The sequence below is a fragment of the Bacillus sp. Marseille-Q3570 genome (assembly GCF_946151055.1).
In the GTDB taxonomy this organism is placed as follows: domain Bacteria; phylum Bacillota; class Bacilli; order Bacillales; family Fictibacillaceae; genus Pseudalkalibacillus.
The window spans coordinates 115,343-173,013 of record NZ_CAMGYZ010000003.1; the positions used below are offsets into that span (position 1 = coordinate 115,343).

Below are 57,671 nucleotides of genomic sequence, written 5' to 3' on the forward strand. Positions count from 1 at the left end.
GATATTGAAGGTTTTTATGAAATAAGAGCGCTGGTGTCCTTTAGTTTTATAATAGTGAGCTGTTTTTGGAAAATAAGGTCTCCTGTGTCCGTTAGCACTTTGCCACAAGTTTCAGCTAGTAGCTTTCGGGTCTTCATGGAAATTTCACGAATTAGAATTTCGAACTAGCCGCACATTCAAATACTTGCACTTTTCATAAGGACAAATCAAAATAGAAAGTATGAACAATCGTTATAGGAAAGGAATTCATTCAAATGATTGAGATTGGGCTGACCGGGTGGGGTGACCATGACTCCCTCTATCCAGCAGATATCAGATCAAATGAAAAGTTGCAGACTTACAGCAGTTTCTTCCCGACAGTCGAAATCGATTCGGCTTTTTACGCTGTCCAACCATCGAGGAACTACGAAAAATGGGTCAAGGAAACCCCAGAACGTTTTTCATTCGTCGTCAAAGCGTATCAGGGGATGACTGGACACTCGAGAGGCGACATCCCTTTTTCCAGTGAAGAGGAAATGTACTACTTATATAAAGAGTCGATCAAACCTTTGCAAGCGGCAGACAAACTGAAAATGGTCCTTTTCCAATATCCGCCCTGGTTTGATTGCAACCGGGAGAACGTCGATTTACTAAGACAGGCAAAAGAACGGATGGAAGACATCCCGGTTGCGCTTGAATTCCGTCACCAGTCCTGGTTTCATCCTTCTTTCAAGGATCGGACGTTGGCGTTCATGAGAGAAGAGGGCTGGATTCACAGCATTTGTGATGAACCGCAATCCGGAGCAGGGTCCATACCGACTGTACTTGAACCAACACATCCAGAGCATACGTTGGTCCGTTTCCATGGACGCAATGTTCATGGATGGCAGAAGAAAGGGAATCCGAACTGGCGGGATGTAAGATATCTTTATCGTTACAATGAGGAAGAGCTTATAGAATGGAAAGAGAAGCTCCTGCAGCTTGAAAAGCCGGGGCATGAGGTGACGGCGTTGTTCAATAACAATTCCGGTGGAGATGCAGCAGACAATGCAAGGCGAATGGTCCAACTGCTAGGTATCGATTACGAGGGCCTCGCACCTCGACAACTTGACCTTTTTTAACGAGGCAAATATAGAGATTAGAAATAGACAGGAGATGATACAATGAGCATTCAAAAGCTCCATCTGTATCATGTGAATGATTTACATAGCCATCTTGAACAATGGCCGAGAATCATGGGCTTCTTGAAAGATCAGCAACTTGCCCACGAAGAGAAAGATGAACTGTTTTTACGTTTCGATATTGGAGACCATGCAGATCGTTTTCATCCGATTACAGAAGGAACAGCAGGTCAGGGAAATGTAAGATTGATGAATGAAGCAGATATTTTAAATGCAACGATCGGTAATAATGAAGGAATCACCTTTTCAAAAGAACAACTGGATCATCTATATGATGATGCAAACTTTCAAGTACTTGTTGCAAATCTGAAAGAAAAAAACGGACAGCGGCCGAAATGGGCAAAACCTTACCAAATCCATACCCTGCAAAATGGCCTGAAAATTGGAGTAGTCGGTGTGACCGCTCCGTATAAAGCCTATTACAACCAGCTTGGGTGGGAGATTCAGAATCCATATGAAGCACTCATTGGATCCGTAAAAGAAATCCGGAACCAGGTCGATATCCTTATTCTGCTTTCACACCTTGGGTTAGAAGCGGATAAACATATTTCAACTGAAATGGATGATATTGATATCATATTAGGCGCTCATACGCATCATGTCCTTCCAAAAGGTTTGCATGCTAACGATACGACTATCGGACAAGCTGGGAAATTCGGTCTATACATCGGCCACATGGAGCTTGAATGGAATGAAGACTTAGGGAAAATTGAATCTATCGAAGCGAGATGTGTCGACCTGCAAGAGTATGAGGCAGATCCGAAAAGTGTACAGCTTCTTGCCCAATTGAGCGAACAAGCCGATGAGCGATTAGCTGAGGTCGTGACCGAGCTAGATCGGCCACTCGAATTGGAGTGGTTCGGACCTTCTGCTTTTACAAGTTTATTAGCTGAAGCAATCAGGGAATGGTGTGATTCGGAAATCAGTATGATCAATGCAGGATTGTTGCTCGAACCATTGAAAGCAGGCCCTGTTACGAAGAGAGATCTCCATCGTGTGTGCCCTCATCCGATCAATCCGTGTAAAATCATGCTGAAAGGCGAATATTTGAAAGAAATGATTCATCATGCTATGACGAAGGAATTGGAACAGCGCGAAGTCAAAGGCCTGGGATTCCGCGGGAAAGTGATGGGACGGATGATATTCGATGGTGTAGAAATCATGGGTAAAGACATGGCTGATGGTGAGTACCACGTAAAAAGCATCTCAATAAAAGGGCAACCTTTGGATCCAGAAAAAATATACGCCATTGGTGCCATTGATATGTTTACCTTCGGCCGTTTGCTTCCATCTGTCCATTATGCAGAGGAAAAAATCTTCTACTTGCCGGAGTTGCTGAGGGATGTCCTTGCTTGGAAGTTAAAAACCTTTGAAAGATAGGCACTACGCCAACACGCTTTGTACTACTATGACATATTGATAGTAGTGAAAAGGAGCGTGAGAAAAGATGATTACGGTCACTCCTATCGAAATCGATGGGCATATGTTTACAGGCGTGACAGTGGCATTACCGAAAACTAACTTCATGTCGATCAGCAATGACAAAGGGTATATCATGTGTGGTGCACTTGATGTTGCGTTGCTGAATGAAAAATTGGCTGAGCGGAAAATAATCGCAGGGCGGGCTGTAGGTGTACGAACCCTCGATCAGTTATTGGAAGCTCCGTTAGAGTCCGTTACGTTAGAAGCTGAAGCAATTGGTATCACTAAAGGTACAAGTGGACGTGATGCGCTGCTTAAAATGGCTAAGTCATGAATATGTCCAAATTAATAGCTATACAACCCCCAATCATTGCATACATATAGCAATAGATAGGGGGTATTTTTATGTGGAGAATACGGAGGCGTCCCCGAAAACGACCTCTTCCATTCCAACATGTCTTTATCATATCGTTTATCATATTCTCTTTATTAACTGCGCAGGCATTATGGCTTGTAAATAAAGGGATCGAACCTGCTCTTATGGAGATTGCAGAAACTGAAACGGCAGATATGGCTCAGCTTGCCATCCAGAGTGCAGTTAAAAACAGGATCGTCGATACGGGTAACACAGATGGTCTCATTAATGTCACATTAGATAATGAGGGGAAGGTTGCCCGGGTAAGTACGGATCCAAAAGTCGTCAATGAGGTTCAATCTCTTGCGACAGCTAATGTTCAATCTTTGCTCGAACAGATTGAGCGGGGGAAAAGGCCGGATTTTGCAAACTTTGCAGGTATTGAAGTCAACCGAGAAGATGAATATTCCAATGGCATATTCACTGAAATTCCTTTAGGAAGAGCAACAAATAATGCTTTACTTGCCAACCTTGGACCTAATATTCCGGTCCGTTTCCGAATCATCGGGAGTGTAGAATCGTACTTTTACGAATCAACGAAGACTGCAGGCATCAATACGGTTCATTTACAGGGATGGATTGAAGTCATTGTGAAAACTCAAATTGTTGTTCCGTTTGAAACAAAAGAAAAAGTAATTACAACGAATGTCATGTTAGTTTCAGAATTAATACCGCAAGATGTACCGTATTATTATCATAAGGGAGATAGTAGTACAGGTGCACAGCCAGTCATACCAATCAATCCACAGATCGATATCGAAAACAAGAACAATGATGATAATAACCAAGAAAACAGTAATGAAGCAGAAAAGAAAAAAGAAGAGAACACCAATTGATTTTATACGACTCCTCACAACCCTTGTATTTTTATAGCTAATCCTTTATAATATTTAATGGCGCAAAAATATCATAGACCTTATCATCAGATGAGGTAGTGGAGCAAAGAACATCAGTACAATGATGCGAGAAAGACATCGATGCCCATCACTGGAAAGGGTTATTTGCCGAAGCAGTACACTTTTGTCGAAAGGTTTACTGTTGGGACTGCATCTAATAGGTGTAGCACTGTCATTATCCGGGCAGATTGGATAGTGGAGAACTACGTGATCGATGGGGGATAACTGTTACTTATAAGGTAACGATAGGTTATTTTCTATCTATCGTTGCCTTTTTTTATTTCATCCATCGATTAATTAATAGGAGGAGAACATCATCCAATGGAAAATACAATTTATTCTTTGATTCCACCTTTACTTGCATTACTTATGGTGGCCTTGACAAGAAAGGTGTTGCTGTCACTTGGGACAGGCATCCTCGTCGGAGCATTCATGCTCAACAACTTTAATATATTGGGGAGTTTCACCCAAATCTTCGAAATCATACGTGATCTTTTCATCACGCAGAATGATGCAGGCGCATGGGAAGTGAACACATGGAATGTATTCATCCTTTTATTCTTATTAATTCTTGGCATCATGACTTCATTGATTGCGATTGCTGGGGGAAGCCGTGCCTTTGGTGAATGGGCGATTAAAAAGGTGAAGACCCGTGTGGGCGCTCAAATCTTGACGATCGTTCTGGGTATCATCATTTTCATTGACGATTACTTCAATTCTCTAGCAGTTGGTAATGTAAGTCGTCCATTGACGGACCGCCATCGTATTTCTAGAGCAAAGCTTGCGTATTATATCGATTCGACCGCTGCACCTGTCTGTGTCATTTCACCTGTTTCAAGCTGGGGCGCGTATATCATCGGTTTGATTGGTGGTATTCTTGCCACTCATGAAGTAGCTGGAATTGGCGCGCTGGAAGCCTTTGTGAAAATGATTCCGATGAATATTTATGCACTTTCAGCACTGTTGCTTGTGTTTGCAACAGCGTTATGGAATATCAACTTGTTCTCAATGAAGGCACATGAAGAAAGGGCTGTCAATGAAGGGCAAGTATTAAACCCGGATAACAAAGCGGTGCCTGGTCAACAGATCGGGTTGCCTGAGAGCGATAAAGGAAAAGTAGGGGATCTGATTTGGCCGATCGTTGCGTTGATTGTTGGGACAGTCGCTGCAATGCTTTATACCGGTGCCCAAGCAACTGAAGGAAATGTCACCGTGCTTTCCATGTTTGAAAATACCGATGTTGCGAAATCACTTGTTTACGGCGGGTTGTTCGGATTAGCTGTCACGATTGTTCTTTTCTTGATGAAAAAATTGCCTGGAAAGCATTTTGGAACAGGTATTTGGAAGGGGATCCAATCCATGCTTCCAGCTATCTACATTCTGATTTTTGCGTGGGTAATCATTGCCATCATCGATGAAATCGGAACAGGAAAATATTTAGCTAGTATTGTAGATGACAACATTAATATTGCGTTCCTGCCTGTATTGCTGTTCTTGATCTCTGGAATCATGGCTTTTGCTACAGGTACTTCGTGGGGGACGTTTGGTGTCATGCTTCCGATAGCTGGGGAAATTGCAGCAGCGACTGACATTAGTTATATCCTTCCTGTACTGGCGGCAGTTCTTGCAGGATCCGTTTTCGGTGACCATTGTTCACCAATATCCGATACGACGATCCTTTCATCAACAGGAGCGGGAAGCAACCATATCGATCATGTGATGACCCAATTGCCATATGCGCTATTGGCTGCTGTCATCAGTTCGGTCGGATTCCTTATCATTGGTTTTACACAAAGCGTCATGTTGTCACTGCTGGTATCACTTGTGCTCTTGATCATTGTGGCTTTCATATTGAAGAAGATGAACTTCACAAGAATCGAATCACCGCGAGAACAAAACTAATTGATTTATTTAAAAAGCTGACTCGAATGGGTCAGCTTTTTTGTTGTGAAGAAAAAAGTGTGGGTGAAGGTGGCTAATGGGAACGAGCAGATGAAAAGAACACCGTCCTATCAGAGATTCGGCGTTATACGGGACAGGAAGCGGAGGAAAAGGCGAAGAGCTGTCCCGTAACGGAGTTATATGAGACAGGAATCAGTGAGAAATGTGAAGAGCTGTCCCGTAACGCTGTTATTCGAGACAGGAACCAGGGAAAAAACCAAAGAGTTGTCCCGTAACGCTGTTATTCGAGACAGGAACCAGAAGAAAAAGCGAAGAGCTGTCCCATAACGCTGTTATACGGGACAGGAACCAGAAGAAAAAGCGAAGAGCTGTCCCATAACGCTGTTATACGGGACAGGAACAGGATGAAAAAGCGTGCGCCTGTCCAACAGGATCGATGTGCGATCTGAAATAAGCGATAGCACCAATCCAACGGCAGAAAAACAATCAGTCCTAACTCCAACACTGAAACAGAAAAACCTACAAACGGATAAGAATTCTTTATGAAAAAAATGTAATAATATGTAGTATATTTATACCAAAACTGCAAATCTTCTATATAGACATTTATCACTAAATTTTTTGAAAATTCTTTGACAGGCCTCTATTAAAACAGCTATACTATAATCGAAATAGTCAGAAAAAAACTAAAGTTTTCAACTGTCGACTTTAGTAACAAAAACATTAGAGAATGGGGGAGTAATAATGGAGGACAGAGCACAGTGGGGCACTAGAGCAGGATTTATTTTGGCAGCTGTCGGATCCGCAATCGGCCTCGGAAACATATGGCGATTCCCTGCGGTGGCTTATGACAACGGCGGAGGAGCTTTCTTTATTCCGTATTTGATCGCATTACTAACTGCCGGAATTCCATTATTAGTATTGGAATTCACCATGGGTCACAAGTACCGGGGATCCGCACCGCTTACCTACCACCGTATGAATAAAAAGTCTGAGTGGATTGGTTGGTGGCAGGTTTTCATTTCATTTGTCATTTCTACTTATTATGCAGTCATCATTGCATGGGCTATTTCATATTCGATTTTTGCCTTGAACCTAAAATGGGGCGAGGACACAGAAGGTTTCTTGTTTTCGGAGTACTTGAATCTAAGTGCACCGGGAGAAGTAGGGAGTTTGGTACCAGGGGTATTCATTCCATTATTAATCGTTTGGGTCATTACACTGAGCGTACTTTTTAAAGGTGTTAAAAAAGGTATTGAAGTAGCAAACAAAATTTTCATACCAGCACTTGTCGTCTTATTCTTGATCATCGTTATCCGCGCAGTCACATTACCAGGTGCTGCGACTGGTTTAGAAGCTTTCTTTCAACCGAACTTTGATGCGATCTGGGATGGGAAGGTCTGGGTAGCGGCTTATGGTCAGATTTTCTTCAGTTTATCAATTGCATTTGCAATCATGATTACTTACTCGAGTTACTTGCCGAAAAAATCGGATATCACTAACAATGCATTCATCACAGGATTCAGTAACTCAGGATTTGAGCTTTTAGCAGGTATCGGAGTCTTCAGTGCTCTTGGATTCATGGCAGTTGCAGCTGACGTGCCAGTAGCTGAAGTTGTCACTGGAGGAGTGGGACTTGCATTCGTTGTCTTCCCGCAAATCATTAACCAATTCCCTGCTATGAATGAATTATTCGGATTCTTATTCTTTGCATCACTAGTCCTTGCTGGTCTATCATCATTGATTTCAATTGTGGAAACGTATGTAGCTGGATTCTCAGAGAAATTCGGAACTTCACGTACAAAGGCTGTATTTGTAGGTGGAGGACTTGCAGCACTAGTCTCAATCCTATTTGCTACACAAGGTGGATTATTCTTCCTGGATGCTGCAGACTACTTCATCAACCAATTCGGTATTGCTCTTGTAGGATTAGTGGAAGTAATCGCAGTTGCATGGTTCTTGAAGAAACTTACCGATTTCCAGGGACATTCGAATGAAATTTCGGATATCAGCCTTGGTGGATGGTGGAAGATCTGTCTGGGCATCATAACGCCGGTAATCCTCGGTTACATGATGTTCCAACTCTTCAAACAAAACTTGATGAGGGAATTTCCAACGGAGACCGGGAACTACGAAGGGTATTCGAACTTCTTCATTTTCTATTCCGGATGGGCTGTTGCAATCGGAGCTGTAGTAGTTGGAATCCTCTTCTCCTTGAAGAAGTGGAACAAAAATACTTCCCTTGATTCAGAAAAGGAGGTTAACTAAATGTCTGGTGGAGCAATTACAATGATGGTCATCGGAATGGTTGTCCTTTGGGGAGGTTTAGCTGCAAGTATTGCAAATGCGGTGAAAACGTCCAAGCAAAAATAAAATGTAAAAGGATGAGCTGGAAGTTCAGCTCATCCTTTTTTGTCTTGCCACGTTTTCTTTATTGGCTTATTTTTTATTACGATCTTGACGTTCCCATGCTTTGAGGTAGGGATAAGGGTCGAATGACCATTCGTTATAACCATTGTCACGATACATACCATAATGAAGATGCGGAGGGAATTTACCAGCTGTCCCTGGTGGTCCGTATCCAGAGCTCCCGACGTAACCAATCGTTTGGCCGGGCTTGACCACGGAGCCTTTCCCAATTCCTTTTTCGAAACCATTCAGATGCGCGTAATAATGATAGACATTGTTCAAGTCACGGATCCCGACGCGCCATCCTCCAAAACGATTCCACCCTGCGATTTCCACTATGCCATAAGTCGTTGCTCTTACAGGTACACCGTAATCTGCAAAAATATCGGTTCCTTCATGAATACGAAGTCCACCAAATCCCCGGCGGTCTCCCCATGTGTTCCGGAAGCTATAATTAGCCCTGATGGGAACTGGAAATGCACGCTCATAAAGACTAAGCGTTTGATACTCACGGTAAACCTTCGCGATCCCCATGATGATGTCGATGGTCTTATCACGATGGTAATGATCCCATAAACCGATTCTGATGTTTTCTTCATCAAAACCGTATGCCTGAAGGTAATGAGCAAATGTATATAATACATCCTCATCATTATTTCGATCTGCTTTTCCATCGTTATTTCCATCGAGCCCTAAGCCCCCGAATAATGAAATAGTCGATGCATTCGTATCATCCAAATTTGGGTTTAATGGTCCTACCCATTGTATTGGTGAATAGTAAATGCCGATCAATCCTTCTTCTTCTGGAAGGTCTTTTTGGGCACGCCTGATTGATCGTTCATATTGATCGATCGCCCCTAAGTAATACCACGGAATGGAGGTGAGTGCCTCCATTTTATGATAAAGCGCGTAACGCCCCACATCTTCTTTCTGATATGTCTTTTTTGCTTCAGTTATTTCAGTTGTACCAATGCTCACACCTATTATGAAAATGATTAACCATACAATTTTTTTCATACAGGGAATTCAGTCCTTTCCTGTATCATTTCATAATGTTAGTTTGTATTGAATTTGGCAAATAATGATTATCAAATGTTGGAAAACAGGACGTATGCTCGGATAATGGAACTTGAAGCAACAATATGATACAGTAGAAAGGTATTAGATCAACGCATCAGAGTAAGTGTCACTCAATGCCGGAATCTTAAACTAATCCAATATTGGAGTGAGTTAGATGGCGAAAAAAGAAGAACATATTCGAAAGCCCGAATGGCTTAAGATCAAATTAAATACAAATGAAAACTACACCGGTCTTAAAAAGATGATGCGCGAGAAGAACTTACATACGGTTTGTGAAGAAGCGCGTTGCCCGAACATCCACGAATGCTGGGCGGTTCGTAAAACAGCTACATTCATGATCCTAGGTGATGTATGTACGCGTGCTTGCCGTTTTTGTGCCGTCAAGACTGGTTTGCCTAATCAACTGGATTTGAAAGAACCAGAACGTGTCGCTGAATCTGTCAAATTGATGGAACTCAAACATGCTGTCATCACAGCGGTTGCTCGTGACGATTTGAAGGATGGCGGTTCAGGAGTCTATGCTGAAACGGTTCGTGCTGTGCGCCGTGCAAATCCTTTCTGCACTGTTGAGGTGCTTCCATCTGACATGATGGGGAAATATGAAAACTTGAAGACACTGATGGATGCTCGACCTGACATCCTGAATCATAATATTGAAACAGTTGAAAGATTGACGCCAAGGGTCCGCGCACGTGCGACATATGAACGTTCTCTTGAATTTTTGCGTCGGGCGAAAGAAATGCAGCCTGATATACCGACAAAATCAAGTATCATGGTGGGACTTGGTGAAACGAAGGAAGAAATCATTCAAACGATGGACGATCTTCGTGCCAACAATGTTGATATCATGACAATTGGACAATATCTCCAACCGACGAAAAAACACATGAAAGTTCAGAAGTATTATCACCCGGATGAGTTTGCAGAGCTTAAAGAAATCGCGATGTCAAAAGGCTTCAGCCATTGCGAATCCGGTCCGTTAGTACGATCATCTTACCATGCTGATGAGCAAGTCAATGCAGCATCGAAACAGCGTCAACAAGAAGCTAAATAACAAAGTTAAAGAGATCGATTCGTGATGGTAGTAACACCACATGGGTCGGTCTTATTTTCGTTTTATGATCTTTTTATATAAAAAAGAGGAAAGGCAGAAATAAAATCATAATGGGAAAATAGTTAAGACTCCATGCTAAACCACCTGGACAATACAAAAAGCGACCCGCTTAATTTCGGGTCACTTCTCTTATTTCATTCCTTCTGACATCCCTTTGCCTTCCATTTCGCCGTCTTTGTTAGGATCTGTGTAGCCTTGCGGTGATTTTTTCATTTCTTTGATCAGACCATCGATGCTACGTTTAACGTTTGTTGAAGTCTCATCCATATTTTTATAACGTTCAATGTATTCAAAAAGGGTTGTATCATCTGAAACATAAACATGGAACCATCGAGGAACAACGGACATCGCAGATCTTTTCACCATATCAGCTGTTTTTTCCCGGTCCTCCGTTTTTGCGTCATAAACGATAAGTACTTTGTCACTAGTTACGAGTGTAGCTGAATCTCTCACAACTTGATTCTGCATGATCATTCTCGAAATGGTATTAGAAAGCTGTTTTTTATTTATCTGTGGTCCTCCGCCAAAATTACGACGGTCATCGGAAGGGCTCTGAATTCGAGTATAACCGAAGTCATCCGTTGCCTCTTGCTGGGTTTTTCCCGGTGTTCCAGCACGATCTTTAACGTCCAACGTCGGATTCAATCCGTTTCCGTTTGCACCGTCATAATCTCCCTTATCCATTCCACAAGCAGGTAAGAAAAGCATTGTAAATGTGAGACCAGCAATAATGAATTTTTTCATTCACTGTTCACCTCCTACCTATAGATTTTGCTGTAACTTTTATGGTTATACTGTCAGAACTTGTACATCTACCCATAAATCGTGATAAAATAGAAATGTGAATGGAGTGATGAGATTGGTTTGCGTAAACGGAATCAATTATGAAGTTATAGAAGATTTTCGAGATGGATGGAACGAGGAAGAATTTACATCCAGATATAGCGAAATTTTACATAAATATGATTATATCGTAGGGGACTGGGGTTACAACCAGTTACGCTTACGTGGATTTTTCGACGATCAAAATGACAAGGCGAATTACGAAACGAAATTCAGTACAGTACCGGAGTATCTCTTGGAGTTCTGTAACTTCGGCTGTCCTTACTTTATCGTGAAAAAAATCAAAACGAACGAACCAAAAAAAGAATCGAAAAAACCGTCAAACAAAAGAGAGATGAGCAAAGCAGAAAAAGGGAACTGACGCAATGTCAGTCCCTTTTTTCATAGTCCATATAAGGAGGTTCGTCTTCACGATTCGGATCACTGTGCACTGGGTGGGCACCGGGATATTGTCGTGGAATGTCCTGGTGCATCGTCTTGTTCTCATAGTTGAAGGCACTGTAATAACGCTGGTCTTCATCAAATGGCGTCGATTTGCCCAGTTTTGTATTGATTGGAGAGCCGTAAGCACCCTCCGGTAAGTCCTCGGGTAAGACGAAATTATGCATCGTCTCGACGTTAGAGAAATCCGTGTACATTTCATTCTCTTTTCGATAACCTTTTCTTCTTGCCAAAGGACACCACTCCTTCTAGGCTTTGGATAGGTGATACTATCCATTATTATATTGCCCTGGAAGCGTGGTTATTACTGAAGTTAAAAGCTTACATTACATAGCAATCTTTCTTGCTCTTGCACTTAAAGAAAATATAAAATACTTTCTTCAGTATAAGGGCAACTAAGACTCGACCTACAAAAGGCTTGGTCTCGCCAAGTTTTCTTTAAAAGTCGTTGATTTCCGCTCCAGGATACTCGCTTTCCGCGGGGCGTGCTGTGAACCCACTCGTCGCCTTGCGCCCTCAGGAGTCTCCTTTTCAAGGAAGCATTTGTGCTCCTGCGTCTACAAGAAAGTCCTGTCGAAGCGAGCTTCCTCGTCGCATGCCTTTCAAGGAGATTATTCAGGTAGTAGGCACGCTGATCCCGCAGACAAGGAAAGCTTCAGCAGCGTTACATCACACGAAGAAAATGCGATTTTCATTTTCGAGGAGTCTCGTACCTTGCTCTCCAATCACCTTGCACAAGGTGGTTTTTTAAAATGACTCAAAAGCAACAACCTTTTAGAAAGAGCAGCAAAAAAACCACCGGCGGACCAGTGGTTTCCAATGCATTTTATGAAAGGACCTCTTCTTCTAAAAATTCCCGAAGTTCTTGTGCGTCTTCTTCGTTTAAGCTGAACGCATGCTCCAAATAACCCGGTTCTTCTAAATCATCTCGTCCGATGATCGCGAAACGGCCACCCTGGATGTCCAAAATAAGTGGTTTTCCATAATGACGATCCGTTTTCGTAATCGCAAGATCAAACCGTTGATTTTCCCCCATGAAGCTTACAAATCGTGTTTTTGTTTCTTCAACATCATCGTATAAAAAGAATCGTTCAGTCATCTGTATACAACTCCTATTCCATTACTAGGTTCGGCTTGTGATCCAAGTGGTGCTGTGCTTTTATCGAGCGGATCGTCTTTGTCTTGGCTCTCATGACGAGTGAATCCGTTTCGACATAATCGCCGGAGAGGAAGCGGACGCCTTCTAAAAGCTCTCCACTGCTTACTCCCGTTGCTGCAAAGATTGCATCGTCTCCTCGGACAAGGTCATCCAGGTGTAAAAGCTGTGTTGGATCTTCCAGTCCCATGCGGATGCATCGATCTCGTTCTTCATCATTGTGTGGAACGAGTCGTGCTTGCATATCTCCGCCAAGGCATTTGATTGCGGCTGCAGATATGACGCCTTCAGGTGCGCCTCCTGTTCCAATAAAAAGATCGATCCCGGTATTAGGTAAAGCTGCAGCGATGGCGGCACCGACATCTCCGTCTCCGAATAGTTTAACCCGGGCACCTTTTTGACGGATGCGCTCAACGAGTTCTTCATGTCTAGGCCGTTCCTGGATGATGACGGTGAAATCATGCAGTCGCTTGTTATTCGCTTCTGCAACGACATCGATTATTTTTTCAATCGGGTCGGAAAGACTTACTTTACCTGCCGCTGCTTTACCGACAACAAGCTTTTCCATATACATATCAGGCGCATGCAACAAGCTGCCCCGGTCCGCTATGGCGATGACCGCCATCGCATTCGGATGTCCTTTTGCGACAATATTCGTCCCTTCCAATGGATCCACAGCGATGTCGACTTCCGGACCATGGCCGGTACCGACTTCTTCTCCAATATAAAGCATCGGTGCTTCATCAAGTTCACCCTCGCCGATGACGACAGTTCCTTTGAGGTTCACTGAATCAAACATTGCCCTCATGGCTGTAGTAGCAGCATGGTCTGCTTCATTTTTCAAGCCTCGTCCCATCCATTGTGCCGAAGCGATTGCTGCTGACTCTGTTACACGTACAATTTCTAAAGCTAATTCGCGATCCATCATCGTCCCCCTGGTTTTTTATATTTATGTCCTAATAATAAGTCTCCTAGGACAATCATTCGTATGACATATTGCTCTTATTATGATAACAAGGAATTGTCGAATAGAAAAATATTTCATCGAAAGTTAGAATTTTCTAATATTTATGGTACACTAAAAGGACTATGGTGCAACCTCTGAGGTGATAAATTTTGCATAATCAACATAATGACTGGCTTCTATTTTGGAAGCACCTGTTTGCTACGAACCAAAGTCTGCGTTTTTTTCCACCACACTTCTGGTTGCGTAATCCAGTAACACCAATCCTGAAAAAATCATATCGCAGCCACCGTACGCATGTCGTCGTGGTTTTCGATGTGCAGACCTATAAGCATCAGATTGAGCAGTTTGGATTGACTTATGTACAACAATTTGAGAAAGATGTAAGACGGTTGTTCAAAAAAGTTGTTTGTGAAACGGTGAAGGATGATGAAATCTTATTTTTGCAGCAATATTGGGGAGACGATATCGTACTGCTTCTCTCCATACAGCAAGATAAAAATGTCATTCATGAAATCGAGAAATACATAGAAAATATCAAAGCGAATATCAATGAACATTTTTTTGCATACAAAAAAGAGGACGAAGAAAGCTTTCAAACCGGTTATATGGTGATGGACGCACATACCGATCAGCCGTTCCAATCGTTTTTGAATGCGTATCAAAAAGCGCTGGTCATGGCAAAAAAAGGTGTCGGGGCAAAATATAATCATATGGTCCATGCGATTAAAGAAATCATTCAAAAAGAAAATATAACCTTATATTCGCAGCCGATCGTCAATGTCCATGAATTAGACGTGATCGCATGGGAGGTATTGACCAGAGGGCCGGAAAACACGGTCTATGAACATCCTTTACAGCTATTCAGTATGGCTAGGCAGACAAATATGCTCTACCCATTAGAAATGCTCGTCATCAAAAAAGCCCTTGAAAAAATGAGGGGAGAGGATGCGATTTTCATCAATGTCACACCTCAAACGATCGCGCATGAACATTTTATCGAAGATGTGGATGTCATTTTACAAGACCATGAACATATCGATCCCTCGCAAATTGTTTTTGAGATTACAGAGAGTGAATCCGTTCAACGCTATACGCATCTTACGCAGACGATCGATCATCTTCACCAACGTAAAATCAGGATTGCCTTGGATGACACTGGTGCTGGTTATGCAAGTTTAAACTCGATTTCTTTCCTGCGCCCTGATATTATAAAAGTAGATCGTTCATTGATTGAAAACATCAATGGAAATAAGCTGAAGGAGTCTATGCTGCAGGGGCTGATCCACATTGCAAGGGAAGCGAATGCACAAGTTGTAGCAGAGGGCATTGAGACAGCAGAAGAAGCATCCGTCATGAAACGCAATGGTGTTCATATGGTGCAAGGCTTCTTTTACGCCCGTCCAAGATTGATCCCAACTCCCACAGCGGGTTAATGCTTTTAGAAGTCAGGTGATAGGATGTATTTTGTCGATCGGAAAAAGATTGAAGAACTGTTGCGCTTCATGAGTCTGCGTCTCGAAGTGCTCGAAACGGATGAGTTTGATGAAACGATGAAAGACCAGATGGGGTTAGAGCGTCTGGGGCACATGGTGATTGAAACCATCATAGATGTTGGAAATAAGATGATTGATGGCTTTATCATGCGTGATCCAGGAAGTTACGAGGACATCATTGACATTTTAGAGGATGAAAATGTGGTCCCTGGTGAAAATGCAATAGAGTTGAAAAAAGTGATCGCTCTACGTAAAATGCTTGTACAGACTTATACAGAAGTCGATCATAAGCATGTAGAGGATGTACTGAAGGCTAATTTACAAGCTTTGCACGTCTTTCCCGAACAAGTCCGGACTTATTTGACAGAAGAACTGGGTCCTGTATCCGCATTTTTACCAGAAGAGGAATAACATCAAAATTTGAGCTGTCTAAGAGGGACAGCTTTTTTTGTGTGAGTCGAAAAAAAAGTCTAAAAACTACTCTCCATAAGTCTGAAAAATAAGGCTGTAATCGCAAACTATGTTGCTCTTGCACTTAAAGAAAATATAAAATACTTTCTTCAGTATAAGGGCAACTAAGGCTCGACCTACAAAAGGCTTGGTCTCGCCAAGTTTTCTTTAAAAGTCGTTGATTATCGCTCCAGGATGCTTGCTTTCCGCGCGGCGTGCGGTGAGCCCGCAGGAATCTTGTACCTTGCTCTCCAATCAACTTGCACAAGGTGGTTTTTCAAAAATGACTTAAGAACGACACTCTTTTAGAAGAGAGCCAAAAATAAAAATGGGATACTCCATTCGTCAAACAACATTTCTTCATCTATTCCGTGGTATCCTACACTTAACAAAAAAATTCAATTGCATTTGAGGAAGTGGAATGACATGAAATATGAAGGTTATCTGATTGATTTGGACGGTACGATGTATAAAGGGAAAGAAGAGATTGCAGATGCTGTAGAATTTGTGAAGAAGCTTGAAAGAGAGGGCATTCCTTACTTGTTCATTACCAATAATTCGGCAAGTACACGCCAACAAGTGACGGACAAACTTTTAAAATTCGGTGTTCCTGCAACGCCAGAGCATGTCTTTACATCATCGATGGCTACTGCTGAATATATGAAACAGGATCAGCAAGGAAATCGTGTATATATGATTGGTGAAGAGGGACTTCGAGCGCCGATTGAAGCTAATGGTTTTGAAATTGTAGATAACGATGCTGATTATGTGGTTATGGGGATTGATCGTAGTCTTACTTATCAAAAATTGGAGCGGGCATGTCTGGAAATGCGGAATGGTGCACGTTTTCTATCGACCAATAAAGACGTTGCTTTTCCGACTGATCGTGGCCTTGTCCCTGGGAATGGGGCTTTGACCTCTGTTGTAGCTGTTTCAACTGGTATCGATCCGACCTTTATTGGAAAACCTGAACCGATCATCATGGATCTGGCGATGACAAAGATGGGCTTGCCGAAGGAAAAAGTACTTATGGTCGGGGATAATTATTTGACTGATATTTTAGCAGGAATGCGTGCAGGAATCGATACACTTTTGGTCTATACTGGGGTCACGACCAGTGTCGAGGACATCCCACCTAAAGACAGACCAACGCATACGATCGATTCTTTGCATTTATGGGATATCCAATTATGAGGAAATCTTGCGAAGAGGAGTCCACTTTAGTCTGCCTACTCCGTATTTGCAGCTCTATGTGCCAATCGGCTCGAGGCAGCAGCTGCTATTGCACCGACGATATCATCTAAAAACGTATTGCATTTTCCAGTCGTTTTATCATTCAGCACACGTAAAATACCTGGTTTCTGTTTATCGATATAACCATAATTTGTGAATCCGATGGATCCATATATGTTTACAATGGAAAGGGCGATGACTTCATCAACGCCATATAGTCCTTCATCTTTTTTGAGAATATCGAGTAAGGGTTCTTCCAGTTTATTATTTTCAGCCAATACATCGAGTTGGATTCCGGTTAAAATTGCATTTTGTACTTCACGTTTGGCAAGTACCCGATCGACATTATATTTACAGGTTTCAATATCGAGATCTGTATGATATTGGCTTTGCAGAAGATATACGAGTTCTGCAATATCGTTTTCGGTGACTCCTCGGTCCCGCAGCCATCTACGGGCCATGATCTCGACTTCGCTTTGTTTTTCTGGTTTGTTTTCGTCCATAGTCCAGTCCCCAATCTAAGATTTGTTCATTATCATTTACGTCAAGGCTCTACCAAGTTTTCTTCAGTATAAGTACACAAGCTGGTGGCTTCTGAAGTAATACACCGACGAAGGAAATACAATTGGCTTCTTCGATGAGCTAATGGCACAGCCTACCCCTAAGGCTTGGCTGTGCCAAGTTTTCTTAGTATATGGTGTTTAGGTTATGTTATGAACAAAATCAAAAATTGCGAGTAAAAAGATAAACACTCCACCCATCTGTTTCATAAACTATATATACATGGGAGGGGAGTGAAAGCATTTGTTAGAGCGCGAAATATATCACCACTATAATTTATATGTCGATCAACGAACTCGTATTGGGGGATATGAGGGATTTCGTGCACATGATCGCTATTATGTGTTGGTACCGATGATGGATGGGAATTACCTGATGCTGCAGGATATGCAGACCATCATGAATTATTTAAATCAAAAGGGAGAAAAGGATTTGCCTGCCTGGGTGACGAACCAAAGGGGAAGAGTGGTTTCTAGAGTCGAAGGCCAGGATACGATTCTCTTTGAACTCCCGAGGTTCGAACGGTCGGAACGTGGATCGATCGGCCAACAGTTAGGAAAATTCCATAAGGCCGGCGAAAACTTTCCGGTGATGAATGAAGAACTGATCCGTTACAACCAGTGGATCGATCTCTGGACATCCCGGCTTGATCAATTGAAAGAGCGTTATCACTCAATCAGTCAAAATGGACCATCGAGTGAGTTCGACCTTCTATTTTACGAATCGTTTCCTTACTATGAAGGATTGACGGAAAATGCGATTCAATATATTGTCGATTATGAGTATGATCGGAACGGTAAAGAAGAAGGGACGTATACGATCACCCATGAACGATTCCATTCAGGGTCCTGGATTCCGATCAAACAAAACGATAATCTATTCATGAAGTTGCCTCTTAACCTGGTTGTGGATCATCCTGTTCGTGATGTTGCAGAATATGTACGTCATCTGGTCACCCAACAAGCAAAAGGGGATGTGATTTCCGGATTCCTTAGTGATTATACAGAGGAAAAGCCATTAACTAGAGGAGGATGGCGCCTTTTATATGGTCGTTTACTATATCCAGCGACGTATTTTGATGTTGTAGAAACCTATTATAATGCGACCAGATCTCATGAGAGAGAGGGCCTGGCGAATCATCTCAAGTATGTCTTATCACTTGAGGAAAATCACGAATCCTTCATGAAGAATTTCTTTAATATCAGTGGACTTCCACGTGATGTCGTCCAATTCGAGCCAGTTGGATGGTTGACGAAGTCGTAAGAGCAGGAGGGGGCTTTTACGTAAGTGTATTGACAAGTGAGAAGCTTGTAAAGCACTTATTAGCGCCTTCCGATACATATAGACCAATAGATCAAGGAGAGTGAAACGAAAATGGACAACCCTTCTGTTTTCATTACTAGAAAAGTACCTGAAGATACGATTGCACCGCTGCGTGAAGTAGCAGATGTAAAAATGTGGGATTATGAAGACACACCTGTACCAAGAGAGATTTTATTAGAGGAAGCAGAAACGGCAACAGCCCTTTATACAATCCTTTCTGATAAAATCGATCGTGAATTGTTTGAGCGGGCAAAACATTTGAAAGTCGTCGGAAACCTTGCTGTCGGTTATGATAACGTGGATGTCGGGGCAGCTACTGAACACGAAGTTATTGTCTGTAACACACCGGATGTATTGACCGATACGACGGCAGATCTCGCTTTCGCCCTCCTGATGGCCACTGCTCGCCGGATACCAGAAGCAGAACACTATATCAAAGAGGGAAAGTGGGGAAATTGGAGTCCGTTGTTACTAGCGGGTCAGGATGTTCATCATAAAACCATCGGGATCGTTGGGATGGGGCGGATTGGAGAAACAGTAGCAAAAAGGGCTACCGGTTTTGAAATGGAGATTTTATATCATAATCGATCACATAATGAAAAAGCAGAAAAGGAACTGGGAGCAACATACGCTTCTTTTGATGAAATTCTGGAACGTTCAGATTTTGTTCTGAATTTGACACCGTTGACTTCCGAAACAGAAGGGATGTTCAATCGGGACGTTTTCAGCAAAATGAAAAAGAATGCGATTTTTCTCAACGTAGGTAGAGGTGGTGCTGTCGTTGAAGAAGATCTTGTGGCGGCAATCGAACAGGGAGACATAGCTGGTGCTGGCTTAGATGTGTTTAAGAAAGAACCGATTCCTGAAGATCATCCGTTGGTGCAGCTGCCAAATGTCGTCTGTCTGCCGCATATCGGGAGCGCAAGTGTAGAAACAAGAAAAGCGATGTGCAGCATGACAGCGCGGAATATCAGGAATGTCTTGAAGGGAGAAAAGCCCGAAGCTACAGTAAATTGGGATGAAATCAAATAGTAAGGTGTTTTAGTAAGGCTCTTTTCTAAAAGATTGTTGCTTTTGGGTCATTTTTGTAAAGAACCATCTTGTGCTAGTTGATTGGAGAGCAAGGTGCGAGACTCCTGCGGGATCAGCGGGACAGGTGAGACCATTCCATGTCGCAAGGCGACGAGTGGGCTCACCGCACGCCCCGCGGAAAGCGAGCATCCTGGAGCGGAAATCAACGACTTTCAAGAGCAACAAAGTTGCGAAAACAGCCTTTATTAAAGATTACTACTTTATTAAAAAAGCAAATAGAAAAAAGAGCGGATCTCTATGGTCCGCTCTTCCAATTTATAACACGATCGCTCAGCCAGGCGAAAAAAGTCCAGCTTCGTCAATTTTAAAATACTTGTTCTAATTCCGTTACCCCAGGTACTTCTTCAAGCAATGCACGCTCGATACCTGCTTTCAATGTAATCGTTGAACTTGGGCAGCTTCCGCATGCTCCCATCAATCGAACCTTTACAATTCCGTCTTCGATATCTACTAGCTCAACGTCTCCACCATCACGAAGCAGGAAAGGTCGTAATTTATCAAGTACCTCTTCGACTTGTTCACGCATAAATATCTACCCCTTTCTTATTTTTTATTATAATCATTTTTATGAAAAAATGCTATTGTAAAAAGCTGTTTACCTACATTATTTATCTTATCACATAACAAAAGCGTATGAAATAAGACGTAAGAAAGTTTTTAGCTTAATCTGAAGATTGCTCTTACTTTTCTCAATTACATGAACCTAAATAATAATCAAGCTGAAAAATATACGTGTAAAAAAATGCAAATAAAAGAGAAGCTGTCCCTTAAGAAAGTGTCAGGCACTTATGGGACAGCCCCTATTGAAGATTTAGTTCGTGTGGTATTTGTACATCCATAGAATTCCGGATTTCAGAAGTCGTGGAACTCGGCCGGTAAGGGCTGTTCCTTTCATCATGCCGAAGCCATGCTTTTTCCCAAGTGAACCGAGAACACCTTTCAACTTGATTTTGGGGAGTTTCTCCAAAGGTTCGTCCTTCCAAAGCTTCAACAGCACCTCCACGATTTGATCTCCTTGTCCTTCAGCAAGCTGAGCACTTGGTGCATGAGGGAGGCTTGCGCAATCACCGACGACAAACACATGCTGGTCGTCTGGGAGATGGTGATGAGGCGATAAGACGATGCGTCCAGATTCGTCTTTTTCAACATCCATTTCTCGAACAACCCGGTTCGGCTGGATCCCAGCCGTCCAAACAATTGCGTCACAAGGAATCGCTTCCTCGTTGTTATACAGCATGTTGGGCTCAACACGTGTAATGTTGGATTTGTTGACGACCTCGACACCATGATCGATGAACCACTTTTGTACATAATTACTTAGTCGTTTCGGAAAAGCGGAAAGGATCGTTTCACCGCGGTCGAATAACTTGATTGATAAATCCGGGCGGCTCTCACGCAGTTCACTTGCCAGTTCCACACCGCTTAAACCAGCACCTACTACACCAACAACAGCCTTCGGCGGCAGGTTATTCAACTTCTGATAAGTTTCACGTGATTTATCGATGGTCTGTATGCTTAACGTATGTTCAGGTGCACCAGGGACCCCATGATACTTGTCTTCACAGCCCAGACCGATGATCAAATCATCATATTCTAGAGGTTCGTCGTTTTCGAAATTGATTTTTTTGTTGTCAAGATCGATGTCGGCAACCTCTCCATATTTAACGATGACCCGTGAATCCTCAGGGAAACTCACTCGTATGTGATGATCTGAAACTGTACCGGCAGCAAGCGCGTAATATTCCGTTTTTAAACAATGATATGGCAGACGATCCACCAAGGTAATTTGTATGTCTTCTGGAAGTTCGGAATCAAGTAATCCATGGATTATCTTCATACCGCCATATCCAGCGCCTAAGATGACAAGCTTTTTCATTCTGTCATTTCCCCTTTTTTCGTAAAATCCTTGTATACTGACTTCCAATAATGTCATGACCCGATGAATCAAAGCGTCCTTCGTGTCGTCGGTGTGTGATGTCGACAAAACATAATGGAAATGGCTGTTGCAAACATGGGCACAAGTAGTCAAATCGATTTGTGAACTCAACTCACCTCTTATGCTTCCTCTATTTAAAATCGTCATCCAATACTTGATCAAAGGACTATTATCGGTAATGACGGTCGCCCAAAGATCCCTCGTAAAATCCGAATCAAGATCATAGTACGTTAATAGATGACGGACCAATACTTCCATTTGCTTTTGGAAGGGTTGTGAAAGAATATACCCTTTTCCTAAGAAAATACTCAATGTATGTAAGCGTTCTTCGGCAAAATGCTGCATTAAATCCTCTTTAGAAGGGAAATAATTGAAAAACGTACCTTTTGCAATATTTGCTCTTTCGGTGATTTCCTTGACGCTTGTATGAGCATATCCTTTTTCATAGAAAAGTTCCAACGCAGCTTTGACGATATTTTCTTCAGTGAAAGTTCGTTTTTTGTTGCGGTTCACTTCAAGCTGCATCTCCTTATACACATTTTAAAAAACTGAAGTGTCTTTTCTCAGTTCCACCAATAAATGACCGTGGTCATCTGTAGTATAACGAAATTGTGGTAAATCTACAATAATGATATGTAAAATAATGTTGTTGAGTCAGGTATGTTGACGGAAAACAGTGTAAGGATGTAGGATAAGGATGGAAAGAAAGGTGGTTGAAAATGAGACCAATCATCGAATTCTGCGTAAGCAATCTGGCTAACGGATCCCAACAAGCAAGAGAAATTCTCGAACGGGATCCGAACCTCGATGTAATTGAATATGGTTGTCTCGGAAACTGTGGACAATGCTTTCGATCACCGTACGCTTTAGTGAACGGTGAATACGTTCCGGGTGAAACACCTGAGGAACTTGTCGACAACGTTTATCAATATTTAGAAGAAAACCCGATGTTCTAAGGGTCATATAGATAAACTGGGAAAGATCTCTTTCATGGAAGAGGTCTTTTCTTTATGGTTAGATTTGTAAACTTATATCTTAGTTGACTTTAGTTTGTTTTGAGATCATTCAAGTGAAATTTACGACATTAAGTGGTCCGAGACTTCACCTTTATAAAATATCTTCGACTATAATAATGACCTTCGACTAAATACCACCACGTCCTGTGGTGAACGTCGATGTCAGCAGAAGTATAGCTTCTTAGAATTCTCATCGCAGACACGAAAATCGATTTCATTTTTGTGTTGGCAGCTTGTGCAAATGAGGAGGCTTCCGGTTCGCCCACGTAAAGGGAGTGTATTTCTCGTAGAATTTTACAATTACAGGCACTAAAAGTAGAGTAGTTTTACGAAATAGTATGGATAGATATGGACAAGTGGGGGAATCTACATAATTAAGAAGGCACATGAAAATTTTGGAGTACGTGGAACAATTCTGAAAATAAAATTAACCCTTGTAATTTTGTCGAATTCTGTTACATTATTAATGGTGAAACGTTAGATGTCAGACAACATACCTTGACGCAAAAAGAAAGCGTTTTCGGATTTTTACAATACATTAGGGGAGTGAACATTATGCAATTTGCATGGGGGATCGGTGGTATTTTAACGATCTTGCTGATTGCGTTTCTTGTGTCGAATAACAAGAGGAAAATTCGACTAAGAACCGTATTAGGTGGTTTAGCAATCCAAATCGGATTCGCACTTATTGTTATGAAATGGAGTGCTGGTAAAGCAGCATTGCAAAAAGTCTCAATGGTTGTTCAAAACATTGTTAACAACGCAAATGAAGGAATTAAGTTCCTTTTTGGAGGACTCGTGGCCGAAGACAGCGGTCTTGGATTTATTTTCGCATTCCAAGTATTGACGATCATCATTTTCTTCTCATCTTTAATCGCAGTTTTGTACTATCTAGGAATCATGCAATGGGTTATCCGTTTGATAGGTGGAGCTATTTCTTTCTTATTAGGTACTAGTAAAGCTGAGTCACTTTCTGCAACAGCGAACATTTTCGTTGGACAAACAGAAGCACCATTGGTTGTTCGCCCATACTTGCCACGAATGACTCAATCTGAGTTATTTGCGGTAATGGTCGGGGGACTGGCGTCAGTCGCTGGTTCTGTATTGATCGGGTACAGCTTGCTTGGTGTACCACTTGAATATCTATTAGCTGCAAGTTTCATGGCAGCACCAGCTGGGCTAGTGATGGCGAAAATCGTTTTGCCTGAAACAGAGGTTTCTGAAACAACAGATGAAATCAAAATGGAAAAAGACCTTGAAGCAGTCAACGTTATCGATGCAGCGGCTCGCGGAGCTTCCGATGGATTGAAACTTGCATTGAACGTCGGGGCAATGTTGCTTGCATTCATCGCATTGATCGCAATGGTTAATGGATTGCTTGGTTGGATTGGTGGATGGTTCAACTATGACCAATTATCACTTGAACTGATCCTTGGTTATGTATTCGCTCCATTCGCATTCATCGTTGGGGTACCATGGGATGAAGCGGTACGTGCAGGTAACTTCATTGGACAAAAGCTTGTTCTGAATGAATTTGTTGCATATTCTGCATTTGCACCTGAAATTGGTGAACTTAGTGATAAAACGGTAGCTGTTGTCAGTTTCGCACTTTGTGGATTTGCGAATTTATCGTCTCTTGCAATTCTACTGGGTGGTCTTGGTGGTATTGCGCCAAACCGTCGTCCAGACATCGCGAAACTTGGTGTCAAGGCGATCATTGCTGGATCATTAGCAAATATGCTGAGTGCAGCAATCGCTGGTATGTTGATCTAACTTAGAAGTTTGATGGATAGTCCCTCGCTTTGTGCGGGGGACTATTTTTTAACACTTTAAGAAAATATGAAATACATTAATCAGTATAAGTGCACAAGCTGGTGGCTTCGGAAACAATACATCGCACGAAGGAAAAGCAATTGCTTTTTCGAGAAACTGATGGCTCACCCTGCGCCTGAGGTTTGGCTTTACTATGTTTTCTTTAATTTTACGACGGGCGGAAGTTCTTTAGAGTTATCCTGAAATTTTTAGTCTAGTACACAAATAGACATAACTTTTAATGAGTAAAATGTACCTATTTTCCTGCATTCCATTATCTCAGTAAATGTTATCTATAAAGGTTTTAGATAGTAAAAAGTGATGTTTTCTTTAACAGTAGGAACTATTCATTGTCATTCATCAAAAAGCTGATTATACTAATAAAACAAAGAGAAAAGCAGGGGGAAAAGTATGTCTTCTTTCAGATACACATGGCCGTATGAACGGATGATGAAAGATATTTATATCCAGCAATGCCCGTATTGCGACAAGGAAAATATTTTGACGAATTTAAAAGAAGAAGACCTTCAGAATGCAAAGGAAGGCTTTCGAACATATTTGATCATGCCATGTTGTCATTCGAAAATGACGATTTTAAAGGCGGATGAAGATTATTTTTGGACGACAGAACAACTGCGATGATGGAGGAAGTGGAAAATGGATCAGTTTAACTTCACTAAAATGCACGGACTAGGAAATAATTATATCTATGTAAATCTATTTGAGGAATCACTTCCAGAGGACCGGCTTTCTTCTATCGCAATTTCTGTTTCGAACCAGCATACAGGAATCGGCTCCGATGGTCTGATCCTGATTGGTCCATCTGAGCGAGCAGATGTGCTGATGCGAATTTTCAATAATGATGGTTCTGAAGCGAAAAACTGTGGAAACGGATTACGCTGTGTTGCGAAATATGCCTATGAACATGAACTTGTCGAAGGGGAGGATTTTTCAATCGAAACCCTTGGCGGGATTGTACAAGCACGGGTTCATCCTGAAGGACATGAAGTACATCAGGTTACCATCAATATGGGGGAACCGCGATTGAAGCGTGCTGATCTTCCAATGGTTGATGTAGGAAGTCCTGATGATATCATTTTAAAGGAAAAGATCGAGGTCGAGGGCCATCAGCTTGAAATGACCGGGGTTTCAATGGGTAATCCTCACGCTGTCTTTTTTATTGATGAGATAGGAGGCGCACCAGTTCTAAGTGTGGGCCCGGTCCTAGAAAAAGCGAAAAATTTTCCAGAAGGTGTCAATGTTGAGTTTGTCGAAATAGTTGATGAAAAAGAAATGCATTTTCGTGTTTGGGAAAGGGGCTCTGGTGTCACACAGGCCTGTGGAACAGGAGCTTGTGCAGCGGTTGTGGCTGCTGTCATGAATGATAAGGCAAATCGAAATGACGAAGTTGTGGTCCATTTATCAGGCGGAGATTTATATGTAACATGGACTAAAAGCGGTGAGGTCTTGATGACAGGGCCGGCCGTCACCATTTGTGAAGGAACGTACTATTATGATGGTGAGAACTTGAAATAGCACCAAGACAGTACGATACAATTTTTAAGGTACACCTTTCATCTAGCGTGTATTATGGGAGTGGTGGCGAATGGTTAAGACATCGAAATTGACTCTGTTCAAAAAATATAATGAGCAAATTGAATGCTTGCGCAGTGAAATGATCCGTACCGCTCGTGTATTAGGTTTGAATCATCCCAAAGTATTGTATTATAGCCAGGAAATAGACCGCAGGCATAATGACTTGATCCGGTTGAAGGAAGACTGAAAATCGAGTCTGGATGGTTGAGGTTCTAAAGGTTGAACTGTATACTAGAATATAGAGATATGAAAGGAGTGATCCTGATGATTATTATCACGGAAGCTGCTGCAAATCAAATTAAGCAAATGATGGCTGCTGAAGAAGGAGATAACCTTTATCTGCGTGTTGGCATACAAGGCGGAGGGTGCAGTGGCCTTTCATATGGCATGGGATTTGATAGTGAAGTTCAAGAATCGGATACGACATTTGAACAGCATGAAATAGGTGTAGTTGTTGATGCAGATAGTAAAAAAGCTTTGGAAGGCACAACAATTGATTACAAGCAGAACATGATGGGTGGCGGTTTCACGATCGACAACCCGAATGCAATCGCTTCATGCGGATGCGGTTCATCATTCAAAACCGCAACGAACGAAGGAACACCGGAAGAATGCTGATATATTGTTAACGAGCTGGCACTAATAGGGTGTCAGCTTTTTTTGTTTTTGGGTGGAAAAATTTCCGTTTTCGGACAGCTGTCCCGAATCGCTTGTTAAGGGACAGCTTCGCGCGTTTTACCGTGGCTCTTGTCCCATATCGTCTTGTTAAGAGACAGCTTCGCGCGTTTTTCACCTGCTCGTGTCTCATATCGCCTTGTTTAGGGACAGTACCGCGCGTTTTACCGTGGCTCCTGTCCCATATCGCCTTGTTAAGGGACAGCTCCGCGTGTTTTTCACCTGCTTGTGTCCCATATATCACCTTGTTAAGGGACAGCTTCATGCTTTTTTCTCCTGCACCTGTCCCGAATAACGTTAAAATGATCAATATTAATTTAGCGGAGAGCTTCATTAGTGTATTTCCAATTCTGTAATAAAAATCAGACGGTTTCGGTCATACTAACAGTAAAAAGGAGATGACTGGAACAGTGGTTGAAAAGGCAGATGACAAATCGACACGAGATAAGAAGATCATGAACGCGAACTATATGGTATATGGCTTCATATTAGGTATCCCATTCCTGGGATTACTCATATATCTGATGTATTACCTTCTGTAGAAAGACGGTGCCAGGTACACTTTGAAAACCCAGGCGCAGCAAGGGTTCTGAAATGGTGCCTGGCACCGTGAAAAAACAGCGCTATATCAACGTTTATACTTGGTGCCAGGTACACACCAATCTCAATATAAAAAGACTTCGGCTGGATTGGCCGAAGTCTTTTGGCTTAGAATAGGCTTGTGCTGTGCATGGGTTGTACTTTTGCGTTTGGATCGATGTAGGCTTTTGCGTTGTTGATCGCGGTTGGCGCTTCACCGAATCCTGTTGCAATCAATTTCACTTTCCCGTCGTAAGTACAAATATCTCCAGCTGCGTATATGCCAGGTACATTCGTTTCCATACGGGAGTTCACCATAATGGAATTCTTATGGATTTCAAGTCCCCATTCTTTAATTGGTCCGAGTGAAGAGATGAAACCATAGTTTACAATGAGTGAATCACATTCGATCACTTCTTCGTTGTCGCCTTTGTTTTCTTTTAAAACCACTTTGTTGACACGATTATCGTCACCAATAATATCTTTGATTTGATATGGTGTCTTGATCTGGACTTTGGAATTCATAAGCTGTTCAACACTGTGCTCATGTGCTCGGAACTTATCCCTTCGGTGAGTCAGTGTTACCTCTTGTGCGATCGGTTCAAGCATATTCGCCCAGTCTACTGCGGAATCTCCTCCGCCGCAAACGACAACCTTTTGTCCAGCGAATGCATTGAGATCGTTGACGAAGTAGTGGAGGTTTTTCCCCTCGTAGCTTTTTGCATTGTCATGCTCCAAGCGTCGTGGTTGGAAAGCTCCTACTCCTGCGGTGATAATCACAGCTTTCGAATAATGGACTTCTTTGTCAGTTGTAAGCTTGAAGTTGTTATCATCCATTCTTTCAACTTTTTGCACAGATTGCTCTAATGCTACGGACGGGTTGAACTGAAAAGCTTGTTCTTTCAAATTATCCACAAGATCTTGTGCGAGAACCTTCGGGAATCCTGCAACATCATATATGTATTTTTCAGGATAAAGCGCCGATAATTGGCCCCCCAACTGAGGCATACTTTCGATGATTTTTACCTTTAGCTGTCTCATGCCTCCGTAAAATGCGGTGAATAACCCTGTCGGCCCTCCACCTATGATCGTCACGTCATAGACATCGTGTTGCTCGGTCATATCATTCTACACCCCCAGTTTTCTATTTGTACCCATTATAACCCTTAATAAACGATTTAGAAAAGGGAAAAACTGTGTAATAGGTATGTTCGTAAAAAAGTTCACAGTTATGGGTTGAAAAAAATTTTGAAAAGGTCTAAGATTGACCATGGGACAAATACGGATAAATTGTGACATTTTGCGTAATAGTACGTGAAAAACGTAACAAACTTTTCGAACTAATCTATAAATATTATGATTGTCCAGGATTTTTTTAAAAAATAAAAAGAGGTGGATGAGGAAATGAGTAGACCAAAGATCGTCATTCTAGGCGCTGGATATGGCGGAATAATGACTGCAACTCGTCTCACAAAAGAACTTGGGATGAACGAAGCGGAAATCACGTTAGTAAATAAACATAATTATCATTATCAAACCACTTGGCTGCACGAACCTGCGGCAGGCACCCTACACCACGATCGTACTCGTATGCCGATCAAGGACGTCATCGACACGAACCGTATCAACTTTGTTCAAGATACAGTCGTTTCCATCGACGATAACGCAAAAACTGTCAAGTTGGAAAATGGAGAGCTTACTTACGACTATCTCGTAATCGGCCTTGGTTTCGAGTCTGAAACATTCGGTATTCCAGGAGTAAAAGATCACGCATTCAACATCCGTAGCGTCAATACGGTCCGTAAAATCCGTGAGCACATCGAATATCTTTTCGCTAGCTATAATAATGAGCCGGATCCATCAGACAGCATGCTGACAATCGTTGTAGCGGGTGCTGGATTCACTGGAATCGAGTTCATTGGTGAAATGGCAGATCGTCTTCCTGAACTTTGCGCAGAGTTCGATGTACCTCGTGAAAAAGTTCGTTTAATCTGTGCTGAAGCAGCGCCAACAGTACTTCCAGGCTTTGATGAAGAGCTTGTCGAGTATGCTGTGAACCTTCTAGAAAGCAAAGGTGTCGAGTTCATGCTTGGAACACCGATTAAAGAAGTGACAGAAGACGGTGTTGTTTTAGAAGAGGAAGAAATCAAAGCTGATACAATCGTCTGGACGACTGGTATCCGAGGTAACTCCATTGTTGAGAACTCTGGTTTTGAAACGATGCGAGGCCGTATTAAAGTGGAAGGTGACCTTCGCGCGCCTGGTAAAGACCACGTCTTCATCGTTGGTGATTGCGCATTGATCATCAATGAGGAAATCAACCGTCCGTACCCTCCAACTGCACAAATTGCAATCCAACAAGCATTTACGGTTGCTCGTAACTTGAAAGCACTTATCAATGGTGGTAAGACAGAAACCTTTACACCAGAAATTAAAGGTACAGTCGCTTCACTAGGTAAAGGAGAAGCAATCGGTAAAGTCGGTAACAAAAAGCTTTACGGAGCAACTGCAGCTGCGATGAAGAAAATCATCGATAACCGCTACTTGTTCTTGTTAGGCGGAGTTCCACTCGTTGTGAAAAAAGGTAAACTTAAATTATTCTAAGATTTGATACAATGAGGAGTGAAGCTGAATGAATCAGCTTCACTCTTTTTTATATTTAGGATTTATTATTAATTTTTGCGAAATTCACTCCCTTTCCATGGGCAAATGAAAAGCGAAGCGAACTTTTTAGGCACGTAGGTCATTGGAAAACGGACGGGGATGCTCGAACCAAACAAAGACTTAGTTCAGCGTGGATTCACTCATAAAGATTTTAAATAGATGTGACGAACGCGTATGGAGGCACCATACGACCATTAAAGGAGCAGAATCAGGTTTGATTGTCCGTATGAAGGTTCCATACGACCATTCAAGGAGCAGAATCGGAAGGCGCCATACGACCATTAAAGGAGCAGAATCAGGTTTGATTGTCCGTATGGAGGCACCATACGACCATTAAAGGAGCAGAATCAGGTTTGTTTGTCCGTATGAAGGTTCCATACGACCATTAAAGGAGCAGAATCAGGTTTGATTGTCCGTATGACAGCTCCATACGGACAAACGAAAAGCAAAATTAGGTGTGGTTGTCAATATAGCTCGCTGCCCCCGGGGGAGTGTCGTAAATTCCGCTTCAATTAAACTTAGTCAGAAATCTTCAGTATTATTTAAAAAGCCTATATTTAAAGAAAGTATTTTGTTTATTTGAATTTGTGAATGAGTTTCAAATACATATAAAAAAGAAGGGGGAGGAATCTTTTGAAACGAAAAAGAGAGAACGTCTGGCTGGCAGTTGCAGGTATCGTTAAAAGAAATGATCACTGGTTGGTCGTGAAAAAGAAATATGGTGGGCTGAAAGGGAAATGGTCTTTTCCAGCTGGTTTCGTCGATGAAGGGGAGACGATGGATGAAGCGGTTAAACGAGAAATTTTAGAAGAGACCGGGATTGAAGCGGAAATTACAGGGGTTCTCGGTATGCGATCAGGCGTCATCAAGGAACGAATCAGTGATAATATGATCATTTTTGAACTGACTGCTGTTGGAGGGATATTAAAGGCTCAAGACAATGAAATTGCAGAAGCAGCATTCCGTTCTACACATGAGTTGTTGAAAGATCCTGATTCGTCGCTCATGATTCACTTTTTTCTTGATAACAACAACGCTTCAAACGGTTTTTCGACACATGATTTGGATCCTGGAACCGAATTTGGTTATACAAACTATAAAATCTTCAATTTGCATTAAAAAAGTCCGAAAAACATAAATACAGAGAGGAAAAAACCGTTGTATACGTTTACATGGCGGCATATAGACAAATATCAGATTTTTCAAAAAACTTATAGGATGTTATATTATCTGAAAATTTAAAAAAGAGGTGACATCCATGAAAAAAGATCAAAAGAACCGAAATCCTCAATCTGCTACATGTCAATATTGCAAAGGAATCGGCTACTTCCAACTACTGCTTGGCGGATCAGAAACTTGTGATCATTGCGGCGGTAGTGGACGAAAGCACAATTAAGAGTTATGACAGGTTTTTGAACATGAGTCATTTTATTTAATGGACCCCTTTCGCTAGCATTGACTCGATAGGTTTATATACAGTAAACTAGTCAATGGATATAAAGGGGTGACCATTATGCCGTTAACTATTCCAACACTGATCATTTCCATGCTTTTGTTCATGGTTTTGTTTTTTGGAATCGGCTTTCTGCTCAATATGCTTCTGAGAATGACTTGGGTCATGGCTGTCATTTACCCGATTGTCGTCATCATGATTGTTGACGACGTTAGGTTGACAGAGTATTTTACTGCACCAGGCTCGTCATTTCCTGAATTGATGAATAGCATTGTACACTTGCACTTTTCTGATTTATTAGTTTTATTATTCGGTTTATTAGGTGCTATTCTCTCTGGTGTATCAATCAAAATGCTCAGAGTCAGAGGCTATCAAATGTTCTAGAATGTCATAATTTCATATGAAATACAAGGGACTGACCCATTCATCGAATAAAAACGATGTCTGGGTGAGTCCCTTTTTTCGTTTGCGTTCTTGTACCAGGCACTCCCGAAGAAGCCTTGGGAGAGAAGGACTTTGAAAGCGTGCCAGGCACCGAAAATAAAGCCCGCTATATTAATGTTTCTGCAAGGTGCCTGGCACCGACTGGGAAACGTTGGTGCGATTGACTTCTGTTTCGGTGCCAGGCACACGAGCTGAGGCACACGAGCTGGCACTGGATCTAATTGAATTTTCTGACCATTCATCACTCTCATGAATACTTTCTGGTTATTTTGGAAAGGATTAGGCGTGAGAGGAGTGAAGAGATGCAGTTTGTAAAAACAATCCTGAAACGCACTCTTATGACCTGCTTATTCATCCTGGCTTTATTCACGACACTCAGTAAATTCTCTGGTGTAGAGGCTTCTGGGTTAATGGCATTGACAAATCAAAGAGAAATCTCTATCAATCTTGACGCGGTGGATCATATGAAAAAGAAGACAGCGATGATGTTCAAATCACTGTTCAATACAAAAACACCTTTGTTGTTGGCGAATGAAGCCATCGCAAAAGAAAATCCATTAGCTGAAATGGTAGATACAGGGCGCTATCCTAAAGTAGAAGTTGTTGCGACCGGTTACACAGCTGGTGTCGAATCGACTGGCAAGACAGAAGCACATCCAGCCTATGGCATAACAAAGTCCGGTGTGAAAGTACGTCGTGACCTTTACTCTACGATTGCTGCAGATACATCTGTTTTTCCAATCGGCAGTATTCTGTTTATTCCGGGTTATGGATACGGAGTAGTTGCCGATACGGGCTCTGCCATAAAAAATAAGAAGATTGATCTTTATTACAAGGAAGTCAAGGATGTTTATAAGGAGTGGGGAAAAAAGAAGGTAGAAGTCTACCTTATCAAAAAAGGGAATGGCTCGCTGACAGAGCAGGAGCTTACAAAATTGAATGAACAGGAATCGATGCAAGTTTTCCGTCAGCAGATGTTTCCGCCAAAAGATACTTAACATGACAAAAGCACATACTAAAAAGAGGACCACCCAGGACATCCAATAAATAGAGTTGTTCCGAAGGTGGTCCTCTTTCTGTTTTTACGATCTAGTAGTTTACCCACGAGTTCACCAGACTTAACGGGCAAAACTTCTTCATTACATAAAATGCGCCCAAACCCGGACTCATCCGCAAAACCCTAACCTGTAATCAAATCGGCTTCAACAGAGGATCGCCTTGTTCCTCGCTATAAGCCGGGTAGTGTTCTGGATGGATGATCGAAGCTATTTTTTGTAATCCGATCAAGAGCCTTGGAGATGGTCTGCAAAAATAAGGCTCCTCCAGGACATGGACGTTCTTCGCTTTCATCGCGTTCATGTCATTCCAGCCTGGCCGTTTTTCCAAAACTGCTGGATTAACTTTCTTAGTCTGTACACCTACCCACACAAGGCAGATATGATCGGGTTCTTTTTTCTGTACGGTTTTCCAATCCGTCTGATAACTTGCTGTGTCTTGATCGGCGAAGCAGTTGACAGCTCCAGCCAGTTCACTGATTTCTGTAAGCCAATTTGTTTTCCCCGGTGTGAAAACAGGTTTCGGCCACCATTCCCAATACAATTCCGGTTTCTCATCAATTTTTCCAGCGATCCTGCGATAGTTCTCTATCAGCTCACGATAATGTTCAACGATCTTTTGAGCATGTTCTTCGATTCCTGCTAATTTCCCTAAGGTAATCAGGTCTGAAGCGATCTCTTCCAACGAATTCGGATTGAACACATGAAAAGGGAGGTCCCGTTCCTTCAATCGTTCAATGTTTTTTTCCATGCCAGGTACACTTAATGAGGCAAGGACGAGGTCTGGTTTCAGTGCTTCCACTTGATCGATATCGATATCAAGGTCCGGACCTAATCGTGGGAGCTTGTCGATCTCTGCGGGCCAATCGGAATAATCATCCACTCCGACTAGAGAAGAGGTCAATCCGAGATAAACAGCTAATTCTGTATTACTTGGACAAATGGATACAATGCGGATCTTGCACACCCCCTATTGGACAAAACCGTAATAAATTCCAAAACCTAACCCGATTCCAAGGATTGCTCCGAAAAAAACTTCACTTGGGCGATGGCCGAGCAATTCTTTCAACTCTCTCCGTTTTTCTTCTTCATTCTTTTTAGGCCAATTCTTGATTTCAGTTGTTAAATGTTGAAAATCACGTACCAGTTGGTTCAGGACAATCGCTTGCTCTCCCGCTTGCCAGCGGACACCTTTCGCATCATACATGACGATTACGCTGAATACTACTGTAATCGCAAACAAAGTGGAATCGACCCCTTCTACCAATCCTACCGAAGTCGATAGACATGTGACTCCGCTCGAATGGGAGCTCGGCATCCCACCAGTACTGAAGAATAGACTCCATTCAAGTTTTCTAGATGAAATATACATGATTGGAATTTTGATTGCTTGTGCGAACAAAATTGCAAAAATTGCGCTCCATAATGGATAATTCGTCAATAGTCCCTCCAAGAATGCAACGTCCTTTCTTTATTACAAGTAGTTTAAGTTTATCATACCCTCTATGGAATGATTACCCGGATTTTACGACAGATATGCACGTGGTATGATGGAGGAAGGAGGAGAGGACATGGATTATCCGTTTGAATACTATCAATTCTTCATCAAGTTCAATGAAGGTGATTATTACACATGTCATGATCTTCTTGAGGAAATTTGGATGACAGACAAGCAGAATTTGTTTTTAAAAGGCTTGCTGCAAATGTCAGTCGCGATTTACCACTACGAGTATGGTAATGTAAAAGGAGCTAGGTTGATGTTCCAGCGTGCATTGGAATGTTTCGAGCTTTATCCGAATATGTATTGGGGACTGGATACAGCGGAACTATCCAACTTTGTAAAAGAATGCTTGGAACGGTTACCTCCATTTGATTCCGTACCTTACGATGAGGTTGGGAAACTGCCTGCATTACCGGAAATTTATTTGTATTTAAAAGAAGATGTTTAGGTAAACGAAATATTTCGATATAATGTAAAATAAAAAGAGAACAATAGGGGGAATTAGATGTTTACTGTTAAAAATGGGGTTGACCTCAGGGAAGGATTACATACGTTAGTCGTAGGATTATTTTCAGATGATAAGAAACCAACAGGCATTACTAAAGAAATTGATGATTCACTCAGTGGTCACATCACTGAACTTTTCAAGAGCGAAGAGCTTTCCGCGAAACCAAAAAAAGTGACACGAGTCCATACGTTAGGCGCACTTGGGGTCAAATGTATCTATTTTGTCGGCCTAGGGAAGAAAAAAGATCTTACATACCGTACTGTTCGTGATGCGTTTGGCAGAGCCGCAAAGGAACTTAAGAACAGTAAACAGGAGGATATTACGGTTGCACTTGATTCATTCCACTCAGATCTTGACTTCAAGCAAACCGCACACGCGCTGGCAGAAGCATTCATCCTTGCAACGTACCAATTTGAAGATTATAAAGAAAAGAAAGAAGACAAACGTTATGAATTGAAGGCAATCACTGTCTTTTCTAAAGAAAATGCAACCGCTGTCAATCATGCGTTGAAAACGGGTGAAGCATATGCTGCAGGAACAAATGTCGCACGTGACCTTGTCAATACACCAGGAAACTTGCTGACACCTACAGATCTTGCAGAACAAGCTGTCAATATCGCGAAAAAATATGATTTCGAATTTGACGTCTTGGAACGTGAAGATATGAAGGAGCTTGGGATGGGTGCTCTGCTTGCAGTAAGCCAGGGTTCTGAGCAAGATCCGAAAATGATTGTCGTCAAATATAAGGCGAAAGAAGCATGGGAAGACGTCCTTACTTTTGTCGGAAAAGGTCTTACCTTCGATGCCGGGGGGTATTCCATCAAACCTGCTCTTAACATGCACGAAATGAAATCGGATATGGGCGGCAGTGCAGCTGTACTCGGTGCGATGGAAGCAGTCGGCCGTTTGAAGCCTGACGTGAACATCATGTTCGTCATTCCATCCAGTGAAAACTTGATCAACGGAGCTGCAATGAAACCAGGGGACGTCATCACGTCCATGAGCGGTAAAACCATCGAAGTGACGAACACCGATGCTGAAGGCCGTTTGATTTTAGCTGATGCCTTGACCTACGCAAAAGAACTTGGCGCATCCTATCTCGTCGATTTAGCGACACTGACTGGCGGCGTTGTTGTCGCGTTCGGTGATATTGCATCGGGTGTCATGACAAATGATGAAGAATTTTTCGCGAAGTTTGAGCAATCTGCAGAAGAAGCAGGCGAGTATGCGTGGCGTTTGCCGATGTTCGGCCCTTATAAAAATATCCTGAGAAAAAGCGATGTCGCTGATTTCGTCAACTCAGCAGGAAAACTTGCACATCCGATCCAGGGTGGTGTCTTCCTTTCTGAGTTTGTCGGGGACACACCCTGGCTGCATCTCGATATTGCGGGAACAGCTTACAGTAATAAGACGACTGAACTCGGTCCAAAAGGAGCAACTGGTGTCATGACCCGCTCCATCGTAAAACTGATTGAAAAATTCGATTCGAAATAAGAAACCGAAGATGCTCTCCAGTGCCATGCTGGGGAGTTTTTAATGTATAAGGGCGACTAAGATCCGACCTTCACAAGGCTTGGCCCCGCCAAGTTTCTTTACGCAGATATCTCTGAGTGTAGGACGGACATGTTGACACTCCTGAAAATCCATGTTAGATTGTGTAGGGTTTTAATGCATTAGTGATTTATCGAGATAAAGGATATTTTGGAGGTCAACAACATGAATGCTGTCGTTATTGCTGTACTCGTCATGCTTATTTTGAGCTTGATGCGCGTACAGGTTGTATTAGCCCTTGCCATTGGTGCATTTACAGGAGGAATCGTCGGGGGATTAGGCATCAACGAGACGATCGCTGTTTTTACAGATGGATTGGGCAACAATGCCACAATCGCACTTAGTTATGCACTCTTAGGGGCATTTGCATTAGGACTATCAAAAACAGGGCTGCCGGAAGTGCTTGTTTCCGGAGCACTTAAAGTGACACAAAAACAAGGCGATACAAGAAAACAAGTGTTATCGAAAGCCCTATTGCTTATTATCATCGTAACCATCTCTATCTTTTCACAAAACCTGATACCGATCCATATTGCATTTATTCCGATTCTGATCCCGCCATTGTTGATGATTTTCAACGAGCTTAGAATGGATAGACGAGCACTTGCTTCATCTATCACGTTCGGATTGACTGCGCCATACATTTTGCTGCCAGTCGGATTCGGACTGATCTTCCACCAGATCATCCAGGAAGAAATGGAGAAAAGCGGATTAGTTGTAGAGATGACGATGATCCCGAAAGCGATGAGTCTTCCTGTCATAGGGATGGTGATCGGTTTACTGATTGCCTTATTCGTCTCTTACAGAAAACCACGGACCTATGAACACAAAGATATTGCAAATGAAAGCGAAGATATTTCCGCTGAGTTTTCAAAAAGATCGATTACATTTGCAGTCATCGCAATCATTGCGACTGTTGTTGTGCAAATACTTACGGAATCGATGATCATGGGCGCACTAACTGGTATCATCCTTTTATTCTTTGCAGGCTCCTTTTCCATACGTGAATCGGACGTCATTTTTACAGATGGAATGAAAATGATGGCGTTCATCGGATTTGTCATGATCACGGCTGCGGGCTTTGCTGAGGTCATGCGGAAGACAGGGGACATCGAAAAACTCGTTGAGGGCGCGTCTGCGGTGTTTGCCGGGAATCAGGTACTTGCAGCGCTCGTGATGCTATTAGTCGGGTTGCTCGTGACGATGGGGATCGGTTCATCCTTTGCGACCATTCCGATCATTGCAACGATTTTTGTCCCGTTTGCACAAGAACTGGGCTTCAGCCCGCTGGCGATCGTCGCACTTGTAGGGACAGCCGGCGCACTGGGGGATGCTGGCTCCCCAGCTTCGGATAGTACACTCGGACCAACTGCAGGGCTTAACGCAGACGGTCAGCACAATCACATTTGGGATACATGTGTACCGACATTCCTGCACTATAACATCCCTCTTGTCTTGTTCGGGTGGATCGCTGCAATCATCTTTTAGGTTAGAGAGGCCTCTCTTTTGTAGGAGGTCTTTTTTTACTTATAAAGAAAGTAAAATATAAGAAAAACTAAGGCTCAGCCTGCGCTAAGGCTTGACTTTACCAAATTTTCTTTACTGGTGAAGAATTGTGAGAGTATTAGGGAACAATGTGAGTAGGATAATCACGACAAAGTGCTGTGAACGCCCCAGAAGTTTAAAAAAATCGGAACAGCATCGATAAATATCACGACATTCTCAATTGGAAAGGTGATTGCATATGTATTTCGGAAAAGAAAAGGAGCAGGAAAAAGGTGAGCGAGTGCCGCCGAATCAAATCGTTACGAAAAAATGGCCGGTGCTTCATTACGGGGATGTTCCATATTACGAGGATTTGAATGAATGGGATCTCAGGTTATTTGGGCTGGTAGAGGAAGAAGTTCGTCTGTCCTATGATGATGTGATGGAATTGCCTTCTGCTAAGCTGAACAATGATATCCATTGTGTGACTGGGTGGTCAAAGCTGGATAACCAATGGGAAGGAATTTCGACAAAAGCTTTAATGGAGAAGGTCAATATCCTACCTGAAGCGAATTATGTAATGATTCATGCAGAAGAAGATTGGACAACGAATCTCCCTTTAGAGGACTTTTTAAAAGAAACAAGCCTTCTAGCCCACACGCATGATGGAAAACCGCTGACGCCGGAGCATGGATTCCCTCTCCGAGCGGTCATTCCGCATCTTTATTTTTGGAAGAGCGCAAAATGGATCCGCGGGATTGAATTCATAGCTGAAAACAAGCCGGGGTTCTGGGAACGGAATGGTTACCATATGCAAGGGCGTCTTTGGAAGGAAGAGAGGTTCAGTTGGGATTAATTCAAGGAGGGTATTATGGAAAAGAGCGAATTACATAAGTTCCATCGGAAATGTGCCGTCGACCTGTTCAACAAAGTCTGGGATCTAATTGAAAAGGAAGATCGTAATGCTGATGAGGAGCTGGAAATGATTCACGCAGCCCATACTTCTCGCCACCATTGGGGTATTATAGGGGAACCGGTCAATTTCGCCAGGGGAGAATGGCAGATTTCGAGAGTGTATGCGATATTGAATGTCACAGACCGCGCTCATTACCATGCTCAACAAAGTCTGGACTACTGCCTGGAAAACAATATCGGGGATTTCGATCTCGCCTATGCATATGAAGCGCTGGCACGTGCAGCCTTTGTTGGTGGGCATCTGGATAAGTACAAGGAATACATTGAGCTCGCAATGGATGCCAATGAAGCAATCAAAGGGGAGAAAGACAAGGAGATCTTCGAGATGGACCTGAAATCACTGACCGCGGCCACTTCCTGAAAGTAGAAAGTCAGGTGAAAGACTACATAAAAAAATAGAAACCACGATAATATAGGATAAAAGAGCAACCGAAGGGCAAAGAGAGCCCTCCGGTTGCTCTTTTTCGTTTAACCACATCTGTACCAGGCACCGATCCAAACTCCTAGGGAGAGTAAGCTCAAAAATGGTGCCAGGCACCGATTCAAACTCCTAGGGAGAGTAAGGCTCAAAAATGGTGCCAGGCACCGATTCAAACTCCTAGGGAGAGTAAGGCTCAAAAATGGTACCTGGCACCGATTCAGACTCCTAGGGAGAGTAAGGATCAAAAATGGTGCCAGGCACCGCTTCAGACTAAATCGATGCCTGGTACACTAATCAGTCGAGGTATCTTCTTGCGCCTGCGTATTCTTCTCCGTAGCCGGGTGCATCGTAGTCGTCAATTTTGACAGTGGTGCTGGAGTTTGGCGAGTGGATCATCTTCCCGTCACCAATGTACATACCGACATGATGAACACGGCCTTGTCCGTTATCATAAGCGAAGAAAATCAAATCGCCTTTTCGCAGGTCTTCCTCGTCAACTGGTGTACCATGCGTCGCTTGGACAGAGGAATCACGTGGAATTGTAATGCCGTTCGTTTTATAAACGGTATGGGTGAAACCTGAGCAGTCAAAACCGAAGCCTGACATTCCTGCCCATAGATAAGGAAGTCCAAGAAACTTTTCTGCGGTTGCAAGAACATCATCAGCAGTCGGGTTCGGGATGTCACTTTTAGATTCGTAAACCTCGACCTTTTCTGATGATAACCATTTCGCGCCATCACTTGGCGTCAATACCAGGGTCATCTCGCCAGCATCTTTCAAGACAGGCAGCCTTGTGTTCATGCTGATTTCCATGAATTCAGATGACTTTTGCTTGTCTTCATATAACCAAGCAGTAGGTTCTTTAACAATAGCCATCGGTTTCCGATCGACCATCTTTCCGAAACCGCTACCCTCAGTTAACTGATCTTTCGGCATCCAGCCAGGATAACCCTCATCGTTTCTTGGTGTAGGCTGTTCATGTGCTGCAACTTTCACCCAATCTCCTTGTTCTTCTAAAATTGTTACTTTAGATCCGAGTAAGGCTTGAGTTTCGAGGTTTCCTACAAGCCAGAGTTTTTCCTCATACGTCATTGAACTTGTCCATTCCCGAAGATCGACTGGATTTGTCGCAGATGGTTCATCCACCGGACGTAAGAGATCAGGTGCTACCCAAAGTGTAGCCGCAGCGACATCCACATAAGCGTTTTTTTCAGTCTGAAAATCTGCCAAATCTTTTGCACTGACCGCTTCTAATGAAAATGAAGCAACAAGAACAAGAGAGAGAAAACCAACCAACCATTTTTTAAAAAGTTCCATAGAAATCCCCTTTCATTTTTGGCTCTTTTCTAAAAGAGTGTTGCTTTTTAGTCATTTTTCAAAAAACACCTTTTGCAATTTTCGAGGAGTCTCGCACCTTGTGACTTTTAAAGAAAACTTGGCAAGACCAAGTCTTTTGAGGTCGAGCCTTAGTTGCCGCCCTTATACTGAAGAAAGTATTTTATATTTTCTTTAAGTGCAAGAGTAACAACGTTTGCGAAAACAGCCTCATTTTTTAATGGAAAACTTCAAACACTGAACATCAGAGGGCAGACAAAATGTTTGCTGTCAAAATCCCGAAGTAGGTTCCTAACAAGCTTCCAAGAACAGCCATCAAAATCCCGATCGGAATCAGGGATCGATGGAATGCTCCAGCTAATATCGGAGCGGATGCAACTCCACCAATGTTGGCAAGAGAGGCAACTCCCATCGTGAAAAGGTCAAGCTTGAACAGTTTCGCGAGAAGGAACATGACAATTCCATGGAAAAACAAAATCATGAACCCTGAGATGATATAGACCGGCGCCTGGAAAAGCTGTGAAAAATCAGCGTGTGAGGCGATCAACGCGATGACGATATACAACATCACTTTCGATAGCTCGAATGAGCCAGGGACTCTCGCCACCTTCGTCATCGCAAGTACAATTCCGACAACAGAAGCAAAAATGATCGTCCACGTCGTACTATTCACTGCTGTACCTAGCTCTGGCAGACTGTTACCTATTTTCGTCCCTAACGCAGAAACAAAAATTGCAAGCGCAAGGAGGCTGAGCATCTCAACAAACCCGATCCTTGCACCTTCATTTTCTTCTTCTGCAGCTGAAATTTCAGCAGATACCTGATCAAGGTATATCGTATTCGTTTTGGTCCACCGGTTGAATTTATCGGAAAAAGGCACCAGCCAAAACATGAACATTACCCAGAATGAATAGTTCACTGTATCCATGATCAGCGCGTAGCCGAAAATGTTTTCAGGCACAGCAAGGATATCCTGAAGAATCACCATGTTTGCGGAGCCGCCAGTCCAGCTCGCGCTTAACGCAGCAAAGGCTTTCCAAGTATCTGTTGCATAGAATCCTTTCATCAAAAGGTATGTAAGTGCGAATCCAATGACGATACTTATCGATGCTGCAAAAAAAGCCCCTAACATTTTAGGTCCAAGCCGGATGATTTTACGTAGGTCACAATGTAAAAGCATCAGCATCAACATCGCTGGCAACAGGACACCTCTGACAGTTCCATACGCTGTATCATTAGACTCGGAAGCGGCAAAGACCCCGAATGTTTGAAGCAACGCACATACAAGATAAATCAATACAATGCCAGGGACGTACTTGAAAAATTTAGAGCGGCTTCTTTTTTCCGAAATAGCGATGACTGCCGTAATGACCAGCAAAACACTGACGTACATGATCCCATCCTGAATCATTCCTCTTTCAACTCCTTTCAGTTTGTAAACAAAAAACAGCTAATCGACGATATGACACAGTCGATTAGCTGGATTTCCCCTAAGTGACCAGAGGAAGCAACTATCCTTCAACAATTTGTTGATATTTGATACTAGCATTTTTGAACGCAACGACCAACGCTTTTTGTGAAGAACCAAAATAACGGGTTTCGATCTCAGTAGTAACATTCTCCGTATCTCTGATCGATTGACCGATAAATAAGGATTTAACAAACTTCTCTGTTAGTGAGATGGTCGCTGAGCAATCAGCATCCACAATCAAACCACTCTCTCGATCGATGACAAGGCCGATAAAGAAGGCATTGAATTTCTGGGTGATGGGGTTGTTGGAACTTGTTTTCGCATCCCCGATTATGTAAATAGTATTTTTGTTGTACATGCTATTCCTCCTGGGATCAAACCGCTGATATCATGAGAGGTGTCCGCTGGTGAAACGAACAGTCTTCAAAATAGGCGCTTTGAACCTACAGCAATATTGTAATATAGCGGATGAATATTCTCAATATTTAATCTATTTTATGGTGGAAAAATAGTCCATTGTCATCAATTAAACAACCCGGGCCATAGTGCTATTTTAACCTTCCGTTTGTTTGTGAAAACAGCCTTTCTATAAAACTTTGACATATAAAAAAGAACATGTTACGATTTAGTCACATTAAACATGTTACTTATAGGTCACATAATGAAAGAAGGTGTTGGAGATCAATGAAAAAATTGATGAGCTTTCGGTAACATTCAAAGCATTAAGTCACCCGATCAGGAGGCAGATTTTGGACTTGCTCCATAATGGTCCATTGTCAACTGGAGATTTAGATGAAAAGTTTCCGGATGTAACCCGATATGCGGTGATGAAACACCTTGATATGCTTGAAAGCGCTAAGCTGATCACAATCCGAAGAGTCGGAAGAGTACGAATGAATTATTTGAACGCTGTTCCGTTGCGACAAATTTATGATCGTTGGGTGAATAAATACGATGATCAAGATGCCGCTTCACTTATAAGGCTAAAAGAAAAAATTGAACAAAAAACAGGGAGGAATGAAGAAATGGAAAACGGACTCAAGCAAGATTCATTTCAGATCGAACAGGAAATATCAATTAAAGCACCAAGAGGACAAGTATATAAGGCTCTTACAGAAGAAATCGACCAATGGTGGGCATACCGGCTAAGCGGTTCAGCGAAATCAACTTTGACATTTGAACCAACTGTGGGAGGTCGCTTTTTAGAGACATGGAGCAATGATGAAGGTGCTCTTTGGGGTGTCGTTACCTATGTAAATGCCCCGGAAGAAATTCGGTTGAATGGGCTCCTGGGGATGAAAGGCGCTGTTAATAGTGCATATTCATATACACTAGAGGAAAATGGAGATGAAACGATCGTAAAGCTTTCCCACCATGCAAGTGGTCTGTTAGATCCAGAATGGAAACAGATGCATGACAGTGGTTGGCAAGAACTTCTCGGAAAGTTCCTGAAAGAATATGTTGAATCTGGGAAACGGCCAGAACAAGCAGAATAACGAAAGAAAGGTGGTCATCACTCCGTGAGTGTGACCACCTTTTTCTACCTTTCAATGAATTTCATGTCAGGAATCCATTGGGACATATGTTGTTTGATTTCTTTGTAAGTTTGCTGGTGATCCAACAGTTGGAACATCGGCTGGATCGTGTATTGACGATCGACCCACGTTGGAAGGAAAGCTGGTTCTTCAAGAGATATTTCTACCTCGTCACCCTTCATAACTTTTTTCACATTGATTTGAACGATGCCGCCGATATCTTTATAATCTCTCCGCTGACCGGAAAGGAAGTTCCCTAATGAATAGGTGACAAAGGTACGGCTGCCGTCCGGGTTATCAATCCATGCAGCAGGTTGGAGAACATGTGGATGGTGTCCGATGATAATGTCAGCCCCTGCTGCAGCGGCTTCATTAGCAAGAAGCTTCTGTTGCTCATTCGGTAACCGCTCATATTCATTTCCGAAATGGAGGCTAAGCACAACGACATCCGATATCCGCTTTGCTTCTTCAATCTCACTTTTGATCAAATCGATATCAATCAAGTTAACCAGGTGAGGCTTCGATTCCGGTACAGGTATTCCATTCGTTCCATACGTGTAGCTTAGGAACGAAAAAGTGATGTCGTTACGCTCAATCAGCCGCAGATTCGTACGGTCCTCTTCAGAACGATACGACCCTGTGTATTCCATACCGATCTCATCCCAGTGATCCAAAGCGTTCAGAATTGCATCTTCTCCACGATCAAGGGTATGATTGTTAGCGATTGTAACGAGATCGACACCAGATTCCTTCAATGTCGTACCGATTTCGAAAGGACTATTGAATCTTGGATACGTTGAAACACCGATTTCACTCCCACCAATCATCGTTTCCTGATTGGCTATCGTAATATCCGCACTTTCCAGATAAGGTTTAACAAGTTTGAACATTGCAGTGAAGTCGTAACGCCCCTCACTAGTCTTAGCTTGATTATAAACATAATCATGTATTAAAATATCACCGACTGCCATTAATGACGCGGTGGTGGTGATCTCTTCTGGTTCAGGTTCAGGCACATTCTGTTCAGCTGTTTCTGTTTGTTGTTCAGCCCTGGAAGGTGCCTCAGTTTCTGCTTTCAAGAAAAATTCGGAATTTAAAAAGAACATAAAGAGTAAAGCAAAGGAAACGACAAATAACGAGATTACCGTGACTTTTTTCATAATCCAACCCCCTTACTACCATTTTAGTCGTTTTTTTAAAACAAGCCATGACTGATTATAGCGAAAAAAGTCGAACTTTAGACTTAAATAATAAATTATGAGGAGTACTACATATGATTCAATATGGTTTAGGAGAATATTCACACTGGGTATTTTCAGATGTACATGTAGATTTGATGGAAGAGGACAAATGGAAAAACCTCCATCTTTCGTTTGAGTTAGAAAAAGGGGAGATTCCGGAAGGATTGACAGACCCTTCTCTATTAGTCGTCATTGACGCGGGGACGGTAATGGAAATCGTCCTGCAGAATGAGGGCTGTGATTCAGAATACAAGCTGACGGATATGGAAAAAGAACAATTGATCACTTTGTTGAAGGATAAAAAATTATTCTGAAAAAAAGAGGCTATCCATTTTGATATAATCTGCTTTTTTAGTTATAAAAAGAGATTACCGGACACCAGAACCGTTATTTGTGACCAAAAGGCGAGATGGAAAAGTTTAGCGGACATGAGAGCTCTTATTTGAGCCAAAACTCTCGGATATTAGAGGTTTTGATCAAATTAAGGTCTCTGGTGTCCGCTATTTTTTAAAAACATGGCAATTTCGCATGAATAAGGTCTCTGGTGTCCTCTTAATTCTGCAGACCCCAAAAGACGGATATCCCAACGCATTTTACGTTTGCTTCAGTTTTGCAATGTCCATGAACCCGCAAATCTCCTCGCTGATTTCCTCTGGTATTTCTTCCGGCAGTAAATGGCCGGCATTTTCATACACTTTCAATTTTGCATTCGGCAAATCGTTGACCATCCGTTCCCCGACAGGAAGTGGAATTACCTGATCATATTTTCCCCACAATAATAAGACAGGATGATTGACTTGCTGAAGTTCCTCTGGCTGCATATCACCCTCACGATGTCTCAATACCCGTATCAGTGCATGGAATGTTTCTTTATCGTTGAAAGGCTGTGCATACCCATTTATCAAATCATCATCGATCAACGACGGGTTATGGACGACAGTAAGCAGGTTTTCACGCACCCCTTTTTTACTGATCCAATGCTTGATGACATATACGAAAAACGGCAGGTAGGAGCACCGTACGATAAATCGGCTTGGACGCTTCAAATAACCAGAACAGCCGAGGAGGATCAACTTTTTGATTTTTTCAGGAACGATCCGTGAAGCATGCATCGCTACCTGTCCTCCCATGGAGTGCCCAATGACATACACATTCTCGATGCTCATATTTTCAATAAAGTCAGCAATAAGCTGCCCATAATTTTTTAAGGAATACATGAATTTTCTGGACTTTTCACTTTGTCCAAAACCAGGTAGATCAATCGCGAAGATATGAAAATGTTCTTTTAACAATGGGATGAGCCTGCGGAAACTGAAACAAGAACTCAAGAATCCGTGAATCAGAATTACGACAGGAGCATCCAGTTTCCCATGTGGATAATGTTCATAGTATATATTGATATCTTGAAGCCGCATCTGCTTTGATGGATTTATTTCTTCAGTTGTAGATGCCGTCATCTCCATTTTTTGTTTCACCCCAAACATCTGTTTTTTATATTAGTTTTTCCTTTGAACGCAACCTCATGTAGATCAAAAAATGACAATAAATGATGCCAAGCATGGACAAACGTCTGAAAAAAGGGCTCTTTTTCGAGCATATAGTCCTTCCGTTTTTTGGTTCAAGTACATATTTTATTATGAAGAAATATAAGGAGGTTTAGGGGAATGCCTCAGTATTACGATAACGATGAATATGATTTCGAATCAAATGTATCGGATGACCGTCCTGGTTGTTATCCGAAACCATATTGTCCACCACCTTGTCCACCGCAGCAACCGCAGCAAGTAGCTGGAGCACAGACACAGCCGCAACAAAGCCCGCTGTTATGTGTCCCTGTCGGTGCAGCAAATAATATGGTTGCTGGAATCTCAACCCAACAGCAGCCAGGTATGGTAGCAGGTGCACAATCGCCTTATGGCGGAGCCCCTTTTTATCCACCATATCCATTTTACGGGGGATTCGGCTATGGTATTGGTTGGATCTGGGCTGTAGTCGTCATAGTGGTGATCCTGCTCATCATCTGCGGATGCTGGTGGTGGTTCGGAGGTTGGCGTTAGACGATCTGACAATAAAGAAAGGGCTTGGCGTTATTCAAGCTCTTTTCTTTAGGTCAGATTCAATTCGTACAAGCGGGCGATAGCCTTTGATCGTTGAATTTCACAATATTTGGGTAAACTGTTACATAATTCACTAATATATGGAGGTATAGCATGCACTCACGACAAACAGTCATTTACATTTGTGAAGAATATCCAAGCGGCAATCGATATTATTATAAAAGGGAATTGATTACACATGATTCCTGGATGAATCCAAAATCATTGGAATGGTCAGCACCGCGTCCGATTTCCGAGAGGACGTTTTATGAAAGAGCAAGGGCAGGGTACCGGACAGAATATCGTAAAATCAACAAACCGGTCGCAAAAGTCTATCAATTCCCTCCACAAGACAACAGATGCTATCCATTTTATCCAAGAATGAGATGGCGATGACCGACAAATCAACTGGAAATTAAATGGGTTTAAAAAGTATGGACAGTGGAACATAACATAGTAGCACACTAACAGGGATGGGAGCTGAAAACTTGGAAAATCATCGTATTGCAAGAGATACATTAGGCGAAATCAAAGTTCCGAAAGATGCTTATTACGGCGCACAAACACAAAGAGCTGTGGAAAACTTCCCGATCAGCGGGCTGCGATTGCCAAGAGCTTTTATCCGTGCACAGGCAATCATCAAACGATCAGCAGCAATCGCAAATCGTGATACAGGACAAATTGAAGAGAAAAAAGCGAATGCCATCATACAAGCAGCTGAAGAAGTGATGGAAGGGAAGCTTGATGAACAATTTGTCGTCGATGCTTATCAAGCTGGAGCAGGAACGTCCCAGAACATGAACGCGAATGAAGTCATTGCTTCACGAGCCAGCGAAATATTGGGAGGGGAACGCGGCGATTGGACAAAGGTACATCCGAATGATGACGTCAATATGGCTCAATCGACGAATGATACGATCCATGTTGCCATCAATATTGCAGTTGCAGAAGAACTGCATCGCCAATTATACCCAGCTCTTGAAAAAACGATTCAAGCATTGGAAGAGAAGGCAGAAGAATTCCGACCCTTTATCAAATCCGGACGAACACACTTACAGGATGCAGTGCCGATGCGTTTGGGACAATCGTTCGATGGATATGCGCAAAGCATAAAGAACGCTTATGACGCTGTTAAATTAGCTGAACCGTTTCTTTACGAAATCGGTCTTGGTGGAAATGCTGTCGGTACTGGAATCAATTCACATCCTGAATATAGTGACAGGGCCATAAAGGCTGTCTCAGAAAGTACAGGCTTGGGCTTCCAACAGCCGAAAAACCGCTTCAGCTTCATGCAGAATACGGGCGCAGCGATTCGCGTCAGTCACGCCTTGAAGGAGATCGCCATCCACTTGATCAAAGTTTCAAGTGACTTCCGATTGTTAAGTTCAGGGCCAAGGACAGGGATCGCCGAGTTGAATTTACCACCTGTACAACCCGGTTCATCAATCATGCCAGGAAAAGTGAATCCGGTCATTCCTGAAAACCTTTATATGATCTGTTCGCAAGTGATCGGTAATGATACGTGTGTTTCAACTGCCGGAATAGGGAGCCAGCTGGAAATCAATCCAATGATGCCGATCATCGGTTACAATGTCCTGCAATCGATCACCATTTTATCCACTGGAATGGATACATTTACTGAACGATGCATCAAAGGAATCGAACCGAATGAAAGCAGAATGAGCGAATTGATGGAAAATAGTTTAGCCCTGGCTACGGCACTTAATCCGAAGATCGGGTATGAAAAGGCTGCTGAAATCGCGAAAGAAAGCTTCCGAACTGGAAAGACGGTTCGAGAAATCATTCTTGAGAGAGGGATCATGTCTGAGAAAGAAGCAGCGGACCTTCTAGATCCAGAAAATCTAGTGTAATGATCATAAAAGAGGGATAGAAAATTATATTGATATACATCCAGGGGCAGACATAAGTCTGTCTCTTTTTTTCTTGATTTACGTAAATTCGTTTTTTTCGTGATAAATAAACCCATGCCCGTCCTTTATGAAAAGGTCTTCTTTTTTCATGAAGCTAAATAGGAATAATCCTGATGTCAGACTGTTTTTTAAAAAATTTAGATAAACTTGTATTTTCGACAAACTTTTTACAAATCATATGGGTAATATAAGTACAATTGGTAAAAAATAAAATTTTTGTCTGAAACAGAGTCGATTGTCACTCGTCTAATCTAAAGTATAGGATTATAATGTTAAAGTATGGGTATTTCAGTTAAATTTTTGAAGAATTATGAAGGAGGCAAGTCAGATGTGTGGATTTGTCGGTTATGTCTCTGACCAACCAAGAGATGTGGATGCATGCGAAATAAGACAACTAAAAGGAATGACCAACCTCATCACTCATCGAGGTCCGGACGATGAAGGGTTTTTTTATGATGATCATGTTCGATTCGGTTTCCGAAGACTGAGTATTATAGATATAGAAAGCGGCCATCAGCCTTTAACATATGAGGATGAGCGGTATTGGATCATCTTCAACGGAGAGATTTACAATTATGTTGAACTACGTGATTCATTGATTGAAGAAGGATATGAATTCCAAACCCAATCAGATACAGAAGTCATTTTAGCCAATTTTGTATTTAAAGGTACCGAATCCATAAAAGATTTACGCGGTATGTTCAGTTTTCTGATTTGGGACAAAGAGAAGAAAGAACTGTTCGGTGGGCGAGATCCATTCGGCATTAAACCGTTCTTTTACACAGAAATGGGCGGGCATCTTTATTGTGCATCTGAAAAGAAAAGTTTATCAGCTTTACATGAAGAAGAAGTCAATTTAGAATCACTTCACCACTATTTGACGTATCAATTCGTTCCCGAACCAGATACGATGTCGGTCGATATACAAAAATTGATGCCAGGGCATTTCTTTACAAAGAAACCTGGTGAAAAAATGGAGATTCGTTCCTACTGGAAGCCTACATTCAATGTAAAGCAAGCTCCGATTGATCGTACCATAGAAGACATTCGTAATGTGATGAGAGATTCCGTCAAGGTACATATGCGTAGTGATGTGCCCGTAGGCAGTTTCTTATCAGGTGGTATTGATTCAAGTGCAATTGTTGCATTAGCTCGGGAAATCAACCCAGAGATCAAGACCTTCACAGTCGGTTTCGAACGTTCTGGATACAGCGAAATAGATGTTGCTGTATCGACTGCAGCCGCTTTGAATGTTGAGAACATCCATTACATTGTCCAACCTGAAGAATTTGTAAGTGAGTTACCAAAGATAATCTGGCATATGGATGACCCAGTCGCAGACCCAGCAGCAGTACCCCTGTATTTCGTTTCACGTGAAGCGAGCAAGCATGTGAAAGTTGTCTTGTCAGGTGAAGGTGCAGATGAATTATTTGGCGGTTATACGATTTATAATGAACCGAACTCTTTAAGAGGCTATCAAACCTTGCCGTTGGGGTTACGGAAATGGTTGAAGAAACTTTCAGATATCCTGCCTGAAGGGACGAAAGGAAAAAGCTTCATCGAACGTGGCAGCATGTCGATGGAAGAACGTTATATCGGTAATGCGAAAATGTTCACTGAGCTTGAAAAAGAGTACTTGCTTAAATCGTACAACAAAGAATGGAATTATCAGAAGGTCACAGCGTCAATCTACGAAAATGCGAAATCGTATCATGATATCCACAAGATGCAATATGTAGATATGCATACATGGCTGAGAGGCGATATCCTTGTCAAAGCGGATAAAATGACAATGGCAAACTCACTCGAACTTCGGGTGCCATTCCTGGATAAAGAAGTCTTTCGGGTAGCATCACAAATCGCGCCTACAGATTCTGTGACTAACGGTACGACCAAATACGCGTTCCGTGAAGCGATGAAAGGAATTGTCCCAGAATCGGTCCTTTATCGAAGAAAGTTAGGCTTCCCTGTACCGATTCGTCATTGGCTGAAAAACGAACTCTATGACTGGGCAAGGACACTGATCAAAGAGAGTAAAACGGAACAATATATTGATAAAAAAATCGTTTTGCGGATTCTTGATGAACATCGCACTGGAAAACTGGATTATAGCCGTAAACTATGGACGGTCCTCATATTCATGGTCTGGCACCAGATCTATGTCGAGAATCTTTATGACTTCCACGGACATGTGCTAGAAGAAGATGAAATGTTCATAAGAAAAGCAGCAACAAGCTGATTAAGCTTTCAATGATATTTGGGAAATTGTGCAAAAAACCACTGTCATACCAGTGGTTTTTTCCTTTTAGAATCTTTTTTCAGTTTTTGTATTAACCTGGGTTGTATGTTATACTGTTAAAGTTAAAAAATTTGTAGGAGTTGTTACTTGTATGAAATACGAAGTTGGAAGCATAGTAGAGGGGAAAGTCACTGGGATCAAGCCGTTCGGTGCGTTTGTTGCCCTAGATGACCAGCATCAAGGTCTCGTTCATATTTCTGAGGTTTCTCACGATTATGTGAAAGATATAAATGATCACTTATCTGTCGGAGATGCAGTGGAAGTGAAAGTTATGAACGTAGAAGAAAATAGCGGGAAGATTTCCCTCTCCATCCGCAAAACACAAGCTGCACCTGAGCCTAAGCAGCAACAGCGCCCGCGCCGTCCTAAGCGCCCAGCTCAAAACGATAACGCTCAAGGGTTCAACACTCTTGAAGATAAACTTAAGGTTTGGTTGAAAGAATCCAACGACCGCCAAGCGCAATTAAATAAGCGTTTGAAAAAATAAGCAAAAAAGCAGCTAACTGAAATGTTAGCTGCTTTTTTAGTGCTTTTCTTTACGTCATTTCTGTTCTGTTTTCGCGTTCAAACTCTTCAGAAGGTCTGAACAACAAAGTCAAGCAATACAGTCCACTGAGACCGACTAGTCCATATACGATACGAGAAAGGACAGAGTCTTGTCCACCGAATATCGCTGCCACTAAATCAAATTGGAAAAAGCCGATAAGTCCCCAGTTGATGGCACCAATAATCACTAAAGCTAACGCTGTACGTTGAAGTCCATTCATAATGCGTTATACCTCCTTCAATGTGGAAGAATTTACTTCTTTCTTATTTTGGAAAATAAACCCTTACTTTATACATGAATTTTGTCGAGAGGTTTAAAAACAGATTACTTTACTTGGAGAGAAAATTTTCGAGATAATATAAAGGTCTTTATATAACAAGAAAGGCTCTGTAAGTTCGCTTTTCTCGCCGGAGTGTCAAATTTCATTTGAAATCAGCTAAGACAATTAACAAAGTCAAAAAAGTGCGAGTATATTTCTACCGTAATTTTGACAGGATTATGGAAGTGACAAACGCTATTTAAAAAAGAAAATTATAAAAGAGGAGGAATTGTATGGAACCCTTTGAATTCAGAAATCCGACCAAGTTGATCTTTGGAAAAGGGCAAGTCGAGGCTCTGGAAAGAGAAATACCGCAATACGGTAAAAATGTGATGGTCGTTTATGGCGGAGGAAGCATTAAACGGAATGGGTTATACGACCAGGTGATGGAACGGCTATCAGCAATCGGTGCGAGGGTGACGGAATTATCCGGAGTGGAGCCGAATCCAAGGTTGACAACAGTACGTAAAGGAGTCGAGCTTGTCCGTGAAAATAATGTCGACTTCTTACTCGCAGTCGGTGGAGGAAGTGTGATCGACTGTACAAAAGCGATAGCCGGTGGAGCGAAGTACGATGGCGATGTATGGGAGATGATCTCCAACCGAGTACGAGTTGAAGAAACCGTTCCTTTCGGTACAGTATTGACACTAGCCGCAACAGGCTCAGAAATGAATTCTGGCGCTGTCATCACCAATTGGGAAACGAATGAGAAATATGGGTGGGGCAGCCCGGCGAACTTCCCGAAATTTTCAATACTTGATCCAGTGAATACAATCACCGTACCACGTGATCAGACGGTTTACGGTATTGTTGACATGATGTCGCATGTACTTGAGTCCTATTTCCACCCTGCTACAAACACGAAGCTTCAAGAGCGGATGGCTGAAGCGATCCTTCTGACGGTCATCGAAACTGCACCGAAGCTGTTTGACAACCTTGAAAGCTACGAGCATCGTGAAACGATTCTTTACAGCGGCACCATGGCATTGAACGGAGTTTTACAGATGGGTGCCCGCGGGGATTGGGCGACACACAACATTGAACATGCTGTTTCAGCGGTTTATGATATTCCGCATGCAGGCGGACTCGCTATATTGTTCCCGAATTGGATGAAACACAATATAGAAGAGACAGAGCGTAAGCTGAAACAATTGGCTGTCCGTGTCTTTGGTGTCGATCAATCTGGTAAAACCGATCGTGAACTAGCCCTGGCTGCGATTGATGAAATTCAGGCATTCTGGACTTCACTCGGTGCACCTAGCCGACTAGCGGATTATGACATCGATGACTCCAAGCTTGATTTGATGGCTGATCGTGCTATGGCCCGCGGTGAATTTGGAAATTTCCAGACCCTGAAAAAGCCAGACGTAGAAAAAATCTTGGAAATGTCATTGTAAATTGTAAAAAAGGGAGAAACCGATCGGATCTCCCTTTTCCCCTGTTATTGGTAAAAAACAACAATAACGGTATTAACCTTTAAGTTAAAAAGAAAGCGTTTTATTATGGGGGATGAGGGGAAAGTGAAGTATGATCAAATTTAGGGATTAGGAGGGAATATGATGCAACAATCATTGTTACGGAACGTTTGGTCGACATTGTGGGACTGGCATCATCAAGCAAAGGACTTGTTGAAGCTGTCATCCACAGAAAACGGCTCATCTACGACACAATCGAACGCAAAAAATAATCGTGCAAATTCATCCGGCCCTGGACCTGCGTATGGAAAGCGCAAAGGAATTGGCCTTATTTTAGGACCATTTCTTTTCATCGCCACTCTTTTATTCTTCAAACCTGAAGGACTTTCCTCTGAGGGATTGGCGGTTCTGGCAAGTACACTCTGGATTGCAACCTGGTGGATCACTGAAGCGATCCCGATTCCAGCTACTTCTTTACTGCCATTGATTTTATTCCCCTTGACTGGCGGGTTGAGCGGAGATATCACCGCCTCATCTTATGGCGATAATACGATTTTTCTATTCTTAGGTGGTTTCTTGATTGCTTTAGCAATGCAAAAGTGGAACCTTCATAAACGAATCGCTCTTTTCATCATATCCGCAATTGGTACAAGTACAGAACGAATCATCCTCGGTTTCATGGTGGCGACAGGCTTCCTTTCAATGTGGATTTCGAACACAGCCACAGCGATGATGATGGTACCGATCGGCATGGCTGTCATCTATCAGGTTTCTGAACAATTGAAAAAAGAAGGACATGTTGACACTGATGTAAAGAACTTCAATTTCGGTAAGGCGATCATGCTCGGTATTGCCTATTCTGCATCGATCGGAGGATTAGGAACGTTGATCGGGACACCTCCAAATACGATTTTTGCCGGAGTTGTCAAAAACTCATTCGGCATTGAGATATCTTTTGCAGGGTGGATGCTGTTCGGTGTACCGATCGTGATCATCCTCATGGCAATTACGTGGTACTATCTGGTCAAGTTCGCATTTCCAATGAAAATACGTGAGCTTCCTGGTGGAAAAGAAGTCATCAATAACGAAAAGAAGGCACTTGGCTTGATGGGTCCAGAAGAGAAAGTCATTTTGACTGTATTTACATTGACTGCACTTGCCTGGATTTCAAGATCGTTCATCTTGGTTGATTTGAACGAGAACATCAACGATACGATCATCGCAATGACAGCAGCCATTATATTATTCATGATTCCTTCTGCCACAAAGAGGGGAGAATTTCTTTTAGATTGGGAAACGGCAAAAGGTGTACCTTGGGGCATCCTCCTATTATTTGGAGGTGGACTCGCGATTGCCGCTGGGTTCCAGGAGTCAGGCCTGGCTGAATGGTTTGGTACCCAATTGGCGGTATTAGAAGGGGTCAATCTGATCTTGATCATTGCAATCGTGACTGCTATGGTCATCTTCTTGACAGAAATCACCTCGAACACAGCGACAGCTACAATGATGTTCCCGATCATGGCTTCACTCGCTGCAGCTATTTCTGTGCATCCATATGCACTGATGATCGGGGCAGGACTAGCAGCCAGCTGTGCGTTCATGTTGCCGGTTGCAACTCCACCCAACGCCGTCGTGTTCGGTTCCGGATATTTGCGGATTCCAGACATGGCGCGAGCAGGATTGTGGCTCAACATCATCTCAGTTGTTATCATTACAATAGCGATTTATTTGTATTTACCAGCAGTTTGGGGCATCGATATCACAAGCTTCCCAGACTCGCTTAGACAATAACCAGATCGAAAGGCGAGAGGAAAGGCACCTAACGCCTTTCTTCTTTTTTATTTTTTTATAAAAATTGCTGTGATAATCATTCCCGTTCTGGATACGAATCACTATTGTGCGATGTTCGGACAAGAGCTAGAGAAAAAAATCGCAGTGCTGTCCGTAACAGCACAATACGGGACAGGAGCAAGAGAAAAAAGCGAAATGCTGTCCCGTAACAGGCCGATACGGGACAGGAGCAAGAGAAAAAAGCGAAATGCTGTCCCGTAACAGGCCGATACGGGACAGGAGCAAGAGAAAAAAGCGAAATGCTGTCCCGTAACAGCACGATACGGGACAGGAGCAAGAGAAAAAAGCGAAATGCTGTCCCGTAACAGCACGATACGGGACAGGAGCAAGAGAAAAAAGCGAAATGCTGTCCCGTAACAGCACGATACGGGACAGGAGCAAGAGGAAAAAGCGAAAGACTGTCCCGTAACAGCACGATACGGGACAGGAGCAAGAGTAAAAAGCGAAAGACTGTCCCGTAACAGCACGATACGGGACAGGAGCAAGAGTAAAAAGCGAAATGCTGTCCCGTAACAGCACGATACGGGACAGGAGCAAGAGAAAAAAGCAAAAGACTGTCTCGTAACAGCACAATACGGGACAGGAGGTAGAGGAAAAAGCAAAAGACTGTCCCCTAACAGCCTAATACAGGACAGGAGGTAGAGGAGAAGAGGCAGCCGCTGTCCCAATCCTCAATCAATTAAACGAATCTACCTAAAACACCCAAACCGAACTCGTAATAACAAAGGATGGATACAATGGACCACCAACAAGAAAAAGCACTGCCTTATACGAAACAAGACCCAAAATTCTGGCGCATCATCCTTGCGCTTGCGGTTGCCTCCTTGCTTATTTTTTCAACGTTGTATGTGTTCCAGCCATTACTACCAGTTTTCGTAAAAGAGTTCGATATCACGCCGACGTTCTCAAGCCTATTGGTTTCGTCTTCGGTCATCACGATGATCATCGGTCTATTCGTACTTGGGTTCCTGGCAGATCGTTATGGCCGGCGCGCGATCATGAACATCTCGCTCATCGTAACGGTCGCGACGTTATTTGCAATGCCATTTGCGACAGAGTTCTATATCATCGTCGCGTTACGATTTTTACAAGGATTCTTCATTGCCGGAATTCCTGCTGCTGCCATGGGCTACCTTGGAGACGAAATCGACAAAAGACATCTGAGCCTTGCGATGACTTTTTATATTGCGAGCAATGCATTAGGCGGTATGGGCGGAAGGGTCTTCGCGGGTTATTTCACAGACCTGTTCAGCTGGCAGACTACACTTCTGAGCCTATCGGGCTTCGGGGTGATCGTCATCGTGCTCTTTCTCATTTTATTGCCGGAAGAACGCCTTCTCGAGCAAAAACCTGCATCGATCAGTTCCGATCTTAAAGGAATGTTCGTGCATTTGACTGATATGCGTCTGATTCCTCTTTTCGTAATGGGACTTCTCCTGCAGACGATGTTCACAGCGGTTTGGACGTATTTGCCGTTCTATCTGCATGGGGAGCCGTTCAATTGGACGCTGAAATTGATTTCATTCACGTATTTCGCTTACGCATTAGGTGTCATAGCTCCTCCAATAGCAGGTCGGATTTCCTCTAGAATCGGTCTTTCGAGTGTGTTATTCGGAGGGCTTGGATTACTTGCCATCGGGATATGGTTGACCGCTATCCAATTTGCTCCTTTCATTCTTATTGGACTCGGCATGATCTGTACGGGATTTTTCATTGCGCATTCGATGGCAGCTGCCCTTGTTGGCAGAACCGCGACACATCATAAAAGCGGTGCATCGAGTTTTTACCTGATCAATTACTACGTCGGGGTGGCGATCGGGAGTACAGCCGTCGGGAAACTGTGGGATCATTTTGCCTGGATTGGGATCACCAGCACCAGTTTTTTACTCTTGATCGTGGTCCTTTTTCTCCCAAAACTCAAACATCTGAAATAATTCGAAGTGTAATCGTTTACATTAAAGCTAGTGGTTGCGTTCGATTTTTTAATCCGATAAAGTGATAAT

At 42.6% G+C, this 57,671-nt stretch carries 58 protein-coding genes, 3 pseudogenes and 1 riboswitch; of the genes and pseudogenes, 42 read left to right on the plus strand and 19 right to left on the minus strand.

Going from position 1 to position 57,671, the window contains the following annotated elements:
- The first annotated feature begins 254 nt into the window (after positions 1 to 254).
- The 7 genes from N8M93_RS06375 to N8M93_RS06405 all read left to right on the plus strand — a co-directional run bounded on the left by N8M93_RS06375 (position 255) and on the right by N8M93_RS06405 (position 8,168).
- Positions 255 to 1,100: a DUF72 domain-containing protein gene (locus tag N8M93_RS06375; RefSeq protein ID WP_261130431.1), complete on the plus strand. Its 846-nt coding sequence runs from the start codon at positions 255 to 257 to the stop codon at positions 1,098 to 1,100.
- Between the two features lie 42 nt (positions 1,101 to 1,142).
- Positions 1,143 to 2,540, plus strand: coding sequence for a bifunctional UDP-sugar hydrolase/5'-nucleotidase (locus N8M93_RS06380; protein WP_261130432.1), 1,398 nt, complete (start codon positions 1,143 to 1,145; stop codon positions 2,538 to 2,540).
- Positions 2,541 to 2,607: 67 nt separating this feature from the next.
- Positions 2,608 to 2,916: a YunC family protein gene (locus N8M93_RS06385; RefSeq protein ID WP_261130433.1), complete on the plus strand. Its 309-nt coding sequence runs from the start codon at positions 2,608 to 2,610 to the stop codon at positions 2,914 to 2,916.
- A gap of 71 nt (positions 2,917 to 2,987) precedes the next feature.
- Positions 2,988 to 3,833, plus strand: a complete 846-nt coding sequence (gene yunB, locus N8M93_RS06390) for a sporulation protein YunB (protein WP_261130434.1) — start codon at positions 2,988 to 2,990, stop codon at positions 3,831 to 3,833.
- Between the two features lie 88 nt (positions 3,834 to 3,921).
- Positions 3,922 to 4,107: riboswitch (Lysine riboswitch) on the plus strand.
- Positions 4,108 to 4,214: 107 nt separating this feature from the next.
- A complete protein-coding gene (locus tag N8M93_RS06395; RefSeq protein ID WP_261130435.1) occupies positions 4,215 to 5,795 on the plus strand; it encodes a Na+/H+ antiporter NhaC family protein in 1,581 nt (526 codons plus the stop codon).
- Positions 5,796 to 6,539: 744 nt separating this feature from the next.
- Complete coding sequence (locus N8M93_RS06400; protein ID WP_261130436.1) at positions 6,540 to 8,063, plus strand: sodium-dependent transporter; 1,524 nt, start codon at positions 6,540 to 6,542, stop codon at positions 8,061 to 8,063.
- Positions 8,064 to 8,168: a methionine/alanine import family NSS transporter small subunit gene (locus N8M93_RS06405; RefSeq protein WP_261130437.1), complete on the plus strand. Its 105-nt coding sequence runs from the start codon at positions 8,064 to 8,066 to the stop codon at positions 8,166 to 8,168.
- A gap of 66 nt (positions 8,169 to 8,234) precedes the next feature.
- On the opposite strand, the gene N8M93_RS06410 is transcribed toward N8M93_RS06405, so the two are convergent.
- Complete coding sequence (locus tag N8M93_RS06410) at positions 8,235 to 9,221, minus strand: M23 family metallopeptidase (RefSeq protein ID WP_261130440.1); 987 nt, start codon at positions 9,219 to 9,221, stop codon at positions 8,235 to 8,237.
- A 217-nt stretch (positions 9,222 to 9,438) separates the two neighbouring features.
- Between N8M93_RS06410 and lipA the strand changes: the two genes are divergently transcribed.
- Complete coding sequence (gene lipA, locus N8M93_RS06415; protein WP_261130441.1) at positions 9,439 to 10,338, plus strand: lipoyl synthase; 900 nt, start codon at positions 9,439 to 9,441, stop codon at positions 10,336 to 10,338.
- 189 nt (positions 10,339 to 10,527) lie between these two features.
- On the opposite strand, the gene N8M93_RS06420 is transcribed toward lipA, so the two are convergent.
- Entirely contained in the window at positions 10,528 to 11,142 is a 615-nt protein-coding gene (locus N8M93_RS06420; RefSeq protein WP_261130442.1) for a YhcN/YlaJ family sporulation lipoprotein, read from the minus strand.
- A gap of 109 nt (positions 11,143 to 11,251) precedes the next feature.
- Here N8M93_RS06420 and N8M93_RS06425 point away from each other — a divergent pair.
- Positions 11,252 to 11,527: pseudogene (locus N8M93_RS06425) on the plus strand (YutD family protein); the annotation flags it as partial.
- A gap of 82 nt (positions 11,528 to 11,609) precedes the next feature.
- On the opposite strand, the gene N8M93_RS06430 reads toward N8M93_RS06425, so the two are convergent.
- From N8M93_RS06430 to glpX, 3 genes are all read right to left on the minus strand, one after another.
- Positions 11,610 to 11,879 (minus strand): hypothetical protein, encoded by a 270-nt coding sequence (locus tag N8M93_RS06430; RefSeq protein ID WP_261130768.1) that lies wholly within the window; start codon positions 11,877 to 11,879, stop codon positions 11,610 to 11,612.
- A gap of 629 nt (positions 11,880 to 12,508) precedes the next feature.
- A complete protein-coding gene (locus tag N8M93_RS06435; protein ID WP_261130443.1) occupies positions 12,509 to 12,781 on the minus strand; it encodes a DUF3055 domain-containing protein in 273 nt (90 codons plus the stop codon).
- Positions 12,782 to 12,794: 13 nt separating this feature from the next.
- Entirely contained in the window at positions 12,795 to 13,763 is a 969-nt protein-coding gene (gene glpX / locus N8M93_RS06440) for a class II fructose-bisphosphatase (RefSeq protein ID WP_261130444.1), read from the minus strand.
- 191 nt (positions 13,764 to 13,954) lie between these two features.
- Here glpX and N8M93_RS06445 point away from each other — a divergent pair, with 191 nt between their 5' ends.
- From N8M93_RS06445 to N8M93_RS06455, 3 genes are all read left to right on the plus strand, one after another.
- The gene (locus tag N8M93_RS06445; protein ID WP_261130445.1) at positions 13,955 to 15,238 is read left to right on the plus strand and encodes an EAL domain-containing protein; all 1,284 of its coding nucleotides are present in this window, start codon (positions 13,955 to 13,957) and stop codon (positions 15,236 to 15,238) included.
- Positions 15,239 to 15,262: 24 nt separating this feature from the next.
- The gene (locus N8M93_RS06450) at positions 15,263 to 15,709 is read left to right on the plus strand and encodes a DUF86 domain-containing protein (RefSeq protein ID WP_261130446.1); all 447 of its coding nucleotides are present in this window, start codon (positions 15,263 to 15,265) and stop codon (positions 15,707 to 15,709) included.
- A gap of 465 nt (positions 15,710 to 16,174) precedes the next feature.
- Positions 16,175 to 16,942: a TIGR01457 family HAD-type hydrolase gene (locus tag N8M93_RS06455; RefSeq protein ID WP_261130447.1), complete on the plus strand. Its 768-nt coding sequence runs from the start codon at positions 16,175 to 16,177 to the stop codon at positions 16,940 to 16,942.
- A gap of 35 nt (positions 16,943 to 16,977) precedes the next feature.
- Here the strand turns inward: N8M93_RS06455 and N8M93_RS06460 are convergent, their stop codons facing one another.
- Entirely contained in the window at positions 16,978 to 17,484 is a 507-nt protein-coding gene (locus N8M93_RS06460) for a phosphatidylglycerophosphatase A (RefSeq protein ID WP_261130448.1), read from the minus strand.
- Between the two features lie 301 nt (positions 17,485 to 17,785).
- On the opposite strand from N8M93_RS06460, the gene yutH reads away from it, so the two are divergent.
- Both yutH and N8M93_RS06470 read left to right on the plus strand, forming a co-directional pair.
- Positions 17,786 to 18,805, plus strand: a complete 1,020-nt coding sequence (gene yutH / locus N8M93_RS06465) for a spore coat putative kinase YutH (protein ID WP_261130449.1) — start codon at positions 17,786 to 17,788, stop codon at positions 18,803 to 18,805.
- Between the two features lie 111 nt (positions 18,806 to 18,916).
- Positions 18,917 to 19,897 carry a D-glycerate dehydrogenase gene (locus tag N8M93_RS06470; protein WP_261130450.1) on the plus strand — a complete coding sequence of 327 codons (981 nt, stop codon included), beginning with the start codon at positions 18,917 to 18,919 and terminating at the stop codon, positions 19,895 to 19,897.
- 364 nt (positions 19,898 to 20,261) lie between these two features.
- Here N8M93_RS06470 and N8M93_RS06475 read toward each other — a convergent pair.
- From N8M93_RS06475 to N8M93_RS06485, 3 genes and pseudogenes are all read right to left on the minus strand, one after another.
- Positions 20,262 to 20,483, minus strand: a pseudogene (locus N8M93_RS06475) (NifU family protein); the annotation flags it as partial.
- 285 nt (positions 20,484 to 20,768) lie between these two features.
- A complete protein-coding gene (locus N8M93_RS06480; protein WP_261130769.1) occupies positions 20,769 to 21,833 on the minus strand; it encodes an NAD(P)/FAD-dependent oxidoreductase in 1,065 nt (354 codons plus the stop codon).
- A gap of 411 nt (positions 21,834 to 22,244) precedes the next feature.
- Positions 22,245 to 22,418: pseudogene (locus tag N8M93_RS06485) on the minus strand (TetR/AcrR family transcriptional regulator); the annotation flags it as partial.
- 194 nt (positions 22,419 to 22,612) lie between these two features.
- Between N8M93_RS06485 and N8M93_RS06490 the strand changes: the two are divergent.
- From N8M93_RS06490 to erpA, 6 genes are all read left to right on the plus strand, one after another.
- Positions 22,613 to 22,849, plus strand: coding sequence for a YuzB family protein (locus N8M93_RS06490; protein WP_221566647.1), 237 nt, complete (start codon positions 22,613 to 22,615; stop codon positions 22,847 to 22,849).
- Between the two features lie 615 nt (positions 22,850 to 23,464).
- The gene (locus tag N8M93_RS06495) at positions 23,465 to 24,682 is read left to right on the plus strand and encodes a NupC/NupG family nucleoside CNT transporter (RefSeq protein WP_261130452.1); all 1,218 of its coding nucleotides are present in this window, start codon (positions 23,465 to 23,467) and stop codon (positions 24,680 to 24,682) included.
- A 450-nt stretch (positions 24,683 to 25,132) separates the two neighbouring features.
- The gene (locus N8M93_RS06500) at positions 25,133 to 25,363 is read left to right on the plus strand and encodes a hypothetical protein (protein ID WP_261130453.1); all 231 of its coding nucleotides are present in this window, start codon (positions 25,133 to 25,135) and stop codon (positions 25,361 to 25,363) included.
- A 15-nt stretch (positions 25,364 to 25,378) separates the two neighbouring features.
- On the plus strand, positions 25,379 to 26,257 hold the full coding sequence (dapF, locus tag N8M93_RS06505) for a diaminopimelate epimerase (RefSeq protein WP_261130454.1): 879 nt from the start codon (positions 25,379 to 25,381) through the stop codon (positions 26,255 to 26,257).
- A 70-nt stretch (positions 26,258 to 26,327) separates the two neighbouring features.
- On the plus strand, positions 26,328 to 26,504 hold the full coding sequence (locus tag N8M93_RS06510) for an aspartyl-phosphate phosphatase Spo0E family protein (protein ID WP_261130455.1): 177 nt from the start codon (positions 26,328 to 26,330) through the stop codon (positions 26,502 to 26,504).
- 77 nt (positions 26,505 to 26,581) lie between these two features.
- A complete protein-coding gene (gene erpA / locus N8M93_RS06515) occupies positions 26,582 to 26,935 on the plus strand; it encodes an iron-sulfur cluster insertion protein ErpA (RefSeq protein WP_396125395.1) in 354 nt (117 codons plus the stop codon).
- Positions 26,936 to 26,942: 7 nt separating this feature from the next.
- Here erpA and N8M93_RS06520 read toward each other — a convergent pair whose 3' ends face one another.
- The gene (locus N8M93_RS06520; protein ID WP_261130456.1) at positions 26,943 to 27,326 is read right to left on the minus strand and encodes a hypothetical protein; all 384 of its coding nucleotides are present in this window, start codon (positions 27,324 to 27,326) and stop codon (positions 26,943 to 26,945) included.
- 76 nt (positions 27,327 to 27,402) lie between these two features.
- Here N8M93_RS06520 and N8M93_RS06525 point away from each other — a divergent pair, with 76 nt between their 5' ends.
- Positions 27,403 to 27,534, plus strand: a complete 132-nt coding sequence (locus N8M93_RS06525) for a hypothetical protein (RefSeq protein ID WP_261130457.1) — start codon at positions 27,403 to 27,405, stop codon at positions 27,532 to 27,534.
- A 166-nt stretch (positions 27,535 to 27,700) separates the two neighbouring features.
- Here N8M93_RS06525 and N8M93_RS06530 read toward each other — a convergent pair whose 3' ends face one another.
- Entirely contained in the window at positions 27,701 to 28,693 is a 993-nt protein-coding gene (locus N8M93_RS06530; protein WP_261130458.1) for an NAD(P)/FAD-dependent oxidoreductase, read from the minus strand.
- A gap of 282 nt (positions 28,694 to 28,975) precedes the next feature.
- On the opposite strand from N8M93_RS06530, the gene N8M93_RS06535 reads away from it, so the two are divergent.
- From N8M93_RS06535 to N8M93_RS06560, 6 genes are all read left to right on the plus strand, one after another.
- The gene (locus tag N8M93_RS06535; RefSeq protein WP_261130460.1) at positions 28,976 to 30,175 is read left to right on the plus strand and encodes an NAD(P)/FAD-dependent oxidoreductase; all 1,200 of its coding nucleotides are present in this window, start codon (positions 28,976 to 28,978) and stop codon (positions 30,173 to 30,175) included.
- Positions 30,176 to 30,449: 274 nt separating this feature from the next.
- Entirely contained in the window at positions 30,450 to 30,572 is a 123-nt protein-coding gene (locus tag N8M93_RS06540; protein WP_261130462.1) for a hypothetical protein, read from the plus strand.
- 296 nt (positions 30,573 to 30,868) lie between these two features.
- The gene (locus N8M93_RS06545; protein ID WP_261130463.1) at positions 30,869 to 31,354 is read left to right on the plus strand and encodes an NUDIX domain-containing protein; all 486 of its coding nucleotides are present in this window, start codon (positions 30,869 to 30,871) and stop codon (positions 31,352 to 31,354) included.
- Positions 31,355 to 31,493: 139 nt separating this feature from the next.
- A complete protein-coding gene (locus tag N8M93_RS06550; protein ID WP_221566639.1) occupies positions 31,494 to 31,631 on the plus strand; it encodes a YuiA family protein in 138 nt (45 codons plus the stop codon).
- Positions 31,632 to 31,748: 117 nt separating this feature from the next.
- Complete coding sequence (locus N8M93_RS06555; RefSeq protein WP_261130464.1) at positions 31,749 to 32,072, plus strand: YuiB family protein; 324 nt, start codon at positions 31,749 to 31,751, stop codon at positions 32,070 to 32,072.
- Positions 32,073 to 32,434: 362 nt separating this feature from the next.
- Positions 32,435 to 33,130 carry a 3D domain-containing protein gene (locus N8M93_RS06560; protein WP_261130465.1) on the plus strand — a complete coding sequence of 232 codons (696 nt, stop codon included), beginning with the start codon at positions 32,435 to 32,437 and terminating at the stop codon, positions 33,128 to 33,130.
- A gap of 193 nt (positions 33,131 to 33,323) precedes the next feature.
- On the opposite strand, the gene N8M93_RS06565 is transcribed toward N8M93_RS06560, so the two are convergent.
- Together N8M93_RS06565 and N8M93_RS06570 are read right to left on the minus strand one after the other, a co-directional pair.
- Positions 33,324 to 34,145, minus strand: coding sequence for a cobalamin-binding protein (locus N8M93_RS06565; protein ID WP_261130771.1), 822 nt, complete (start codon positions 34,143 to 34,145; stop codon positions 33,324 to 33,326).
- Between the two features lie 12 nt (positions 34,146 to 34,157).
- Entirely contained in the window at positions 34,158 to 34,640 is a 483-nt protein-coding gene (locus N8M93_RS06570; RefSeq protein WP_261130466.1) for a divergent PAP2 family protein, read from the minus strand.
- A 118-nt stretch (positions 34,641 to 34,758) separates the two neighbouring features.
- Here N8M93_RS06570 and N8M93_RS06575 point away from each other — a divergent pair, with 118 nt between their 5' ends.
- From N8M93_RS06575 to N8M93_RS06595, 5 genes are all read left to right on the plus strand, one after another.
- Positions 34,759 to 35,136, plus strand: coding sequence for a DUF309 domain-containing protein (locus tag N8M93_RS06575; protein WP_261130467.1), 378 nt, complete (start codon positions 34,759 to 34,761; stop codon positions 35,134 to 35,136).
- A 57-nt stretch (positions 35,137 to 35,193) separates the two neighbouring features.
- Entirely contained in the window at positions 35,194 to 36,690 is a 1,497-nt protein-coding gene (locus N8M93_RS06580; RefSeq protein ID WP_261130468.1) for a leucyl aminopeptidase, read from the plus strand.
- 222 nt (positions 36,691 to 36,912) lie between these two features.
- Positions 36,913 to 38,235: a Na+/H+ antiporter family protein gene (locus N8M93_RS06585; protein WP_261130469.1), complete on the plus strand. Its 1,323-nt coding sequence runs from the start codon at positions 36,913 to 36,915 to the stop codon at positions 38,233 to 38,235.
- Between the two features lie 256 nt (positions 38,236 to 38,491).
- A complete protein-coding gene (locus N8M93_RS06590) occupies positions 38,492 to 39,088 on the plus strand; it encodes a sulfite oxidase-like oxidoreductase (protein ID WP_261130470.1) in 597 nt (198 codons plus the stop codon).
- Between the two features lie 15 nt (positions 39,089 to 39,103).
- The gene (locus tag N8M93_RS06595) at positions 39,104 to 39,568 is read left to right on the plus strand and encodes a hypothetical protein (RefSeq protein ID WP_261130471.1); all 465 of its coding nucleotides are present in this window, start codon (positions 39,104 to 39,106) and stop codon (positions 39,566 to 39,568) included.
- 354 nt (positions 39,569 to 39,922) lie between these two features.
- On the opposite strand, the gene N8M93_RS06600 is transcribed toward N8M93_RS06595, so the two are convergent.
- The 3 genes from N8M93_RS06600 to N8M93_RS06610 form a co-directional block, all read right to left on the minus strand.
- Positions 39,923 to 40,945, minus strand: a complete 1,023-nt coding sequence (locus tag N8M93_RS06600; protein WP_261130472.1) for a C40 family peptidase — start codon at positions 40,943 to 40,945, stop codon at positions 39,923 to 39,925.
- A gap of 262 nt (positions 40,946 to 41,207) precedes the next feature.
- Entirely contained in the window at positions 41,208 to 42,374 is a 1,167-nt protein-coding gene (locus N8M93_RS06605; RefSeq protein WP_261130473.1) for a DUF819 domain-containing protein, read from the minus strand.
- 100 nt (positions 42,375 to 42,474) lie between these two features.
- On the minus strand, positions 42,475 to 42,792 hold the full coding sequence (locus N8M93_RS06610; RefSeq protein WP_261130475.1) for a DUF3870 domain-containing protein: 318 nt from the start codon (positions 42,790 to 42,792) through the stop codon (positions 42,475 to 42,477).
- Between the two features lie 313 nt (positions 42,793 to 43,105).
- Here N8M93_RS06610 and N8M93_RS06615 point away from each other — a divergent pair, with 313 nt between their 5' ends.
- The gene (locus tag N8M93_RS06615) at positions 43,106 to 43,930 is read left to right on the plus strand and encodes an SRPBCC domain-containing protein (protein WP_261130476.1); all 825 of its coding nucleotides are present in this window, start codon (positions 43,106 to 43,108) and stop codon (positions 43,928 to 43,930) included.
- Between the two features lie 44 nt (positions 43,931 to 43,974).
- Here N8M93_RS06615 and N8M93_RS06620 read toward each other — a convergent pair whose 3' ends face one another.
- Complete coding sequence (locus tag N8M93_RS06620; RefSeq protein WP_261130478.1) at positions 43,975 to 45,129, minus strand: CapA family protein; 1,155 nt, start codon at positions 45,127 to 45,129, stop codon at positions 43,975 to 43,977.
- Between the two features lie 113 nt (positions 45,130 to 45,242).
- On the opposite strand from N8M93_RS06620, the gene N8M93_RS06625 reads away from it, so the two are divergent.
- The gene (locus tag N8M93_RS06625; protein WP_261130480.1) at positions 45,243 to 45,524 is read left to right on the plus strand and encodes a hypothetical protein; all 282 of its coding nucleotides are present in this window, start codon (positions 45,243 to 45,245) and stop codon (positions 45,522 to 45,524) included.
- A 279-nt stretch (positions 45,525 to 45,803) separates the two neighbouring features.
- Here the strand turns inward: N8M93_RS06625 and N8M93_RS06630 are convergent, their stop codons facing one another.
- The gene (locus N8M93_RS06630; protein WP_261130481.1) at positions 45,804 to 46,673 is read right to left on the minus strand and encodes an alpha/beta fold hydrolase; all 870 of its coding nucleotides are present in this window, start codon (positions 46,671 to 46,673) and stop codon (positions 45,804 to 45,806) included.
- Positions 46,674 to 46,874: 201 nt separating this feature from the next.
- Here N8M93_RS06630 and N8M93_RS22785 point away from each other — a divergent pair, with 201 nt between their 5' ends.
- From N8M93_RS22785 to yugI, 5 genes are all read left to right on the plus strand, one after another.
- Positions 46,875 to 47,267, plus strand: a complete 393-nt coding sequence (locus N8M93_RS22785; protein ID WP_314728265.1) for a hypothetical protein — start codon at positions 46,875 to 46,877, stop codon at positions 47,265 to 47,267.
- Positions 47,268 to 47,420: 153 nt separating this feature from the next.
- On the plus strand, positions 47,421 to 47,702 hold the full coding sequence (locus N8M93_RS06640) for a hypothetical protein (protein WP_221566624.1): 282 nt from the start codon (positions 47,421 to 47,423) through the stop codon (positions 47,700 to 47,702).
- Positions 47,703 to 47,779: 77 nt separating this feature from the next.
- Positions 47,780 to 49,177 carry an aspartate ammonia-lyase gene (locus N8M93_RS06645; RefSeq protein ID WP_261130482.1) on the plus strand — a complete coding sequence of 466 codons (1,398 nt, stop codon included), beginning with the start codon at positions 47,780 to 47,782 and terminating at the stop codon, positions 49,175 to 49,177.
- Positions 49,178 to 49,565: 388 nt separating this feature from the next.
- Positions 49,566 to 51,476, plus strand: coding sequence for an asparagine synthase (glutamine-hydrolyzing) (gene asnB / locus N8M93_RS06650; protein ID WP_261130483.1), 1,911 nt, complete (start codon positions 49,566 to 49,568; stop codon positions 51,474 to 51,476).
- A 151-nt stretch (positions 51,477 to 51,627) separates the two neighbouring features.
- Positions 51,628 to 52,023: a S1 domain-containing post-transcriptional regulator GSP13 gene (gene yugI / locus N8M93_RS06655; protein ID WP_261130484.1), complete on the plus strand. Its 396-nt coding sequence runs from the start codon at positions 51,628 to 51,630 to the stop codon at positions 52,021 to 52,023.
- A 49-nt stretch (positions 52,024 to 52,072) separates the two neighbouring features.
- On the opposite strand, the gene N8M93_RS06660 is transcribed toward yugI, so the two are convergent.
- Positions 52,073 to 52,303, minus strand: a complete 231-nt coding sequence (locus N8M93_RS06660; protein WP_221566620.1) for a DUF378 domain-containing protein — start codon at positions 52,301 to 52,303, stop codon at positions 52,073 to 52,075.
- A gap of 332 nt (positions 52,304 to 52,635) precedes the next feature.
- Between N8M93_RS06660 and N8M93_RS06665 the strand changes: the two genes are divergently transcribed.
- The 3 genes from N8M93_RS06665 to N8M93_RS06675 all read left to right on the plus strand — a co-directional run bounded on the left by N8M93_RS06665 (position 52,636) and on the right by N8M93_RS06675 (position 57,602).
- The gene (locus N8M93_RS06665; RefSeq protein WP_261130485.1) at positions 52,636 to 53,799 is read left to right on the plus strand and encodes an iron-containing alcohol dehydrogenase; all 1,164 of its coding nucleotides are present in this window, start codon (positions 52,636 to 52,638) and stop codon (positions 53,797 to 53,799) included.
- Positions 53,800 to 53,961: 162 nt separating this feature from the next.
- Positions 53,962 to 55,608, plus strand: a complete 1,647-nt coding sequence (locus tag N8M93_RS06670; RefSeq protein WP_261130486.1) for a DASS family sodium-coupled anion symporter — start codon at positions 53,962 to 53,964, stop codon at positions 55,606 to 55,608.
- A 797-nt stretch (positions 55,609 to 56,405) separates the two neighbouring features.
- Positions 56,406 to 57,602, plus strand: coding sequence for an MFS transporter (locus tag N8M93_RS06675; RefSeq protein WP_261130487.1), 1,197 nt, complete (start codon positions 56,406 to 56,408; stop codon positions 57,600 to 57,602).
- The last annotated feature ends 69 nt before the right edge of the window (positions 57,603 to 57,671 follow it).

Bases quoted from the DNA above. Each gene is read 5' to 3' on its own strand.
- N8M93_RS06375 (WP_261130431.1), top strand. From the start codon at position 255: ATGATTGAGATTGGGCTGACCGGGTGGGGTGACCATGACTCCCTCTAT.
- N8M93_RS06380 (WP_261130432.1), top strand. From the start codon at position 1,143: ATGAGCATTCAAAAGCTCCATCTGTATCATGTGAATGATTTACATAGC.
- N8M93_RS06385 (WP_261130433.1), top strand. From the start codon at position 2,608: ATGATTACGGTCACTCCTATCGAAATCGATGGGCATATGTTTACAGGC.
- yunB (WP_261130434.1), top strand. From the start codon at position 2,988: ATGTGGAGAATACGGAGGCGTCCCCGAAAACGACCTCTTCCATTCCAA.
- N8M93_RS06395 (WP_261130435.1), top strand. From the start codon at position 4,215: ATGGAAAATACAATTTATTCTTTGATTCCACCTTTACTTGCATTACTT.
- N8M93_RS06400 (WP_261130436.1), top strand. From the start codon at position 6,540: ATGGAGGACAGAGCACAGTGGGGCACTAGAGCAGGATTTATTTTGGCA.
- N8M93_RS06405 (WP_261130437.1), top strand. From the start codon at position 8,064: ATGTCTGGTGGAGCAATTACAATGATGGTCATCGGAATGGTTGTCCTT.
- N8M93_RS06410 (WP_261130440.1), bottom strand. From the start codon at position 9,221: ATGAAAAAAATTGTATGGTTAATCATTTTCATAATAGGTGTGAGCATT.
- lipA (WP_261130441.1), top strand. From the start codon at position 9,439: ATGGCGAAAAAAGAAGAACATATTCGAAAGCCCGAATGGCTTAAGATC.
- N8M93_RS06420 (WP_261130442.1), bottom strand. From the start codon at position 11,142: ATGAAAAAATTCATTATTGCTGGTCTCACATTTACAATGCTTTTCTTA.
- N8M93_RS06430 (WP_261130768.1), bottom strand. From the start codon at position 11,879: ATGTACACGGATTTCTCTAACGTCGAGACGATGCATAATTTCGTCTTA.
- N8M93_RS06435 (WP_261130443.1), bottom strand. From the start codon at position 12,781: ATGACTGAACGATTCTTTTTATACGATGATGTTGAAGAAACAAAAACA.
- glpX (WP_261130444.1), bottom strand. From the start codon at position 13,763: ATGGATCGCGAATTAGCTTTAGAAATTGTACGTGTAACAGAGTCAGCA.
- N8M93_RS06450 (WP_261130446.1), top strand. From the start codon at position 15,263: ATGTATTTTGTCGATCGGAAAAAGATTGAAGAACTGTTGCGCTTCATG.
- N8M93_RS06455 (WP_261130447.1), top strand. From the start codon at position 16,175: ATGAAATATGAAGGTTATCTGATTGATTTGGACGGTACGATGTATAAA.
- N8M93_RS06460 (WP_261130448.1), bottom strand. From the start codon at position 17,484: ATGGACGAAAACAAACCAGAAAAACAAAGCGAAGTCGAGATCATGGCC.
- N8M93_RS06470 (WP_261130450.1), top strand. From the start codon at position 18,917: ATGGACAACCCTTCTGTTTTCATTACTAGAAAAGTACCTGAAGATACG.
- N8M93_RS06480 (WP_261130769.1), bottom strand. From the start codon at position 21,833: ATGAAAAAGCTTGTCATCTTAGGCGCTGGATATGGCGGTATGAAGATA.
- N8M93_RS06490 (WP_221566647.1), top strand. From the start codon at position 22,613: ATGAGACCAATCATCGAATTCTGCGTAAGCAATCTGGCTAACGGATCC.
- N8M93_RS06495 (WP_261130452.1), top strand. From the start codon at position 23,465: ATGCAATTTGCATGGGGGATCGGTGGTATTTTAACGATCTTGCTGATT.
- N8M93_RS06500 (WP_261130453.1), top strand. From the start codon at position 25,133: ATGTCTTCTTTCAGATACACATGGCCGTATGAACGGATGATGAAAGAT.
- dapF (WP_261130454.1), top strand. From the start codon at position 25,379: ATGGATCAGTTTAACTTCACTAAAATGCACGGACTAGGAAATAATTAT.
- N8M93_RS06510 (WP_261130455.1), top strand. From the start codon at position 26,328: ATGGTTAAGACATCGAAATTGACTCTGTTCAAAAAATATAATGAGCAA.
- erpA (WP_396125395.1), top strand. From the start codon at position 26,582: ATGATTATTATCACGGAAGCTGCTGCAAATCAAATTAAGCAAATGATG.
- N8M93_RS06520 (WP_261130456.1), bottom strand. From the start codon at position 27,326: ATGAAGCTCTCCGCTAAATTAATATTGATCATTTTAACGTTATTCGGG.
- N8M93_RS06530 (WP_261130458.1), bottom strand. From the start codon at position 28,693: ATGACCGAGCAACACGATGTCTATGACGTGACGATCATAGGTGGAGGG.
- N8M93_RS06535 (WP_261130460.1), top strand. From the start codon at position 28,976: ATGAGTAGACCAAAGATCGTCATTCTAGGCGCTGGATATGGCGGAATA.
- N8M93_RS06550 (WP_221566639.1), top strand. From the start codon at position 31,494: ATGAAAAAAGATCAAAAGAACCGAAATCCTCAATCTGCTACATGTCAA.
- N8M93_RS06555 (WP_261130464.1), top strand. From the start codon at position 31,749: ATGCCGTTAACTATTCCAACACTGATCATTTCCATGCTTTTGTTCATG.
- N8M93_RS06560 (WP_261130465.1), top strand. From the start codon at position 32,435: ATGCAGTTTGTAAAAACAATCCTGAAACGCACTCTTATGACCTGCTTA.
- N8M93_RS06575 (WP_261130467.1), top strand. From the start codon at position 34,759: ATGGATTATCCGTTTGAATACTATCAATTCTTCATCAAGTTCAATGAA.
- N8M93_RS06580 (WP_261130468.1), top strand. From the start codon at position 35,194: ATGTTTACTGTTAAAAATGGGGTTGACCTCAGGGAAGGATTACATACG.
- N8M93_RS06585 (WP_261130469.1), top strand. From the start codon at position 36,913: ATGAATGCTGTCGTTATTGCTGTACTCGTCATGCTTATTTTGAGCTTG.
- N8M93_RS06590 (WP_261130470.1), top strand. From the start codon at position 38,492: ATGTATTTCGGAAAAGAAAAGGAGCAGGAAAAAGGTGAGCGAGTGCCG.
- N8M93_RS06595 (WP_261130471.1), top strand. From the start codon at position 39,104: ATGGAAAAGAGCGAATTACATAAGTTCCATCGGAAATGTGCCGTCGAC.
- N8M93_RS06600 (WP_261130472.1), bottom strand. From the start codon at position 40,945: ATGGAACTTTTTAAAAAATGGTTGGTTGGTTTTCTCTCTCTTGTTCTT.
- N8M93_RS06605 (WP_261130473.1), bottom strand. From the start codon at position 42,374: ATGATTCAGGATGGGATCATGTACGTCAGTGTTTTGCTGGTCATTACG.
- N8M93_RS06610 (WP_261130475.1), bottom strand. From the start codon at position 42,792: ATGTACAACAAAAATACTATTTACATAATCGGGGATGCGAAAACAAGT.
- N8M93_RS06620 (WP_261130478.1), bottom strand. From the start codon at position 45,129: ATGAAAAAAGTCACGGTAATCTCGTTATTTGTCGTTTCCTTTGCTTTA.
- N8M93_RS06625 (WP_261130480.1), top strand. From the start codon at position 45,243: ATGATTCAATATGGTTTAGGAGAATATTCACACTGGGTATTTTCAGAT.
- N8M93_RS06630 (WP_261130481.1), bottom strand. From the start codon at position 46,673: ATGGAGATGACGGCATCTACAACTGAAGAAATAAATCCATCAAAGCAG.
- N8M93_RS22785 (WP_314728265.1), top strand. From the start codon at position 46,875: ATGCCTCAGTATTACGATAACGATGAATATGATTTCGAATCAAATGTA.
- N8M93_RS06640 (WP_221566624.1), top strand. From the start codon at position 47,421: ATGCACTCACGACAAACAGTCATTTACATTTGTGAAGAATATCCAAGC.
- N8M93_RS06645 (WP_261130482.1), top strand. From the start codon at position 47,780: ATGGGAGCTGAAAACTTGGAAAATCATCGTATTGCAAGAGATACATTA.
- asnB (WP_261130483.1), top strand. From the start codon at position 49,566: ATGTGTGGATTTGTCGGTTATGTCTCTGACCAACCAAGAGATGTGGAT.
- yugI (WP_261130484.1), top strand. From the start codon at position 51,628: ATGAAATACGAAGTTGGAAGCATAGTAGAGGGGAAAGTCACTGGGATC.
- N8M93_RS06660 (WP_221566620.1), bottom strand. From the start codon at position 52,303: ATGAATGGACTTCAACGTACAGCGTTAGCTTTAGTGATTATTGGTGCC.
- N8M93_RS06665 (WP_261130485.1), top strand. From the start codon at position 52,636: ATGGAACCCTTTGAATTCAGAAATCCGACCAAGTTGATCTTTGGAAAA.
- N8M93_RS06670 (WP_261130486.1), top strand. From the start codon at position 53,962: ATGCAACAATCATTGTTACGGAACGTTTGGTCGACATTGTGGGACTGG.
- N8M93_RS06675 (WP_261130487.1), top strand. From the start codon at position 56,406: ATGGACCACCAACAAGAAAAAGCACTGCCTTATACGAAACAAGACCCA.